This is a genomic window from Lysobacterales bacterium, assembly GCA_014946745.1.
Lineage (GTDB): Bacteria > Pseudomonadota > Gammaproteobacteria > Xanthomonadales > Xanthomonadaceae > Aquimonas.
Map to the genome: position 1 here is coordinate 800,848 of JADCRD010000001.1, position 57,186 is coordinate 858,033.

At 68.3% G+C, this 57,186-nt stretch carries 46 protein-coding genes, 1 pseudogene and 1 riboswitch (2 of these 48 cut by a window edge); of the genes and pseudogenes, 14 read left to right on the forward strand and 33 right to left on the reverse strand.

Going from position 1 to position 57,186, the window contains the following annotated elements:
* From H4O13_03375 to H4O13_03450, 16 genes are all read right to left on the reverse strand, one after another.
* Window positions 1-374 carry the 5' portion of a hypothetical protein gene (locus H4O13_03375; GenBank protein MBE5314422.1) on the reverse strand. It extends 208 nt beyond the left edge of the window, so only the first 374 of its 582 coding nucleotides appear in the window; the start codon lies at window positions 372-374; the stop codon falls past the left edge of the window.
* Entirely contained in the window at window positions 371-2,440 is a 2,070-nt protein-coding gene (locus tag H4O13_03380; GenBank protein ID MBE5314423.1) for a nitroreductase family protein, read from the reverse strand. The genes H4O13_03375 and H4O13_03380 overlap by 4 nt, the downstream gene beginning before the upstream one ends.
* Window positions 2,425-3,015 carry a hypothetical protein gene (locus H4O13_03385; protein ID MBE5314424.1) on the reverse strand — a complete coding sequence of 197 codons (591 nt, stop codon included), beginning with the start codon at window positions 3,013-3,015 and terminating at the stop codon, window positions 2,425-2,427. Before H4O13_03385 ends, H4O13_03380 begins: the two co-directional genes overlap by 16 nt.
* A 7-nt stretch (window positions 3,016-3,022) precedes the next feature.
* The gene (locus tag H4O13_03390; protein MBE5314425.1) at window positions 3,023-4,330 is read right to left on the reverse strand and encodes a YcaO-like family protein; all 1,308 of its coding nucleotides are present in this window, start codon (window positions 4,328-4,330) and stop codon (window positions 3,023-3,025) included.
* Window positions 4,327-5,100 (reverse strand): hypothetical protein, encoded by a 774-nt coding sequence (locus tag H4O13_03395; protein ID MBE5314426.1) that lies wholly within the window; start codon window positions 5,098-5,100, stop codon window positions 4,327-4,329. The genes H4O13_03390 and H4O13_03395 overlap by 4 nt, the downstream gene beginning before the upstream one ends.
* A gap of 4 nt (window positions 5,101-5,104) precedes the next feature.
* Entirely contained in the window at window positions 5,105-6,139 is a 1,035-nt protein-coding gene (locus H4O13_03400) for an ABC transporter permease (GenBank protein ID MBE5314427.1), read from the reverse strand.
* Between the two features lies 1 nt (window position 6,140).
* A complete protein-coding gene (locus H4O13_03405) occupies window positions 6,141-7,061 on the reverse strand; it encodes an ABC transporter ATP-binding protein (protein ID MBE5314428.1) in 921 nt (306 codons plus the stop codon).
* A gap of 70 nt (window positions 7,062-7,131) precedes the next feature.
* Window positions 7,132-7,350 carry a hypothetical protein gene (locus H4O13_03410; protein MBE5314429.1) on the reverse strand — a complete coding sequence of 73 codons (219 nt, stop codon included), beginning with the start codon at window positions 7,348-7,350 and terminating at the stop codon, window positions 7,132-7,134.
* Window positions 7,351-7,820: 470 nt separating this feature from the next.
* Window positions 7,821-8,702, reverse strand: coding sequence for a methylglyoxal synthase (locus H4O13_03415; GenBank protein ID MBE5314430.1), 882 nt, complete (start codon window positions 8,700-8,702; stop codon window positions 7,821-7,823).
* 92 nt (window positions 8,703-8,794) lie between these two features.
* Entirely contained in the window at window positions 8,795-9,949 is a 1,155-nt protein-coding gene (locus H4O13_03420) for a hypothetical protein (GenBank protein MBE5314431.1), read from the reverse strand.
* 108 nt (window positions 9,950-10,057) lie between these two features.
* Window positions 10,058-11,182: a hypothetical protein gene (locus H4O13_03425; GenBank protein ID MBE5314432.1), complete on the reverse strand. Its 1,125-nt coding sequence runs from the start codon at window positions 11,180-11,182 to the stop codon at window positions 10,058-10,060.
* A 320-nt stretch (window positions 11,183-11,502) separates the two neighbouring features.
* Window positions 11,503-12,039, reverse strand: a complete 537-nt coding sequence (gene rsxB, locus H4O13_03430; protein MBE5314433.1) for an electron transport complex subunit RsxB — start codon at window positions 12,037-12,039, stop codon at window positions 11,503-11,505.
* Between the two features lie 7 nt (window positions 12,040-12,046).
* A complete protein-coding gene (locus tag H4O13_03435) occupies window positions 12,047-13,444 on the reverse strand; it encodes a peptidase C13 (protein MBE5314434.1) in 1,398 nt (465 codons plus the stop codon).
* Complete coding sequence (gene mtnC, locus H4O13_03440; protein ID MBE5314435.1) at window positions 13,441-14,142, reverse strand: acireductone synthase; 702 nt, start codon at window positions 14,140-14,142, stop codon at window positions 13,441-13,443. The genes H4O13_03435 and mtnC overlap by 4 nt, the downstream gene beginning before the upstream one ends.
* A gap of 4 nt (window positions 14,143-14,146) precedes the next feature.
* A complete protein-coding gene (locus H4O13_03445) occupies window positions 14,147-14,701 on the reverse strand; it encodes a cupin (protein MBE5314436.1) in 555 nt (184 codons plus the stop codon).
* Window positions 14,698-15,336 (reverse strand): methylthioribulose 1-phosphate dehydratase, encoded by a 639-nt coding sequence (locus H4O13_03450; protein ID MBE5314437.1) that lies wholly within the window; start codon window positions 15,334-15,336, stop codon window positions 14,698-14,700. The genes H4O13_03445 and H4O13_03450 overlap by 4 nt, the downstream gene beginning before the upstream one ends.
* Before the next feature lie 400 nt (window positions 15,337-15,736).
* Here H4O13_03450 and H4O13_03455 point away from each other — a divergent pair, with 400 nt between their 5' ends.
* Window positions 15,737-15,979 (forward strand): high-potential iron-sulfur protein, encoded by a 243-nt coding sequence (locus tag H4O13_03455; protein MBE5314438.1) that lies wholly within the window; start codon window positions 15,737-15,739, stop codon window positions 15,977-15,979.
* Window positions 15,980-16,066: 87 nt separating this feature from the next.
* On the opposite strand, the gene H4O13_03460 is transcribed toward H4O13_03455, so the two are convergent.
* Window positions 16,067-17,479: a M28 family peptidase gene (locus H4O13_03460; protein ID MBE5314439.1), complete on the reverse strand. Its 1,413-nt coding sequence runs from the start codon at window positions 17,477-17,479 to the stop codon at window positions 16,067-16,069.
* A gap of 281 nt (window positions 17,480-17,760) precedes the next feature.
* Here H4O13_03460 and H4O13_03465 point away from each other — a divergent pair, with 281 nt between their 5' ends.
* Window positions 17,761-19,038: a tyrosine--tRNA ligase gene (locus tag H4O13_03465; protein MBE5314440.1), complete on the forward strand. Its 1,278-nt coding sequence runs from the start codon at window positions 17,761-17,763 to the stop codon at window positions 19,036-19,038.
* 148 nt (window positions 19,039-19,186) lie between these two features.
* On the opposite strand, the gene H4O13_03470 is transcribed toward H4O13_03465, so the two are convergent.
* From H4O13_03470 to H4O13_03485, 4 genes are all read right to left on the reverse strand, one after another.
* Window positions 19,187-20,944 (reverse strand): ABC transporter ATP-binding protein, encoded by a 1,758-nt coding sequence (locus tag H4O13_03470; GenBank protein MBE5314441.1) that lies wholly within the window; start codon window positions 20,942-20,944, stop codon window positions 19,187-19,189.
* A 136-nt stretch (window positions 20,945-21,080) separates the two neighbouring features.
* On the reverse strand, window positions 21,081-21,584 hold the full coding sequence (locus H4O13_03475; GenBank protein ID MBE5314442.1) for a macro domain-containing protein: 504 nt from the start codon (window positions 21,582-21,584) through the stop codon (window positions 21,081-21,083).
* Between the two features lie 575 nt (window positions 21,585-22,159).
* Window positions 22,160-22,654: a Slp family lipoprotein gene (locus H4O13_03480; GenBank protein ID MBE5314443.1), complete on the reverse strand. Its 495-nt coding sequence runs from the start codon at window positions 22,652-22,654 to the stop codon at window positions 22,160-22,162.
* Complete coding sequence (locus tag H4O13_03485) at window positions 22,651-23,556, reverse strand: 23S rRNA (adenine(2030)-N(6))-methyltransferase RlmJ (protein MBE5314444.1); 906 nt, start codon at window positions 23,554-23,556, stop codon at window positions 22,651-22,653. Before H4O13_03485 ends, H4O13_03480 begins: the two co-directional genes overlap by 4 nt.
* Window positions 23,557-23,672: 116 nt before the next feature.
* Here H4O13_03485 and H4O13_03490 point away from each other — a divergent pair, with 116 nt between their 5' ends.
* Window positions 23,673-25,487, forward strand: a complete 1,815-nt coding sequence (locus tag H4O13_03490) for a DUF885 domain-containing protein (protein ID MBE5314445.1) — start codon at window positions 23,673-23,675, stop codon at window positions 25,485-25,487.
* 422 nt (window positions 25,488-25,909) lie between these two features.
* Here the strand turns inward: H4O13_03490 and H4O13_03495 are convergent, their stop codons facing one another.
* Together H4O13_03495 and H4O13_03500 are read right to left on the reverse strand one after the other, a co-directional pair.
* Window positions 25,910-27,862, reverse strand: coding sequence for a S9 family peptidase (locus tag H4O13_03495; protein MBE5314446.1), 1,953 nt, complete (start codon window positions 27,860-27,862; stop codon window positions 25,910-25,912).
* Window positions 27,863-27,971: 109 nt separating this feature from the next.
* On the reverse strand, window positions 27,972-28,316 hold the full coding sequence (locus H4O13_03500; GenBank protein ID MBE5314447.1) for a hypothetical protein: 345 nt from the start codon (window positions 28,314-28,316) through the stop codon (window positions 27,972-27,974).
* Between the two features lie 422 nt (window positions 28,317-28,738).
* Here H4O13_03500 and H4O13_03505 point away from each other — a divergent pair, with 422 nt between their 5' ends.
* Window positions 28,739-29,443 (forward strand): fumarylacetoacetate hydrolase family protein, encoded by a 705-nt coding sequence (locus H4O13_03505; GenBank protein MBE5314448.1) that lies wholly within the window; start codon window positions 28,739-28,741, stop codon window positions 29,441-29,443.
* Window position 29,444: 1 nt separating this feature from the next.
* The gene (locus tag H4O13_03510; protein MBE5314449.1) at window positions 29,445-31,049 is read left to right on the forward strand and encodes an NAD(P)/FAD-dependent oxidoreductase; all 1,605 of its coding nucleotides are present in this window, start codon (window positions 29,445-29,447) and stop codon (window positions 31,047-31,049) included.
* Window positions 31,050-31,243: 194 nt separating this feature from the next.
* Here the strand turns inward: H4O13_03510 and H4O13_03515 are convergent, their stop codons facing one another.
* Complete coding sequence (locus H4O13_03515) at window positions 31,244-32,092, reverse strand: NAD(P)H-binding protein (protein MBE5314450.1); 849 nt, start codon at window positions 32,090-32,092, stop codon at window positions 31,244-31,246.
* 118 nt (window positions 32,093-32,210) lie between these two features.
* Between H4O13_03515 and H4O13_03520 the strand changes: the two genes are divergently transcribed.
* From H4O13_03520 to H4O13_03530, 3 genes are all read left to right on the forward strand, one after another.
* Entirely contained in the window at window positions 32,211-33,116 is a 906-nt protein-coding gene (locus tag H4O13_03520; GenBank protein ID MBE5314451.1) for an AraC family transcriptional regulator, read from the forward strand.
* A 97-nt stretch (window positions 33,117-33,213) separates the two neighbouring features.
* The gene (locus tag H4O13_03525) at window positions 33,214-34,890 is read left to right on the forward strand and encodes a diguanylate cyclase (protein MBE5314452.1); all 1,677 of its coding nucleotides are present in this window, start codon (window positions 33,214-33,216) and stop codon (window positions 34,888-34,890) included.
* A 136-nt stretch (window positions 34,891-35,026) separates the two neighbouring features.
* Window positions 35,027-35,857, forward strand: coding sequence for a hypothetical protein (locus H4O13_03530; GenBank protein ID MBE5314453.1), 831 nt, complete (start codon window positions 35,027-35,029; stop codon window positions 35,855-35,857).
* 98 nt (window positions 35,858-35,955) lie between these two features.
* On the opposite strand, the gene H4O13_03535 is transcribed toward H4O13_03530, so the two are convergent.
* Entirely contained in the window at window positions 35,956-37,383 is a 1,428-nt protein-coding gene (locus H4O13_03535) for a hypothetical protein (GenBank protein MBE5314454.1), read from the reverse strand.
* 85 nt (window positions 37,384-37,468) lie between these two features.
* Window positions 37,469-38,746 (reverse strand): hypothetical protein, encoded by a 1,278-nt coding sequence (locus H4O13_03540; protein MBE5314455.1) that lies wholly within the window; start codon window positions 38,744-38,746, stop codon window positions 37,469-37,471.
* Between the two features lie 305 nt (window positions 38,747-39,051).
* On the opposite strand from H4O13_03540, the gene H4O13_03545 reads away from it, so the two are divergent.
* Complete coding sequence (locus tag H4O13_03545) at window positions 39,052-40,791, forward strand: family 43 glycosylhydrolase (GenBank protein MBE5314456.1); 1,740 nt, start codon at window positions 39,052-39,054, stop codon at window positions 40,789-40,791.
* Between the two features lie 245 nt (window positions 40,792-41,036).
* Window positions 41,037-41,744 (forward strand): class I SAM-dependent methyltransferase, encoded by a 708-nt coding sequence (locus tag H4O13_03550; GenBank protein ID MBE5314457.1) that lies wholly within the window; start codon window positions 41,037-41,039, stop codon window positions 41,742-41,744.
* A 132-nt stretch (window positions 41,745-41,876) separates the two neighbouring features.
* Here H4O13_03550 and H4O13_03555 read toward each other — a convergent pair whose 3' ends face one another.
* The gene (locus H4O13_03555; protein ID MBE5314458.1) at window positions 41,877-44,006 is read right to left on the reverse strand and encodes a hypothetical protein; all 2,130 of its coding nucleotides are present in this window, start codon (window positions 44,004-44,006) and stop codon (window positions 41,877-41,879) included.
* 464 nt (window positions 44,007-44,470) lie between these two features.
* Here H4O13_03555 and H4O13_03560 point away from each other — a divergent pair, with 464 nt between their 5' ends.
* Window positions 44,471-45,004, forward strand: a complete 534-nt coding sequence (locus H4O13_03560) for a hypothetical protein (protein ID MBE5314459.1) — start codon at window positions 44,471-44,473, stop codon at window positions 45,002-45,004.
* Window positions 45,005-45,363: 359 nt separating this feature from the next.
* Window positions 45,364-47,109, forward strand: a complete 1,746-nt coding sequence (locus H4O13_03565) for a gamma-glutamyltransferase family protein (protein ID MBE5314460.1) — start codon at window positions 45,364-45,366, stop codon at window positions 47,107-47,109.
* Window positions 47,110-47,515: 406 nt separating this feature from the next.
* Here the strand turns inward: H4O13_03565 and H4O13_03570 are convergent, their stop codons facing one another.
* Window positions 47,516-48,373 (reverse strand): hypothetical protein, encoded by an 858-nt coding sequence (locus H4O13_03570; protein MBE5314461.1) that lies wholly within the window; start codon window positions 48,371-48,373, stop codon window positions 47,516-47,518.
* Window positions 48,374-49,058: 685 nt separating this feature from the next.
* On the opposite strand from H4O13_03570, the gene H4O13_03575 reads away from it, so the two are divergent.
* Window positions 49,059-49,340 (forward strand): type II toxin-antitoxin system Phd/YefM family antitoxin, encoded by a 282-nt coding sequence (locus H4O13_03575; protein ID MBE5314462.1) that lies wholly within the window; start codon window positions 49,059-49,061, stop codon window positions 49,338-49,340.
* Window positions 49,340-49,680, forward strand: a pseudogene (locus tag H4O13_03580) (type II toxin-antitoxin system RelE/ParE family toxin). Before H4O13_03575 ends, H4O13_03580 begins: the two are co-directional and overlap by 1 nt.
* 92 nt (window positions 49,681-49,772) lie before the next feature.
* On the opposite strand, the gene H4O13_03585 reads toward H4O13_03580, so the two are convergent.
* The 5 genes from H4O13_03585 to H4O13_03605 all read right to left on the reverse strand — a co-directional run.
* A complete protein-coding gene (locus H4O13_03585) occupies window positions 49,773-50,432 on the reverse strand; it encodes an RloB domain-containing protein (GenBank protein ID MBE5314463.1) in 660 nt (219 codons plus the stop codon).
* A 3-nt stretch (window positions 50,433-50,435) separates the two neighbouring features.
* Window positions 50,436-51,710: an ATP-binding protein gene (locus H4O13_03590; protein MBE5314464.1), complete on the reverse strand. Its 1,275-nt coding sequence runs from the start codon at window positions 51,708-51,710 to the stop codon at window positions 50,436-50,438.
* Between the two features lie 179 nt (window positions 51,711-51,889).
* Entirely contained in the window at window positions 51,890-53,332 is a 1,443-nt protein-coding gene (locus H4O13_03595) for an adenosylhomocysteinase (protein MBE5314465.1), read from the reverse strand.
* Window positions 53,333-53,387: 55 nt separating this feature from the next.
* Window positions 53,388-53,470: riboswitch (S-adenosyl-L-homocysteine riboswitch) on the reverse strand.
* A gap of 387 nt (window positions 53,471-53,857) precedes the next feature.
* Window positions 53,858-55,351, reverse strand: coding sequence for a hypothetical protein (locus tag H4O13_03600; protein ID MBE5314466.1), 1,494 nt, complete (start codon window positions 55,349-55,351; stop codon window positions 53,858-53,860).
* 294 nt (window positions 55,352-55,645) lie between these two features.
* Window positions 55,646-57,186, reverse strand: partial view of a hypothetical protein gene (locus tag H4O13_03605; protein ID MBE5314467.1) — the 3' portion only. Its footprint extends 445 nt past the window's final position; the window shows 1,541 of its 1,986 coding nt (coding positions 446-1,986); the start codon falls outside the window, past its right edge — the gene reads right to left on this strand; its stop codon occupies window positions 55,646-55,648.

Here is a 57,186-nt window from a genome sequence, read left to right on the forward strand (position 1 = left end):
CTGAGGGTGAATCCCAGCGCTACATCGCCCCAGGGCCCGGGCGCTAGCAGCAGCACCGCCAGCGCCGCCAACAGCAGCCCCGTCGCGTCGGCGGCCGGCCCCGCCATCAGCACACGACGTTGCACGCCTGGGCTCAGGCCTGGCTGTGCGGGCGCCCGATAGCGGGGCTTCAGGCGTCCGCCGGCGGTCCACTCCAGGCGCCCTTGAAGGCCATGCCAGCGCCCCACCGCCCAGTGCGCGATCTCGTGCATCAGCACCAGGGGCGGCAGAGCCGCCGCCGCCGCCAACAGCAGCCAAGGTGACGCCTGCGCGCTACCGGCGACTGCGGCGAGCGCCGTGCAGCCGAGCAAGGCAAGCGTCAGCAGCGGCTTCATGACGGCGTCGCCTCGAGCGCGCGGATCTCGGCGCCGTAAGTGCTCGGCTGGGCCAGGCCGAACGCGAAGCCGAACAGCACGTGCTTCGACAGCGACTCGTGCGGCAGGCTTGCAGCCAACTCGCGCTCGCTGATCGCGCCGCAGGGGCAGCCGCTCAAGCCGTGGGCGGAGAGCGACAGCCACAGTGCGCCCATCCACTCGCCCGCAGCCCGGACCCGACGGTGATAGTCGGCTAGCGGCTCTGCGGAATGTTCGCCCGGGCCGGGGCCGAGGACGAAGATCCGCTGTCCGGCCTGGTCAAGGGTGTGCTGCGAGTAGTAGAGGCCCTGGTCGGGCAGGCTGTCTTCGCGCGGTGCGTCGAGGAGCTGCCAGTCCGCAGCCTGCGCGCTGCGCAGCCAGCGCCGCAGATGACCGCCTTCGCGCTGGACCAGCAGAAGCTGCAGCGAGGGATCGACATCGTGCGGCCGCGTGGCGTCGATCAGCTGCTGGGCGCGTGCCGCCGGCAGAGCGTCGGGCAGGTAGTGACGCACCGCCCAGCGCGCGCGAACTCGCGCCTGCAGGGTCTCGATGGCCTGCGGATCCGGCGCGTCTGCCGGCTCGATGCGCTGGCACCAGCTCAGCTCGTAGTAGTGGCGCCGCCGCTCCAGCAAAGGCATCAGCAGCGGAGGTGCGTCAGCAGGCTGGCCGACGAGGCCGTGCGCACTCTGCGCTTGCCGCCAGTAGGCCAAGGCCACGCCGCCGTCGAGCCAGACCAGCTTGCGACCGAAGAAGCCGTATTTGCGGCTGGTGCGCTCGTGGTTGCCCAGGCACACGAGATGTACCTCGGTCGGCGCATCCGCCAAGCCCGGGCCTGCCGCCACGACTTCGAAGTCGCCGCGCTCGGGAATGAAGCGCAGCAGCAGGCTGCGCGTGGCGTCGCGGATCGAGATCAACTGTTCCGGTGAGCCCAGGTTGCCGCCGCTCGGGCAGTTGCGCACCACCCGATCCTGCTCGTGGCGCACTCCGAACACCTGCTGCATCGCTGCCTGCAGGCGCTCAGCGAACGCCTCTGGCAACAGCTCCGACAGCCGCTGCGGAGGCAGCGCAGGCTGCACGGTTTCAAGGCTGGCCGCGAGATTGGAGGCCTGGTAGTGGACCTCGTGAGGCTTGCTGCCTACCAGTGCCTTTGACGGTACGGCGACGAGTGCGGCCTGCTCGGCCCAGTCGCGCAGGGCGTCCTCTGCCAATCGCTGGGACGTGCTGATCGCCGCCACGCGCTCCACCTGCAGGCGACCTGCACGCAGCGCGAAACGCAGCAGGCTCTGGGTGAAGGCCGGAGCCGCAGCACGCGCAGCCAGCAGCTGCATCTGATGAACCACTGCGGACAACAGCAGCGGCTCAGGTGTGCCCGCGCTGCTGCCGAAGCTGGCGATCACGTCCTGCAGCGCCAAGCCTCTTCGCATCAGGAAGGGGCCGATCGACACCGCGTCGCCGCCCAGCAGCACCGGAATCAGCTTGCCGCCTCTCGCAAGCAGCGCTTCTATATCCGGCAGCGGATCGCTGACCGTGAGCGGCAGAAAAGCGAAGTCATCGCCCGAGAGATCGGCATCGCTGACTTCGACGCGGCCGCCACCGTCGCGGATCGCGCCCTCCAGCAGCGGATGGCTGCGCAGCAACCGGAGCGGCTGACGGTAGGCGCGAATCGCGGTGTCGCGGTCGCCGTGCAGCCGGGTCTGGTCCAGGCTGCGTGCCAGGAAGCTCTCGACCGCTGCCGGTTCGCTTCCAATGGCCGGCGTCTCGGCACGCGCAGCGTTCTCCAGCAGTCCCGCGCGGAACAGATTGCGGAGGTAGTAGATGCTGCCGGGACAGTGGCCGAACGCTTCGATCGGCGTGCGGCCGTTGATCTCGTTGAGCAGGCTGCGCAGCGGTTTGCCAGCGTACTGTGCCGGGAAGATCGATCCGTAGAGACCGCCGAAAGCGGCCATTTTGTCGGCGTCGAGCTGATGCCAGCGGATCTCGGGCAGGACGCGGGGATAGGCGGGGACGGCGGCGTCGATCTCGGGGTCGCCGGTCAATGCGAAGGCCATGGCAGGTCTCCCAGCAGGTGGCGGGTGAAACGTTCGGGGCCGGCGTGGCTGCGTCCGCTCACGCGTCGGCAGCGGCAGCCGTGCACGGCCATCAGCGGGGCGCCCTGGTGCTGAGCCCCGAACTGGTCGATCACGGTGGCGCCGGCCTGCGGCGACTCCAGCGACTTCAGCACCAGCTCGGCGACCAGTCGCGCCGTGCTTGGCAGAAAGCCCTCGTACTCGAACTGTGGATCGCGCTCACTGTTGGCGATCACCGACTCGCAGAACTCGACGCTGTAGGGCGGCGGCGGTGCGCTGACGAAGCGGCGCCGAAAGCAGCTGGCGCAGGCGCTGGCGTCCTCCAGCAAGGGCGTGATCACCGCGTAGCGCTCGAACAGAAAAGCGCCGATGACTCGGCTGTGGCGCGCCTGCAGCTGCTCCAGCAGATGCAGGTCGGGGGCGGCGCTCAAGTGCAGCGCGAGCTCCGGGCCATGGCCTTCGATGCGTCCCTGCAGCAGGGCCGCAACGGCTTCGCCGAAGCGTCCACGCGCGCTGATCGCAGGGCCGTGCAAGACGGGAGAAAGGACGGCGGACATGTCGACCTCAGGCGAAGGGTTGGGGGGCGGGGTTCAACCAGGAAGACTGCGGGCCGCGAAGCCCAAGCCAGCGGGAGAACTCCGCCAGCCGTCGCGCCCCGAGGAAGCGCGAGACATGCATGAAACTCATCGGCATCAGGCCCGGAATGAAGGCGCGTACCGACACCAGCTCGCAGTCGCGCAGTTCATCGGGTGTGAGTTCGGCGAGGTAGGCGTCCTTGCCGTGCGCGCCCAGCAGGGCGTGCAGGTGCGCGAAGCCAGCTTCCGGGGTGTCGGGGGCAGTGCCATCGAGCTCGAACAGGGCGTGGGCGTCGATGTCGCCGCCGCGATCGAGAAAGCCGAACGCAGGCGCGCGGGCGGGGTGCATCATGTGCACGGCGCCGTCCAGCAGGCTCTGGAACTCGTTCAACTCTTCAGGCGGGCGATGGCTGGTCATCTCCAGCGCTGCGCCGATCATCACCATCTCGCTGACCGCCTTGTCGACGGCCCGGGCGTAGCGGAAGTCCGCTGCGCAGCCGACGACGTTGACCACGCGCGGATGCCGCGGGCGATGGCGGCGGGCGTAGACCACCGGCACGCCGAGGTCAGTCGTGCCGCGGTACAGCACGATGTCGCCGGCTGAGAGCACCTCAGCCACGGCGGGTGAGAGTGCGTCGAGCGCAAGGGTATCCAGATGGATCCGCGGCAGCGGTCGGCAGGTCAGCCAATTCAGGGCCAGCGCATCTCGCTCGATCACCTCCAGCAGGCCAGACACGGCGGCTCGCGTGCGGTCAACGTGTACCGCCACCCCTGTAGAGATCGGATTCCAGAAGCGCTCGCTGCTCCAGGCCCGCGGATAGAGATGGGTGACGACGGTGGGTATCAGGCGGATCGCCTGGTCCGACAGACGCACCGATTGCACCCAGCGAATCGCCTCGGCGGGTTCGAAGTTGTGCAGCATCTGGCCGGGTGCCGCCAGTTCTTCCGCCGACAGCCTGGGCAGGGCCCGCCAGTCGAAAGCGCTCTCGCCCAGATCGTCGGCGCTGGCGATCAGATACTCGCCTTCGTCGAGCACGGCGCTGCTGTAGCGCTCGGCGGCTTCTGCGATCGCCTTGAGGTCGGCGAGAGCAGGCTCGGGTTCTGAAGCCGCGCCGTACAGCCCGAAGTTCCAACTCTCGCGTCCCGACCAGTCGCGAACGTAAGGAAACAGGCGGCCCAAGTTGGAGGTCCGGCACTGGACCACATGAAAGGCGCGGTCCAGAAAGCTGTTCAGATGCACGGGCTCGGTTCGGCCGATGGTGCCGAGGAAGCCCTGCGAAAGCGCGTGCACGCTCATGCGGCGATCTCCTTGTGCGAAGCGCGGGCGAGGTGATCTGCCAGCAGCAGCAGATAAGCCGACTCGCGTTCGGTGAAGCCAAGCCGGTTGAGCGCCTTGGCGAGGAAGTCGAGAGGCTGCGCTTCGCCCCAAACGGCAAGCATCGCGCTGGACTCCGGCTGGTCTTGCGGGGCGCCAAGGCCTGCGGCCCGTCGGCGCAGTAGTTCGAGTTCACGGCTGCTGAAGCGGCTTTGCAGAAGCGCATCGAGCGCCGCGTCTGCAGGTGCTGCAGCCAGAACCCGCGTGCATAGGGCAAGCGCCAGCTGCTTGGTATCGACTGCACGCTCCAGGGCATCCAGCGCCAGTCCACTGAGCGCGCAGGGCTCAGGTTTCAGTAGGCATTCCATGTGCACGACCAGCCCGTTGCCCGTGCGGATGCCGCTGGATGTACCTTCCGAGATCAACGGAACCGTGTCCCAGGGTAGGTTGAACATGGCTTCGTCCAGCAGCTGTTCGGTGCAGCCATAGAGCCGGTTGCGCGTGGCCAGGAGTGTGTCTGGCGCCTGCAGGTCCACCACCAGAACCGGACCGCCGTTGCGCCACACGAAGTGATGGTCGATGACTTCGCAGGCTTCGCGGCGTGCAGCTGCCCGCAGACGGTGAGCCAAGCGCAGAAGCGGGGTGTGCCGAATGCCGGCGGTCACGCTGAGACGGTAGGCGATGACCGTCGATTCGGGGCTTGCTGCAGCCGCGTGGTCAACGAAATCGACATCGGGGAGTTCGATGCGCATGGGCTTACTCCTTGGCGGTGTACTTGAAGGAGGTGATCGCGATGAGGAACATCACCGCGGAGAAGATCAGCAGGAAGCCCACCGACACCCAGGGGTCGATCCGGAACTCGGTGTTCAGGATCAGTCCCTTGAACAGGTCGACGCTGTAGCTGGTCGGCATGACACGAGCGATCGCTTCGGTCAGCGGGAACTTGCTGGCCGGGAAGAACAGGTCGCCGAAGAACACGATCACCAGATTGACGACGGTGAACACATGGACGCCCGAGGAGTAGCTGGGCAGGACGCAGGCGATCGCCAAACCGAAGGAAACGAAGGCCGCTGCCACAGGGATCGAAACCGCCAAGGTCAGCAGCCAGCGTTCGAGGCTGAGGCCGGTGTCCAGAAGCGCAACAGCGCAAAGCAGGAACACCAGGGTGATGCCAATCGCCAGCAGCAGTTTGGTCAGGAACTCGGCCGCGAAATACGTCCAGAACGGCAAGGGCAGCATGCGGTACAGCCGAAGCGTGCTGGCGGAGCGTTCCTGCAGAACCTTGGCTCCGGTGGTGAACAAACCGAGATTGAGCAGGCTCATGATGATGATGGCCGGCAGGAAGAACAGCGGACTGGTCTCGCCGTCCACCCAGACCGTCTGCACCTTGAGCTGTGGCTGCAGCGCCATGATCTGTTGGGTGAGCACGGCGACCAGCGGTCGATCCATGCGGTAGGCCGAGATCTGCAGCGTCTCGCCATCGGTTCGGCTGATCCCGATGCGCGCCTTCTCCTGCTTCACCTCCAATGCGGCGTCCTCGACGCCGTGGCGCAGCGAAAACGCTTCTTCATCGAGCTTGAGCTCGCTGGCGAGCAGCGGCACCGTGGTGTCGAAGACGATGCCGACCCGGGTGGCAGGTGCGCTCAGGTAGTAGGCGTACGAGTAGAGCAGCAGGAACACCACCGGAATCGCCAGCGTCATCACCAGCGAAATCACGTTGCGGCGGAAGTAGGTCACCGACATGCCGCTGAACTGCTTGACCGCCCGCAAATCAGAGGGAGGGCTGGACATGTCAATTGACCGAGGCGATGTTGTCGACATAAAGGGCCTCCAGTGAGCGTGCGCCGAGCATCACTTCGGCGTTGAATCCCACGGCGCGCTCGGCTTCGAAAATCTCTTCGAGAATCCGCGGCAGCAGGGTCTTGTGGACGCGGAATTCCCGGCGTCCGGCATCGGGTTCGCCGAGCGGCGTGATCTCGGCCACGCTGGTCCAGCTCGCGTAGAAGCTCGCGGGAGCGCGCAGCGAGAGGAAGGTCAGATCGCTGCCTCGACCCAGCAGTTCGTCGCGCTCGGCACTGCCGCGGATCTGGCCGCGATCGATGAAGTAGACGCGGTCGCAGAGCTCCATCGCTTCGGTCATGTCGTGCGTGGCGATCAGGCCGCCCGTGCCTTCGCGCTCTTTCTTGCGCTTCACGCAGTCCCAGATCGCGCGCTTGGAGCGGATGTCGAGCGCCGCGGTGGGCTCGTCCATCACCAGGGTCGAGCGGCGACCGTAGAGCGCAACGAAGGCGGACAGACGCTGCTGCTGCCCCACCGAGAGGTCGCCGATGGTCTGGTGTGTGAGTGCATCAAGGCCCAGTGCCTCCAGCAGAGCGGCTGCGTCATCCGCCGCCTCGAGGCTGCTGCGCACCAGGCTCACCAGCTGACCGACCCGAACGTGGCTGGGCAGGGCGGAGCGCTGGAAGATGAAGCCGACTTCGCGCTTGTGGCTGGCACTGAAGCGGCGCGGATCGCTGCCGCAGACGGCGACGCGTCCCGACTGCGGAATGTTCACGCCCTCCAGCATTTCGAGCAGCGTGGTCTTGCCGGCGCCGTTGGGGCCGAGCAGGCCGACCATCTCCCCCGGCCTGCAGATGAGGCTGACCTTGTCGAGGGCGAGCTTCTCGCCATACGCAAGGCTGACTTCCTGTACGTGGATCAATGGAACTTGCATGGCGAGTCTCCAGGCCGGTCGGCAGGGAGGACCTGCGCGTGGCCAGCGCGCAGGTCCGGCCCGGTCAGGTTTACTTCTGCTGCTGGGCGGTGGCCGAGCCGTAGGTGCCGAGCGAACCGAGCGTGCCGGCGGTGCCGCTGGCCGAGCCGAAGGTGCCGGCGCAGCCGGCGGTGCCCAGACAGCCCGACGCGTTGGCGGTCACGCCTTCGGCGGTGATCTGGTTCTCAACGCTGCTGTCGCCCAGCACGACGTCCAGGGAAGCGTTCGGAGCGTTTTCGATGTTCTGCATGACGGTGTCCTCGTGAGTTCTCGTGGTTTGGATTGCGCCAGTCACTGGATGCAGTGCCCTGACGAAATCGAGAACGGAGGCTCCGCGAAAACCGTATCAGCGCGATTTCGAGACGCCGGCCGCGGGCGCGTCTTCGGCGAGTCCGCGCGACGGCGTGTTGGGGGCGTACGGGCGCACGCACCGGGTTCTGTCGCCGATGCGGGCGTGGCGTTTGCGCCGCGCGGACAAGGCAGGGCGCGCGCCTAGAGCGGGGGCGCGATGCACGAGCGCTAGTCGCGAGAGCTCGCAGGCTGTAGAAAAACAGCTTGCGAGCGCGGCCAGGGATGGCCGGGACGACGAAGCAAGCGCGTCAGCGATGGATGTGTCGTGAGTCGGTACGGACCTGCGCCGGACCGCCGACTTGAAAAGCTCCCCGGAAGGGAGCTTTTCGACAAGCTGCTCGCCTCGCGTGTGTCGGAGGTGCGCTGGGTCTATCGCCGCTGCGCGCGCAGCGCCGCCGCTGCGCACCAGCGCTCGGCGACGGCTGGCGAGGTGACACAGACCGCGCGCTCGGAGGCCACGCGCACGGCGCGCTCCAGCAGCTGGATGTCGGCTTCATGCTGGCGGGCGACGTGCGGGTCTTCGAAGAACACCACGCGCTGGCAGCGGTCGGCCAGCACCAGCTCGGCGATCTGCGCGTCCCCGCCCAGCGGGCCGCTCTGGTAACGGTCGACGAAGTCACGTTCGCGCGGCCAACCTTTCGACCAGGCGAGTTCGTTCAAGCGATTCCCGGTGGTGCCGGTGGCGATGCGGCGAGCGAAGCGCGCCAGCAGGTCGAAGTGGCGATCGGCGAACTCCACCATGGTCTGCTTGCGCGAGTCATGGGCGATCAGGGCAACGGTCTGCTGCTCGAACGCGAACAGCGGATCGGCGTCTTCAGTGCTGCCGAGGCCCGCCAGCACGCGCTCGACTTCGATCCACTCGACCGCGCCCGCGAGCGTCGAGACGAAGGGCTTGTCGTGAGTCACGCACTGGCGCTTCAGCGCCTGCGCCTCGGGATAGATCGACGACGGGTCGACCGGGTCCATCAGGTAGATGGCGCCGTCCAGCGCGGGCGCGATCTCGGTGCCGCCGGCGATGCCCGAGACCAGCTTCATCAGGCCGCCCTCGCGCCCCATCGGGTAGCGCACCAGCCCCGGGTGATCGGCCAGCGCGCGCCGCGACTCGATCACGTCGAAGGTGCGGCCGACCGCATGCAGGCCGAGTTCAAGCGCGCGCAGGCTGGGGCCCGAGCGCCGCAGCCAGCGGAACAGCAGGGCATCCGGGCCTTCGTGGTGGCGGCGGTTGGCGGCGAGGCCGAAGCGGAGAGGCATGGTGATCTCGAAGCGGCAGTGGCAGACCGCCCCACGTTAGCGGATGCAGGCCGCACGGGCGCGGGCCTGCATCCGTATTCAGCACCACGCTTCTAGCGTCGACCGACCAGGCCGAAGCCAATGGGGCCGTTGTCGCCGACCAGGATCAGGCGCTCAATGCCGTCACCGCGCTGCACCCAGGCGCGGCCGGTGAAGGGCGCTTGCGAGGGGTGTTCGCTGTCGCGCAGTTCGAAGCCGAGGAAGTAGTGCGACTCCGCAAGGGGAACCAGATCGCCGGTGAGACGGCAGGGGCCAGGCTCGGCTCCGCGAAGAATGCGCAGGCAAAGACGGCCTTCATCAGTGAGTTGCAGCCTGGCGTGATGGTCGATGAACTGCCCACCCATCCGCACTTCCCAGACGCCGCCAACGCGCTGCGTGGACACAGGGGATACAAACTCCTGCGGGCTCGGCGTCAGCGAAAGCTGGAAGCTGCGCCCGTTTTGCGTGCGCAGCCGGAAGGCGCCGCCGCCGGTGCTGAACGTGCCCTCCAGCTCGGTAGGGACCAGCCCGTTCGGATGGCCGCCCGTCCAGTTGCTCCCGTGTCGCGATAACTGAAGCGCCGAGTCGTCGGAGTATGTCGCGCGGGTCACCCAACCGACGTGCCCGACGAAACTGGGGCCCGGCACCGAGTCCTCGGTGCCGCCGAGCGCTGTCAGCACCCGCAGCTCACCGTGCTCGTCCACGCTGGCGAAGGCAGCTGCAGGACTGCTGCCGGGGAACTGGAGCTCAACGCCCGACAGGAGAGTAGGCGTGGACGCTGGGTCGGGCAGATCGCAGCCGAGCCCGCTGACTCGCGTGAGCCTGCGGATTGGGGTGCTGCCGCTGCCCATGCCCGCCCAGGTGCTCCGCCATCGCAGAAGCGCGTGCTCGCAGCTGATCAGCTCGATGCTCACCGTGCCCCAGGTGCCTCGCCTGAGGTCGCGCGGCTGGAAGCTGCCGAAGCGCATGCCGCGATTCACGTAGGCCGTGGCCTCGATGCGGCGCCCTTCGATGCGGCCGTCAAGATACAAATGCAGTGGCTCGCCCTGCAGGTCATAGACGAACCAGAAGGCCAGCGCGCGCTGCTCATCGAGGATCTGGATCGACAGGCCGTGGCCGCTCTGCTCAGGGTTGTACCAGGCTCCGCTGATGCCGGGTGGCAGCTGGGCAAATGCCGGCGTGAACAACAGCAGGGCGAGCAGCGGAAGCCGGGAGAAAAATGTCTTCATGGGACTCGTTCCTTTGCAGAGAGGTCGCGAGCTTGGCGTCCGGGCAAACGCGGACGAGCGCGCGCGACAGCAAGACGCCTGGACGTACAGGGTCAGTGCGCTGCTGTCTCAGCGATGGCCGACCAGGCCGAAGCCGGTCGGACCGTTGTCGCCGACGAGGACGATACGCAGCGAGTCGCCTTCGCCCTGCAGCCAGCCACGGCCGACAAAGGGCATGTCAGAGCGCGTGGTGTCGCTCAGGCTGAACTCGAAGAAGCCGGCGCTGCCCGCGTGCAGCGAGACCGTGCCGCGGTAGCGGCAGTCCGAGCCGAGGTCGAAGCAAAGGCTGCCGTCGGCACCGATGCGCAGCCCCACCGGCAGGTTGAAGAACTGCGTGCGCGTGACCACCCGCCAGTTCTGGGCCAGGGACGCGAGAGTCAGCGGCTGCGACAGCGGCGACGCAGACGGCGCGAGCTGCCAGCGCTCACTGGAGCCGTTGTCGAGCTGCAGGGCCAGCACGCCGCCGTCGGCTCCGATCTGCCAGTCGGCCGATGAGACCGCGGACGGCGCATTGAGCCAGGGCGCCATCGAGTAGCGACTCAGCTCGACGGTTGAGTCCTCGCGTGGCCGGGCCTTGATCAGCGCCCCCGGGAATCCGACGTAACCGGTCACGGGAATGGCGTCCGGGTGAAAGGCGCTGACGGTCTCCAGCGCCCACAGCCGACCCTGCTCGTCGCGTGCGGCATAGCCCCGGCCGTCGGGATAGACGTCGCGATCGATGGTCAGGGCATAGGCAGTCGGAGGATTCGCGTTGAGGTCGCAGTCCAGCCCCGCGATGCGCGTTAGCCGGCGGATCTCGCTGCTGCCGCTGCCGTAGCCGGGCAGGTCGCTGTCCCACTGCAGCAGGCCGCGATCGCAGCTGCTGAAATCCAGCGCGACCTCACCCCAGACGGGCATGTTCAAGTCCTCCCGGCGGAAACTGCCGAAGCGCATGCCGCGCGGCGCGTAGGCGGTGGCCTCGATGCGGCGCCCTTCGATGCGGCCGTCCAAGTACAGGTGCACCGGATTGCCCTGCGGGTCGTAGACGTACCAGAAGACAAGCGCGCGCTCGTTGTTGAGGATTTCTACCGACATGCCGTGTCCGCTCTGTTCGGGGTTGTACCAGGCGCCGCTGATGCCGGGCGGCAGCTGGGCGGCGGCGAGTGCGGGAAGGAGCAGGGCAAGGCAGGCGAGGCTGCGAGGTATGGACGTCATGAAGGTCACTCCGGCAGTGCGAGAAATGGATCCAGCAGGAAAGACGGCAGCGGTACGCGTCATCCCGTCTACGCAGGTTCGACGACGTGCCGCGAAAGGGCGCAGCACAGGCTGCCCGTGCAGGATGCCAAAGCGTCGGCCGCTGCACTGTTGCGTGACTGTAAGCCTGTTGTAGCCGCCCTTCGGGCCTGTGGGCTCGGGCGGTCGGTGGATACACGGAGGGCGTGAAGAGAGCGCGGCCCTCGTCGTGACGGCATCCGGCGGCGTTCGCTGAACGCCGACGTTCCTCTCGCGGCTGATTCGTGCGCGTGTGACCGGGCTCAGCTGCTGAGCGTGACCGGGATGCTGCGCCACTCAGGCTTCGGCGGCTCCAACGGCCGCATCTCGATGCAGTCGACCGGGCAGGGCGGCAGGCAGAGGTCGCAGCCGGTGCAGAGTTCGGCGATCACCGTGTGCATGCGCTTGGGCGCGCCGACGATGGCGTCGACCGGGCAGGCCTGGATGCATTTGACGCAGCCGATGCACAGCTCTTCGTGGATAAAGGCCACCCGCGGCGGCTGCTCCACGCCGTGCTCGGCCGACAGCGGCTTGGGCTCGCGGCCCAGCAGCTCAGCGAGCGCGCGCACGCCGGCTTCACCGCCCGGCGGACACTGGTTGATGTCAGCCTCGCCGCGGGCGATGGCCTCGGCATAGGGTCGGCAGCCGGGGTAGTGGCACTGGCCGCACTGGGTCTGCGGCAGCAGCGCGTTGATGCGCTCGACCACAGGATCCGCATCGACGCGGAAGCGTCGCGCCGCCCAGCCGAGCAGGGCGCCGAGCGCGAGCGAGAGCAGGACGAAGGCGATCAGTCCGCTCATCGCTTCGCTACTGCGCCGACGCCGCGCCGAGATGCGCGCGCAGGGCCTCGCCCATGGCGATCTGCGGCTCGGAGGCCTCCAGATCTTCTGCGGACTCGCGTGCGGCGACCTTGGCCTGGGCCAGGGCGAACGCCTGCTCCCAGTCCAGGGTTTCGTTGAGCGCTTCGATCAGCAGGGCCCGCCCGAAGTAGGTGAAGTCGGAATCGACGCCGCAGCCGAACGAGGTGCGGTCCGCGCGTGCGGCGGTGATCACCAGCGTGTGCTCATCGGCCAGCGCCGGCAGAAAGCCACCCGAGTAGCAGGCCGAGACGATCAGGATGCGCCAGCGGATGCCGGCGTCATCGAGCATCTCGCGCAGGTCTTCGGGCGCGATCGGGTTGAGCGGCAGCGGGTCGAGGGCGACGTGCAGCCGGTGGTCCTCGTAGCCGTGGGTGGTCATGAACAGCAGCAGCACGTCCTCTTCGAGGTTCATGCGCCGGCCGAAAGCCTTCAGCGCCCGCGCGAGATTGGTGCGGCTGGCCAGCGGCGTCGCCTCGACGGTCTGCGGATTGTTCAGCAGGCTCAGCACCCGCGGGCCGGCGCCGAGGCGCTCGGCGAACAGCTGGGCCGCGTACTCGACCTCGTTGCGGAACACGTTTTCGGCGCCGTCGGCGCCAAAGGCCAGGGCGAACAGCTCGCGCTCACCCGGCTCGCCCTTCGGGATGGTCGACAGCGCCTCGCGCAGTCGACGCGGCTGCTCGAACATCAGGGCTTCCGGGTCGAAGTCGAACTGCGGCTGCTCGGCCTCCCACTCGGCTGCAAGCGCGTCCACGTCGGGATACCAGAAGCCGGTGTAGCGGGCGCCCTGCAGGGGCAGCAGGCCGCCGATCGCCATCAGCGCGCACGCCGCCAGGTGCCGCAGGGGTTGGCGCTCGGGCACCAGCCAGCGCAGCAGGCGCCAGATCAGGGCGAAGGCGAACAGCCAGGCCACCAGCAGAAGCAGCGCCGTCTCGCGCTGGCCCGCGGCCGCCGACTCCGCGCCCAGCAGCCCGCCCAGCCAAGCCTCGATGTCCTCGGGGGGATAGAAGGGCAGGGCGGCGAGCAGGATGCGCAGCGGCAGCAGCCCGATCAGCAGATAGCCGGCCAGCGCCCGCCATCCGCCCGGACGCCGCAGCAGTTTGGCGGCAGCACTTGCGAGCAGGCCGAGCAGGGCGACGCTGCCGCAGACCGCCACCAGATGCGCCCAGAACAGTGCCCGTGGATCGGGCACTGCGTACCAGCCGGCAACCAGTTCGACCGCAAGATGCAGTACCAGCCCCCACGCGATCAGCCGGCCCGAAGGCGGCAGCGGACGCGAGCGCGGACGCAGCAGCAGGCCCAGCTTCAGCCCCTGGCCCAGCCCGGCCAGACGTGCGCGCAAGCTCATGCGAAGGCGGCGGGCTCGATGCCGCGGAAGTCGACATGACGGGCGTGGCCGTTCGCGGCCTCGCCCTCACGCGGCTGCGGGTAGTCCTCGGCGCGATCGATCAGCACGGTGCGCAGGCCGGCCGCGCGGGCGGCGTCGAGCTCTTCGACCACATCCGACAGGAACAGAACTTCAGCCGGCGCGAGCTGCAGCGCTTCGGCGATGCGCGTGTAGCTGGCGGCCTCGCGCTTGCCGCCGATCTCGGTGTCGAAGTGGCCGGAGAACAGCGGCAGCAGGTCGCCGGCTTCGCTATGGCCGAAGAACAGCTTCTGCGCGCCGACCGAGCCCGAGGAATAGACGTACAGCGGCAGGCCGGCGGCGTGCCAGGCGCGCAGCTGCTCGGCGGCATCGGCATAGACGTGGGCGGCGAAGTCGCGGTTCTCGTAGCCGGCCTTCCAGAGCATGCCCTGCAGGGCCTTGAGCGCCGTGTGCTTACGGTCCTCGTCGATCCAGCCCTGCAGCACGGTGACGATAGCGCCGCCGGAAGCGCCGGTCTCCATCGCCACCGCATCGACCCAGCGCGCGACCTCGGGGTCCGTGCCGCGGGCCTTGAGAAAGGCCGGCAGGGCGCGGCGCGCGTAGGGGAAGAGCACGTCCTTGACGAAGGAGATCGAGCTGGTCGTGCCTTCGATGTCGGTGAGCAGGGCGCGGATCGTCATGGCCTCAGGCGGCCTCGCGCTCGTAGCGCGGGAAGCGCTGGGCGATGTCGGTGCCGGTGAAGTTCGCCACCCAGCCGGCCGGGTTGTTGAACAGGCGGATGGCGATGAAGTAGGGCTGCTCGCTCATGTCGAACCAGTGGCGCGTGTTGGCCGGCACGCTGATCAGGTCGCCGGCCTCGCACAGCACCTCGTACACCTTGTCGCTCGGGTGCAGGGTGAACAGGCCCGAGCCGCCGACGAAAAAGCGCACCTCGTCTTCGCTGTGGGTGTGCTCGTTGAGGAACTTCTGGCGCAGGGCGGCGCGGTCGGGGTGGTCCGGGTTCAGGCTCACCACGTCCACAGTTTGATAGCCGCCTTCGGCCATCAGCCGGTCGATGTCGGCGCGGTAGGCGTTGATCACTTCGTCCTGCGAGGCGCCCGGCTTGACCGGTGCGGCGGCTTCCCAGCGCTCGAAGCGCACGCCGATGGCGCGCAGCTGCTCGGCGATGGCGGCGTGCTCGCTGCTCTCGAACAGCGGCCATTCGGGCTGTGCTTCGTTGAAGATGCGGATGCGGCTCATGCGTTCAGTCTCCTCAAGTCCAGTTCGCAGGCGAGCAGAAATTCCAGTGCGTCCAGATGGCGGCGGGCTTCCGCCAGGTCGCGGCCCCAGGCGTACACGCCGTGGCCGTCGATCAGGTAGCCGTACAGATTGGGCTGGCCCAGCAGCGGTTCAATCTGCGCGGCAAGCGCGTCCATGTCCTGGCTGTTCGGCAGCACGGGAATGTCGACATCCAGCTCGTGCGTCGCATTGCCGCGAAAGGCCTTCAGCAGCTCATAGCCGGACAGGCGGATGTGGCCGTCCTTGGCGAACAGCCGCGAGGCCACGGTCTGGGTGTGCGAATGCGTGTGCAGCACGCAGCCGATCTCGGGAAAGCGCCGGTAGATCTGCGTGTGCAGACCGGTCTCGGCGGACGGGCGCAGTTCGGTCTGCACACCGCGGCCGTCGAGGTCGACGACCATGATGTCGGCGGGCGTGAGCCGGCCTTTGTCGCGGCCGGAGACGGTGACTGCGATCAGCTCGCCGTCAAGGCGCATGGAGAAATTGCTGCTGGTCGCTGGCGTCCAGCCCAGCCGCGCCAGATCGGCGGCAGCGGTGATGATGTCGTTGGCGCGCTGCGGCAGGGCCGCGCGGGCGGCGTCGGTCAGGGTTTTCATGGGCGCGAAGTGTAGCCGGCTGCGGCGGAGCGGGCGCATGAAGACGCGCACTGAGCCGTTCCGCCGGGGCGATAGCGAGGCCTCGCGGCCCGCGTGCGAGGCAACTGCGAATCGTTCGCGCGGAGCTTCATGCGGCCTGCATCTGCCGATCGGCATGGTGCGCCCACGCCGCCTGGACACGCCCCGCGGCAAGGCATGGCGCTCGCGACTTGACCCCGGTCAACGCGGCACCTTGCCGAGCCGCGTAGGCTGCCGCCCAGCTGCGCTGATCCCCAGCCAACGCCAGGAGTCACCGATGTCCAACACCCCGAGCCTTCCCAGCCGCCGCCAGTTCTTCCGCACCGCCGCCGTGGCCGCGGTGGGCGCGCCCATCGCCTTCAAGCTGATCACCCAGCCGGCAATGGCGGCGTCCACCAAGCCGCCGCTGCCCCTCGACAACCCGCAGGCTGTCGCGCTGGGCTACATCGAGGACGCCGCCAAGGTCGACAAGACCAAGTACGCCCAGTTCAAGGAAGGCAGCAACTGCAACAACTGCCAGTTCCACCAGGGTGCCGCTGGCGACTGGGTCGACTGCATGCTGTTCCCGAACAACAGCGTGGCCGGCCCGGGCTGGTGCGTGTCGTGGGCGCCGAAGGCGGGCTGATCGCTGCAAAGATGCGTCATGCAGAAGGGCCGGCGTTTGCCGGCCCTTCTTTTTGCCTTAGCGGAAGCCGCGGGCCCTCGCTGCGCCTCAGTCGGCGCCCTCGAAGCCGTCAGCGAACATCGGCGCGTCCGTGAGCACCGCGAGGCCCGCAAGCACGGCCGCATCCATCTTGAGAATGCCCCCGGCCAGCTGGCGCGGGCGCAGCAGGTTCTGCGGCAGGTCCGTGGCCTGGTGGTAGTGCGGATAGATGCCCGCGCCGTTCTCCCAGGTGAACATCGCCGGGATGCCGCGGGCGATGAAGGGCCAGTGGTCGGAGTAGGCCTGGGTGCCGGCTTCGATCAGCCGCAGCTCCGGCGCATAGGTCGCCGCCGCCGCGCGATAGCGCGCGAACTCGGCCTGGAAGGCTGACGTGGTTTCGATGCGCGTATCCAGCAGGTCGCTGGTGGCGTGCGCGATCATGTCGAGGTTGATCATGTGCTCGACGTTGGCGAGCTGGCCCGAGTCGGCCAGGCTCTGCACCCAGGCGTAGGCGCCGACCAGGCCTTGCTCCTCACCGGCGAAGCAGGCGAACACGATGCTCTTCTCGGTGGCCACCTGCTCGAAAGCGCGCGCCAGCTCGATGACGCCCGCGCACCCCGACGCATTGTCGTTGGCGCCCGGCTGCGGGCTGGCGCTGCCGTCGCAGCGCGCGCTGTTGCGCGAGTCGTAGTGCGCGCCGACCACGATCCAGCGCTCCGGTCGCACGCGGCCGAGCTTGATGCCGATCGGGTTCTGAAGCTGCACCGGCGGCGGTGCGGGCGAGCAGCTGGTGTTGCTCAGGGTGAAGTCATGGCTGGAGGACACCAGCCCGGCCTCGCCGAACCGCGCCAGGATGTAGTCGCGCGCCTGCGCCAGGCCCGGGCTGAAGCTGTTGCGATTGAAGGCCGACAGCGCAGAGACGGTGGTGAACCAGCGCTCGGTGTCGATCCGTGCGACCAGCGCATCCACGGCGGGGTCGGTGGCACCGCGCGCCTTGGCCATGGCCTCGGCAGAGACTGCCCGGGCGACGACGCCGTCCTTGGGCACCGGCATGCCGCCCAAGCCGCCCAAGCCCGCGACTCGCGCCAACGCCGCCGGGCGGCGCACCAGGCTGTAGCCGCCGACCACCGCCACCACCGGCTCCGGGTAGTGCTGGGTGCAGACCAGATCGCGGACCACGATCTCATCGCGGGCGAGCTGCGCCGGGCCCGCGCGGCTGCCTTCCAGGGCAAGCCAGGCTTCCAGCGCCTTCGGCTCGACGCCCACCAGGCGCTCGCTGCCGAAGTCCACTGTCCACAGAAAGCCGGCGCGCTGCGGCAGTGCGTCTGCTGTCGCGCCGGGCCCCGTGTGGGTCGCCAGCACCACGGTGGGCACCGGGCGCGACGTGGGCTCAGGCTTGGGCTCGGCAGCGCCTGTCGTCGCGGTGAGCGCCGGCAGCCAGAGCAGCCCGAGCAGCCCGAGCAGCAGTTGATGAAGTCGCATGGGCTGCCTCCCCGCAGCCTGCCGCGTGATTCGCGGCAGGCGCAGGATAACTCCGCGACCGCGCCGGCGATGGGACCCGGGCGGACAGAACGCCGAGGACCGACCGCCTTGCGAGCAAGGCTTGGCAGTCGCCTGCCGCCGCGCGCGGCAGTGACGGTCGATTCCGCATGCGACTTCCGCCGCGGAGCCTGTCGGCCGGGTTGAGAACTGCGCCGCGCTCGCGCACCCTGTGCGGCCGCCGGAATCGGCGGGCCTCCCCGTACTCACAGCCAAACGCTCCCATGGACCTGATCGACGACCTCACCTGGCGCGGCCTGCTGGCCGACTGCACCGACACCGACGCGCTGCGCAAGCGCCTGGCCGAGGGACCGATCACGCTGTACTGCGGCTTCGATCCGACCGGCGATTCGCTGCACGTCGGTCATCTGATGGGCCAGCTGACCCTGCGCCGTTTCCAGCGCGCAGGGCATACGCCCATCGCGCTCGCCGGTGGCGCCACCGGCATGATCGGTGACCCCTCCGGCAAGTCGGCCGAGCGCAATCTGCTGACCCGCGAGCAGCTCTCCCACAACATCGCCTGCATCAAGGACCAGCTGGCCCGCCTGCTCGACTTCGGCAGCGGCGCCAACCCCGCCGTGCTGGTCGACAACGCCGACTGGACCGCGCCGCTGTCCTTCCTCGACTTTCTGCGCGACGTCGGCAAGCACTTCCCGCTGAGCGCGATGCTGGCCAAGGACTCGGTGAAGTCACGCATGGCCGGCGAGAGCGGCATCAGCTACACCGAATTCAGCTACCAGCTGCTGCAGGCCTACGACTTCTACCACCTGCGCAAAGCCTTCAACTGCGAGCTGCAGATCGGCGGCTCCGACCAGTGGGGCAACATCACTGCCGGCACCGAGTTCGTGCGCCGCAAGCTCGGCGTGCCGGTCTACGGCTGGACCTTCCCGCTGATCACCAAAGCCGACGGTTCGAAGTTCGGCAAGACCGAATCCGGCGCGGTCTGGCTGGACCCGGCGCGCACCAGTCCCTACCGCTTCTACCAGTTCTTCGTGAACACCGAAGACGCCAAGGTCAGCGAGTACCTGCGCAAGTTCACCTTCCTCGACCGCGCCGACATCGAAGCCTTGGAGGCCGCCCACGCGGCCAACCCCGGCGCCCGCGAAGCGCACCGGGCCCTGGCCCGCGAAGTGAGCACCGTGGTGCACGGCGCCGAGGCTACCGGGGCCGCGATTGCGGCCAGCCAGATCCTGTTCGGCGCCGAAATCGGCGACACACCGGAAGCGGTGTTCGAGGACGTGATTGCCGAGATCCCGAACGCTGAGCTTGAGCGCGCCCAGCTCGAAGGCGAGGGCGCCGCACTCGTCGATCTGCTGGTGCTGAGCGGCCTGTGCCCTTCGAAAGGCCAGGCCAAGCGCGATCTCGAAGGCGGCGGCATCTACGTCAACAATCGCCGCAGCACGGGCAGCGACCAGCGTCTGCACGCCAGCGACCTGCTGTTCCACCGCTACTTGCTGCTGCGCCGCGGCAAGAAGAGCTACGCCGCACTGCGGGTGAACTGAGGCACGCAAGGCCGCCGCCGCCGGCCGTCATTGAGCCTGCGCGGTCGCGGCAGGCCATCACAGCGCGGGAGCATTGGCGCCGACGATCGCCGTCAGTCGCACCGCATGTGGCGGGCGCGCTTCCGCTGCTGCGCCCGCGCTTGTGCCTTCAGGCCGCCAGCTCCCCCGTCTGCAGCCGCCACAGCCCCGCGTACAGGCCGTCTCGCGCCAGCAGCGCTTCGTGGGTGCCGGACTCGACGATGCGGCCTGCGTCCAGCACATGGATGCAGTGCGCATGGCGCACGGTCGACAACCGATGCGCCACCACCAGCACGCTGCGGCCCTGTGCGGCCTTCGCCAGCGAGCGCTGGATTGCGGCCTCGGTCTCGTTGTCGACCGCAGAGGTCGCTTCGTCCAGCACCAGCAGGGGCGGGTCGCGATACAGCGCACGGGCGAGCGCGATGCGCTGGCGCTGGCCGCCCGAGAGCGTGTGGCCGCGTTCGCCGACTTCCGTGTCGAAGCCCTTCGGCAGCGCCGCGATGAAACCGTGCGCCTCGGCCGCGCGTGCGGCGGCTTCGATGCGCGCGAAGTCGGGCGTGGCGTCGCCGTAGGCGATGTTCTCGGCGACCGTGCCATCGGTGAGGAAGGGCTCCTGCGCGACATGGCCGATCTGCCTGCGCAGCAGGCTGCGCGGCAGCTCCTCGATGTCGATGCCGTCGAGCTCGACGCGGCCGGCGCTGGGCGTCTCGAAGCGCAGCAGCAGCTTGATCAGGGTGCTCTTGCCGCTGCCGGTGGCACCGACCAGGCCCACGGTGTGGCCGGCCGGCACGTCCAGATCGATGCCGTGCAGCACGTCCGTCTCGCCATAGGCAAAGCGCAGGCTGCGGAAGCGCAGGGCGCCGTGGACGCGCTCGCCCAGCTGCCGCTGACCGCGGTCGGCGGGCTGCGGCAGGGCCAGCAGGTCGAACACCCGACGCACCGAAGTCATGCTGCGCTGATACAGGTCGGTGAGTTCGGCCAGCCGCGTCAGCGGCCACAGCAGGCGCTGGGTGAGGTAGACGAGTGCCGAATAGCTGCCGACGCCGAGCTCGCCGCGCAGGGTCAGCACGCCGCCGTAGAGCAGAGTGGCGACGAAACCCGCGAGGATGGCGATGCGGATGACCGGCGTGATCGCCGCTGCCACGCGGATGGCCTCGGCATTGCGCTCGCGATAAGCGGCGCTGGCGTCGTCCAGATGCTTCAGCTCGGCGCTCTCGGCGGTGTAGGCCTGGATGGTCGCCATTCCCTGCAGGTTGTTCGACAGGCGCTGGGAAATGCCGGCGGCGGCTTCGCGCGCGGCGGCATAGCGCGGCTGCAGGCGTCGCATGAACCAGAAGGCGCCAAACAGGATCAGCGGCACCGGCAGCAGAGCGAGGATGGCCAGCGGGGCCGAGAGCACGAAGAACACCGCACCCACCAGCAGGGTCGAGCAGAACACCTGGATCAGATCGTGGGCGCCGTTGTTCATGAAGCGCTCGATCTGGTGCACGTCCTCGTTCAGCACCGACGACAGTCGACCGCTGCGCGCATCCGCCAGCGCGCCCGGCGTCAGCCCCTGCAGATGCGCGTAGGCCTCGATGCGCAGGTCGTGCTGCAGGCTCTGCGCCAGGTTGCGCCAGCGCACCATCGCGAGGTACTCGGTCAGCGACTCCAGGCCCCAGATCAGCACGGTCAGTGCGGTGAGCAGCAGCAGCTGATGGATCGGATCAGGCAGCCCCATGCGCGCGATGAAGGACTCGCGCTGGTTCACCACCACGTCGACAGCGATGCCGATCAGGATCTCCGGCAGCACGTCGAAGACCTTGTTGAGCACCGTGTAGACGGTGGCGATCGAAGCGGTGCGGCGATAGCTGCGGGCGTGGCCCAGCAGGCGGCGTAGCGGGTGCATGGCGCGGGCCCCGGCAAGATGGCGAAGCCGGGCAGTGTAGGCGTCCGCGCTGCGGCCGCGCGTGCCATTGGGGGCGCAGAAGAACGCGGCCGGACCTCATGGCACCCGGCCGCGTTCGGTCAGACGAGGTCTGAGATCAGGCCGCGCGCGCGGGCAGGCCCTCGTGGGCGCGCTCGTTGGGGCGATAGGTCTCGTACACCACGACCGTGATTTCCAGCTCACCCAGATGCTGTTCGATCAGCGGTTTGACCTCGGCCCAGTCGAGACCACCGACGCCGGTGGCCAGTCGCGGCAGGGCGAGGCTGGCCCAGCCTTCCTTTTTCACTTCCTTGGCCAGCGCGCGCAGCGCGTGGTTCACATGCTGCACCGTGGCCTTGCCGGCTTTCGCGCCGTGGTCGTACGCCGCCTCCTGGGTGAACAGCGCGACGATGCGGCTGGGGTAGACGCCGCCCCAGCTCCAGATCTCGCCGGCCTTCGGGTGCTGGGTGTGGCAGTAGTGGCGGAAGTCCTTGTACATGGCCGGCACCGCCTCGTGCAGGGCGAAGGCCAGGCCCTGGTCGAAGGCATCGTTCGGGGCGACGCCGTGGGCAATGGCCTCGGCCTGGCTGTGGCGGATGTCACCGGATACGTAGCGGATCATGGGGCCTCCTTCGAAGGCGTGCGGGATACGGCCCCATGCTGCGCTTCGACGAATCGCCGGGTTTTGACAAGTCTCAAGCCACCGGGGGCATAGGGTGGGTCTTGACCCACCAAAGCCGAACGCTCGCGTCGATTTCGGTACTTGCCGTGCCGATGAAGCCACCGGCGGAGCGAAGGCAGCGCCTCGAAGCGGTGGGGCGAGACCCACCCTATTGGAAGCGGACGCATAGGGTGGGTCTTGACCCACCGGAGCCAAACGCTCGCGCCGGTTTCGGGAATACGCTCGCACGGGTTTCGGCAATTGCCGCGCCGACGCGGGAACCGGCGGAGCGAAGGCAGGGCTTCGACGCGGTGGGTCAAGACCCACCCTATGGGCAGCGGATGCGTTGGGTGGTCTTGACCCACCGGAGCCAAACGCTCGCGCCGGTTTCGGAAATACGCTCGCACGGGTTTCGGCAGTTGCCGCGCCGACGCAGGAACCGGCGCAGCGAAGGCCGCGCTTCGACGCGGTGGGTCAGGACCCACCCTATGGGACGCAGTGCACGGTCCCGACGGGCGCCGGATGGAATGCGCTGTCTAGAACCCGCCGCGCACGCCAATGCCGATGCTGATTCGCGGCCGCTCACGGGTGTTCCAGTCGCGCGGCCACAGATGGATCTCGCGTGCGTCGACTTCCGGCAGCGTCAAGCGTTGCTCGCCAAGCTGCACCTCGCGTTCGCCCGTGATGCGCCCGGTCAGCGTGAGGAAGCGTCCGGGCACGACTTCGTTGGGGTCCACGCTGCCGGCACGGATCGCGATGAAGCGCCCGCCGTCCCGGCCCTGCGGGATGGGTCTGGCCTGCGCGTCAGTGGGGAAACCCAGCACCTCGATCTCGACGTAGCCCTCGTACTCGTTGAGGGCGATGACCATGCCGCCCCACAGCACGCTGCGATCCATCTGCGCCTCGATCTGCGCGGCGACGGCGCTGGGCGAGGGGCTGGGCTCGGTCGGCGCGTCGCGGAACAGCGGCGTCGGCACACAGGCGGTGAGCGCCAGCGCGATCAGGGGAGACAGCAAGCTGCGCATCTTCATGTGCCTTCCTCACGTTTCAGCCAGTCCAGACGGGTGCTGGGATGGGTTTCGCCCAGGGCTTCGCGCAGGTAGGGCAGGGCCTGCGACAGCGCCTGGTCGAAGCGATAGGGCGGGTTCACGATCAGCATGCCGCAGCCGTTCATGCGCAGCGGCGAGTCGTCGGGCCGCACCAGCAGTTCGGCCAGCAGCACCGACTTTGCCGGCAGCTCGGCGGCGCGCCGCAGGAAGCGCGCCACGCCGGCGCGCCGCTTAATCGGGAACCACACTGCGAACACCGCCTGCGGCAGGCGCTCCAGTCCCTGGCGCACGGCGCCGAGGATGGCGTCGTACTCGGCTTCCTGGGCTTCGAAGGGCGGGTCGATCAGCACCAGGGCGCGGCGCTCGATGGGCGGCAGCAGGGCGCGCACGGCAGCGTAGCCATCGCGGGCCTCGGCTTTGGTGCGCGCGAAGGGCTCCAGCGCCGCAGCCAGCGCCGACTGCTCGCCCGGCTGCAGCTCGCAGGCGACCAATCGATCCTGCGGACGCAGCGCGCGTGCGGTCAGCAGCGGTGAACCGGGATAGGCGCGCAGCGGGGCGATGCCGTGGCCGCTGTGGGCGAAGGTCTCGGCATCGAAACGGTCGACCGCGTCGACATAGGCGGCGACCAGCGGCGGCGGGCTGGCGCGGCGCTTGGGCTGCTGCTCGATCGGGCGGCGGTCGATCAGCTTGAGGATGCCGCCCTCGGCCTCGCCGGTCTTCTGGGCGTCTCCCGAATCGAGCAGGTAGCCGCCGCGACCGCCGTGGGTGTCGAGCAGCAGAAAGCCGGTGTCCTTGCGCTGGAAGGCCTCGATCAGGCCCAGCAGGGTGGCGTGTTTGAGAACGTCGGCGAAGTTGCCGGCGTGAAAGCTGTGCTTGTAGTTCATCGCCTCATTATGCGGGCGCGCTCGGCTCACGGTGACTTCCGGCGCAGAGGCATTCAGCCCGCGGCGGCCGTACAGTGCGCCCCGGAGCGGGCATGGAGCCCGCTGGGGGAGAGACCATGAAGAAGCTGCTGAAGTGGGGGCTGCGCGGGTTCCTCGTGCTGCTGCTGGCGGGCGGTGGGCTGCTGGCGCACACGATCTGGTTCAAGCCGCTGAAGATCGAGTGGTTCTACGAGCGGGTGTTTGTCGAGTTCGCTTTCAATAGCCCGGAGCTGCTGTCCTCGCTGCGGATGCTGCCGGGCTGGCTGGACTGGTACAGCGATGAGTTGGACGATGCCTCGCTGGCCAGTGAGGAGGCCCTTCGCGCCAAGGTGCGCGACGACCTCGCCACCTTGCGCAGCTACGACCGCCGCGCGCTGGACGCCGAGGGTCAGCATTCCTACGACCTGCTGGAGACATTTCTGGCCGTGCAGGTCGAGGGCGAGCGTTTCGCCTATCACGACTATCCCTTGAACCAGCTGTTCGGCGTGCAGAACGGCCTGCCGACCTTTCTCGCCACCCAGCATTCGATCGCCTCCACGAGCGATGCCGAGAGCTACCTCGCGCGTCTCGCCGCGGTGCCTCGCAAGCTTGATCAGGTGCTGGAAGGCGTCCGCCATCGCGAGTCGCTGGGCATCCTGCCGCCGCGCTTCGTGGTGGAAAAGGTGCTGACCGAGATGCGCGGTTTCCGCGACGCCGCGCCGGAGCAGAACATCCTGTATACGAGCTTCGACGAAAAGCTGGGCAAGCTCGAAGGGCTGTCGGGCGAAGATCGCGCGGCCCTCCTGGCGCGCGCCAGCGCCGCCATCGTCGAGCATGTGCAGCCGGTGTACGGCCGCCTGATCGACTACTACGACGCGCTGCTGCCGAAGGTGCAGAACAACCACGGCGTGTGGGCGCTGCCGGACGGTGAGGCCTACTACGCCTGGGCTGTGCGCTCGCAGACCACCACCGACATGACGCCGGACGAGGTGCATGCGCTGGGCCTGCGCGAGGTCGAGCGGATCGGTGCGGAGATGGACGCCATCCTGCAGGCGGAAGGGCTGATCGAGGGCAGCATCGGCGCGCGCGTGCAGCAGATCGCGCAGCGACCGGACCAGCTGTATCCGAACACCGACGAAGGCCGCCAGCAGATCATCGACGACTTCCAGGCCATCATCGACGAGATCGATCAGGGCATCGGCAGCGCCTTCAACCTGCGGCCGGCGGCAGGCGTGAAGGTCGAGCGCGTGCCGGAGTTCCGCGAGAAGACCGCGCCCGGCGCCTACTACAACGCGCCGGCCTTCGATGGCTCGCGCCCGGGCATCTTCTACATCAACCTGCGCAATACGGCAGAGGTGGCGCGCTTCGGCATGCGCACGCTGGCCTACCACGAGGCGATTCCGGGCCATCACTTCCAGATTGCGATCCAGCAGGAGCTGAAGGATGTGCCGACCTTCCGCAAGCTGCTGCCCTTCACCGCCTATGCGGAAGGCTGGGCGCTGTACACCGAGCGACTGGCCTGGGAGATGGGCTTCCAGAAGAACCCGCTGGACAACCTCGGCCGCCTGCAGGCCGAAATGTTCCGCGCCGTGCGCCTGGTGGTGGACACCGGCCTGCACCACAAGCGCTGGACCCGCGAGCAGGCCATCGACTACATGCTGCAGATGACCGGCATGCCCGAGACCGATGTGGTTGCCGAGATCGAGCGCTACCTGGTGATGCCGGGCCAGGCGCTGAGCTACAAGGTCGGCATGAATGCGATGCTGGACGCCCGCGAGCGGGCCCGCAGCGCGCTCGGCGAGCGCTTCGATCTCAAGGGCTTCCACGACGTCGTACTGCAGTCGGGCTCGATGCCGATCACGCTGTTGAACCGCCGCGTCGATGCGTGGATTGCGGCGCAGAAGTCGGGTTGATCGGAGGATGAGGGGCGTGTCGCCCTGAAGGGGCCGCGCCCATCGGGGCGCGGGAGCCGACCCTGCGGCTTCCGCGCCCTGTGCCCCAGTATCGCCGCGCGCAAGCGCTCAGGGTAAGACACGCTCTTTCGGGCCAAGTCTCCACAGCCCGCTCTTCGTGCCCACCCTGCGGGTCGCGAGCAAGCTCGGGCCTGCAAACAGCTGGGCTTCGCGGGACGACCCGCGGAGAGCAAGGGTTCTGTTTTTGTTCGTCTGCTGCCGTGGCTTGCAGGAGACTGCTGGCAGGCGACCGCGGCCTTGGCATCGTCAGGCCGCGCGTGTGGCGAGCTCGAATGCCTGGCCAACACCCGGCGTTCGGGATCGGAACGTCGCGAAGGCTGAGCCTCGCCCGCCGGCGTACCCGGCGGGCGAGGCGAGCTGTGCTACTCGCCCAGCAGATGCTTCTGCCAGAACAGCATGCTGGCAGCGCTGAAGTAGTCGTTGTTGGTCTTCTTGGCGAAGCCGTGGCCCTCGTCCTGGAACACGAGATACCAGACGTCACCGCCATTGCCCTGCACGGCGTCGACGATCTGATCGGCCTCGGACAGGGGCACGCGCGGGTCGTTGGCGCCCTGGGCGACGAACAGCGGCGAGCGGATCTTGTCGGCGTTGTTCAGCGGCGCGATCTCCTCGAAGAACTTGGCGATCTCAGGCTCGCGCTCATCGCCGTACTCGGCGCGGCGCAGGTCGCGGCGGTAGCTCTCGGTGTTCTTCAGGAAGGTGCTGAAGTGCGAGATGCCGACCACGTTGATACCGGCAGCGAGGCGGTCGGCGTAGTCGACCAGGGTGGCCAGCACCATGTAGCCGCCGTAGCTGCCGCCTGAGACGCCGACTTTCTCTGCGTCGAGGCCCGGCTGCTGGGCGATCCAGTCGAGCAGGGCGCCGATGTCCTTGACCGAGTCCTTGCGCTTCAATCCGTTGTCGAGGTCGAGAAAGGTCTTGCCGTAGCCGGCCGAGCCGCGCACGTTCGGCACCAGCACCGCCACCTGCAGCTCGTCGAGCATGAACTGCACGGCCGGGCTGAACACCGGCAGGGCCTGGGCCTCCGGGCCGCCGTGGATGTTGATCACCACCGGCAGCTTGCGGTCGGCCGGCACGCCGGCCGGGCGGTAGTAGAAGGCCGGAATCGACAGGCCGTCGAAGCTCTCGTAGCGGATCAGCGTGGGCGCAACGAAGCGCGAGGCGTCGAGGCCGCCGACTTCACCCTCGGTCCAGCGGGTCAGGCTGCGGGCGGCCAGATCGACCACATAGACATCGCTGGGCGTGATCGCGCTGTTCAGCGTCAGCGCAATGCGGCCGCCGTCCGGCGAAAAGCCCATGCCGCCGATCACGCCGACCGGTAGTTCGGGCAGGGCCACCGGCTGATGGTCGGGCAGGGACAGCACGTGCAGTCGGAAGATGCCGTCTTCGTTGCTGGCGTAGGCCAGATGACGGCCGTCGGAGGCGATGTCGAAGGCCACCACATTCCAGTCGAGATCGGCTGTGAGCACCTGCACCGGCTGGCCGGGGCGGTGGTAGCGCAGGCGGCGGAACTCGCTGTTCTCGTCGGAGATGAAGTAGATGCCCTCACCATCGGGCGCGTAGCGCAGGCCGCCGAAGGCCGCTTTGCCGCCCTCGACCGGGAAGCGTTCGAGCGTGCCGGTCGCAAGATCGACCTCGCCCGGATAGGCCTCGTTGATCGACACGTACTGCTGCACCAGCAGGCGCTTGCCGTCGGCCGAGAAGTCGCTGGCGTACCAGGTGCCGCCCTCGGTGAGAACGGCGCGCGCTTCACCGTCCAGCGCGCGCACCCAGATGTCGCTGTCGCGGCCGTTGCGGGCGGTGCTCGACCAGGCGAGCAAGCGACCGTCGGGCGACCAGATCGGCTGTTCGTTGCGGCTGCGGCCGCCGTCGGTGAGCAGGCGCGTGCTGCGGCTCTCCAGGTCGTAGTGGTAGAGCTGCCAGAACTCGGAGCCGCCGACGTCCTTGCCGAACACGAAGCCGCGGCCGTTGCTGCCCGGCTGGGCGCGCACCGAGGACACCGGTTCCTTGTGGAAGGTCAGCTGCTCGCGCATACCCAGCGGCGCGCGCACGCGGTGCACCTGGTTGGTTTCGCCGAAGCGCGTGCCGATCAGCAGCTCGCTGTCGCTGGCCCAGCCGGCAAAACTCGCCGGTCGCGTGTTCTGGTAGCGGTCGAGGCGCTCGATGAGATCGGCCGGCAGCTCGGGCACGCCTTCGGTCACGCGGTTGCCGACTTCGATGCGTTCGGCGGCGGCGGCGGGCAGGGTGAAGGCGAGGCTGAGTGAGACCAGCGCGACGCAGCGCAGGCTTCGCTTGAGGGGTTGCGGCAGGGTCATGAGCGGCGGGCCCGAGGCTTGGACAGGCCGCTCAAAGTGCCGACTGCGCGGGCTGTGCGCGGGTGCCAGAAGGCAGGGCGTGCGCCTTCAGCCGCGCGAGTCGTGATCTTCAGCGCAGATCGACGTCGACGTAGGCCTGCTCGATGGCGCGCTCCAGCGCAGCGAACACGTCGCGCGCGGTTTCAAACTCGCGGCGCAGACCGGGCAGGATGCGGATCAGCTCCTGTTCCTCCGGCGTGCTGATCTTCGCGGACGACAGGCGCATGCCGGCGGTGAGGTAGCGGGCGCGATGCTCGGCCACCACGGTGGCGAGTTCCACCACGTGCTTGCGCTCGATCTTGGGAATGTCGCGATGGATCACTTCCCGGTTGATCTTGCGGATCTCGCGCTCGATCTCCTGCAGCGCGTAGCGGTGCCGCTTCATCAGTGCGTCTTCGTCGTCCTGGGGCAGCATGCGGACCTCCGCGCGGGGTGTGCTGGTCTGCGGCATGCAAGTTCCGCGCTTGGGCCGGCGTCAAGCCTGTGCTGCGCCTTTACGCAGGGGCGTGAGGCTGCCGCTCGCGGCTATGCTTTGCGGGCTGGTTGCCGGACGCGCGAGGGGGGGCGAGCGCTACTCAGTCTCTCGATCCCCGCTGTGGAGCCCCTCTCCCCTGGTGGGAGAGGGGTTGGGGAGAGGGGGCGCACCTTGCGCGAGACTCGCCTCCTCCCTTGGCCTGCCGTCGCTTCGCTCGGGCTCCGAAGAACGTCGGCTGCCACCGGCAGCCGACGTTCTTCTCCGCTTCCCACGAGGGGAGAGGGGTGTCGCTCTGCTCTTGCTCCTGCGAATCCCCAATCCCCAATCCCCGCCCCCGAACCCCAATCCCGAGCTCCGAAACCATGCCCCAGTCCAGCGTCTACGTCCTGCCGCCGCCCGCCCAGCCCTGCGTTGCCGTCGCCGGGAGTTCGCAGTTCTTTCCGGTGCGCCGCATCTACTGCGTGGGTCGCAACTACGCCGAGCACGCCCGCGAGATGGGCGCGGACTCCACCCGCGAGGCGCCGTTCTTCTTCATGAAGCCGGCCGATGCGGTGGTGTCCGGCGGCGCGCGGATTCCGTATCCCGGCCAGACCGCCGATTTCCACTACGAGGCCGAGCTGGTGGTGGCGATCGGTGGCAGCGGCGCGAGTCTCAGCGCCGAGCAGGCCGAGGCGCTGGTGTTCGGCTACGGCGTGGGCATCGACTTCACCCGCCGCGACCTGCAGGCGCAGTTCAAGAAAGGCGGCAAGCCTTGGGACATGGCCAAGGGCTTTGACCGCTCCGCGCCCTGCAGCGCGATCGTGCCGGCGGCGCGCATCGGCCATCCCAAGGCCGCGCGCATCGAGCTGATCCAGAACGGCGAGACGCGGCAGTCGGCCGACATCGCCGATCTGATCTGGTCGGTGCCCGAACTGCTGGCGAATCTCTCGACCTTCGTGCGGCTGGAGCCGGGCGATCTGGTGTTCACCGGCACACCCGCGGGCGTGGGCCCCTGCGTGGCCGGCGATCGTCTGAGCGCGCGCGTCGAGGGCATCGGCGAAGTCAGCGTCGAGATCACGGAGCGCTGAGATGGCGGACGCGCGCAGCGATGTGCTGGTGATTGGCGCCGGCCACAACGGCCTGGTCTGCGCCACCTATCTGGCCAAGGCGGGCCTGTCGGTGCGCGTGCTCGAACGCCGTGGCGTGGTGGGCGGCGCGGCGGTGACCGAGGAGTTCCACCCGGGTTTCCGCAACTCGACCGCCAGCTACACCGTCTCGCTGCTGCATCCCAAGGTGATCCGCGAGCTCGACCTGCACGGCCATGGCCTGCGCATCGTCGAGCGCGAGCTGGGCAACTTCCTGCCGCTGCCGGACGGCCGCTATCTCAAGGCGGGCGAAGGCCGTACCCAGGCCGAGGTGGCGAAGTTCAGCGCCCGCGACGCCGAGCGTCTGCCGGCCTATGGCGAGCACCTCGATCGCATCGCCGGCCTGCTGCGCGAACTGGCCGTGCAGACGCCGCCCAATGTGCCGCCCGCCGGCGGCTGGCTGGCCGCGCTGCCCGAGCTGATCCGTGCTGCAGGCTTGGGCCGTCGCGCGGCGTCGCTCGGCATCGAAGGCCAGCGCGATCTGCTCGATCTGTTCACCGACTCCGCCGGCGCCTATCTGGAACGCTGGTTCGAGTCCGAACCGATCCAGGCGCTGTTCGGCTTCGATGGCGTGGTCGGCAACTACGCCAGCCCCTACGCCGCCGGCAGCGCCTACGTGCTGCTGCACCACGTGTTCGGCGAGGTCAACGGCAAGGCCGGGGTGTGGGGCCATGCCATCGGCGGCATGGGCGCGATCACCCAGGCGATGGCGCGCTCAGCGGAAGCCGCCGGCGTGCAGATCGAAGTGAACGCCAGCGTGGCCGAGGTGCTGGTCGAGCAGGGCAGGGCAGTGGGTGTGCGCACCGAAGATGGCCGTGTGCATCGGGCGAAGCGCGTTGTCGCCAACGTCAACCCCAAGCTGCTGTTCACCCGGCTGGTGCCGGAGTCGGAGCTGCCCACAGACTTCGCCGAGCGCATGCGCGGCTACCGCTGCGGCTCGGGCACCTTCCGCATGAACGTGGCCCTGTCCGAGCTGCCCGACTTCAGCTGCCTGCCGGGCCGCGAACGCGCCGAGCACCACACCGCCGGCATCATCCTCGCGCCCAGCCTGCGCTACATGGAGCAGGCCTTCTTCGATGCGCGCCAACACGGTTGGTCCCGCAAGCCCATCGTCGAGATGCTGATTCCGTCGACGCTCGACGACAGCCTCGCGCCCAAGGGCGCGCACGTCGCCAGCCTGTTCTGCCAGCACGTCGCCCCCGAGCTGCCCGAGGGCAAGGCCTGGCCCGCGTATCGCGAGGAAGTGGCGAAGCTGATGATCGACACGGTCAACAGCTATGCGCCCAACTTCCGGGCCTCGGTGCTGGGCTACCGCGCGCTCTCGCCCTTTGATCTGGAGCAGGAGTTCGGCCTGATCGGCGGCGACATCTTCCACGGCGCGCTGAGCTTGAACCAATTGTTCTCGGCGCGCCCTGTGCTGGGCCACGGCAACTACCGGATGCCGCTCAAGGGGCTGTACCTGTGCGGCTCGGGCGCACATCCGGGCGGTGGCGTCAGCGGCCTGCCCGGGCACAACGCGGCGCGTGAGGTGTTGAAGAGCGGGGATTAGGGATTGGGGATTCGCTCGGGGCCGGGCTTGCGCCTTGGGCGGGGGCCGTAGCCGCGCTAGGCGGTCCAGTAGCGCCTGGCGGCTAGGGCCTGCGTGGGAACACTCCTCAGCTCCGCGAGTGCATCCGCGGATGCCCCGCGCGGCAGCGCGTCTGCAGAACGCGCTGCCGCGGGAGGGACTCCGTGCTCTCGTGCTCAGACCGCCCAGGCGGCGCGCTGTGCTTGGGCGTAGTCCTCGAAGCGGATCGGCGCGCGGCCGAGGATGTCCTGCACGCTCGGGCTGATCGCCGCCGAGTAGCCGAGCTTGAAGAAGCCCAGGATCTGCAGCAGGAAGTCGGCGTAGTCCGCCGGCAGGCCCGCATCGAGCAGCTGCGGCCGCAGCGCCTCGGGCGGCACATCCTGGAAGCGGATGGCGCGGCCGCTGACCCGGCTCAGAATCGTCGCCACCTCGGCGTGATCCAGCGCCTCTGAGCCGGTCAGCTCGTAGGCACGGCCGCAGTGCGTCGAATCGCCCAGCACGGCCGCGGCGACGGCGGCGATGTCGCGGACGTCGATGAAGCTGCCCTTGGCTTCACCGACCGGCAGCGCGATCAGACCGGCAGCGCGAATGCCGGCAAGCCAGAAGGTTTCGAAGTTCTGCATGAACCAGTTGGGGCGCAGCAGGGTGTAGTTGAGCCCGCTGCCCTCCAGCTGCAGTTCGGCTTGGCGCAGCGGCGCGCTGGGATCGGCGTTCGCGCCCATCGCGGTCATCAGCACCACGTGCTCCAGCCCGTGCCGCACCGCTGCTTCGATGGCGGGCGAGAGCAGCCGGTGCTGCTGCGCGTAGCCCGGCGGGCACAGCAGAAAGGCGCGGCGCGCGCAGGCGAAGGCGGCATCGACGCCGCTGCCGCTGGCGAGGTCGAGCGCCACATCGGCGGGATCGCCCGTCGGTGCGCGCGTTGCCCGCAGCACGGGGTGTCCCTGCGCACGAAGCCGCTCGGCGAGGGCGCTGCCGATCTGGCCGCGGCCGCCGAGGATGAGGGTGTGGGTCTGCGCTTCAGTCATGTCAGGTCTCCTGGGTGGGAGCGTGCAGCTTCGGCTGTCTTTGGCTGAATGCGAATGGCGATACGGACACTTTGCATGTTAGAAAGTCCAGACTCCCTTGAACTGAGGCGTGCAGCGCGTGGACCTTCTGAGCGACCTGTTGCGGCATTCGGGGCTGCGCAAGCGGGTGTTCACAGCGGGCGAGATCCGCGTCGCCGAGCCGCAGCACTTTCCCTGCGGGCGCAGCTTCGGCCTGCACGTGGTCAGCCGCGGTCGGCTGCGCATCCGTGCGCAGGACGACGGGTCCGAGCTGCGGCTGGGCCCGGGCGACATCGCGCTGATGGCGCGGGGCTGTCACCACACCCTGTATGCGGAAGCGCCGCAGCCGGGCGAGTCCCAGGCCGATGCGCGCGTGCTGAGCGCGGCCTATCAGCTCTGGAGTGTGCCCCTGCATCCGTTCTTCAGCGAACTGCCCGACTGGCTGGTGCTGCGCGCCGAGGAGCGCCTGCGTCTGGATTCGGTCGGTCTGCTGGTGGACCTGATCAGCGCCGAGCTGGCCGAGCCTTCGCCGGGTTCGGAGTCGGTGCTGAATGGTCTGCTGGATGCCGTGTTCTCCTACGTGCTGCGCGCGCTGCTGCTGCGCTGCGCGGACCGTGGGCCCGGATTCGGGCGCGCGCTGCGCAGCGAGGCGATCGCGCGTGCGCTGCAGCTGCTGCACGCGGACGTGGAACGCGACTGGAATCTGGCCAGCCTGGCGCGCGAGGTCGGGCTGTCGCGCACTGCGCTCGCGAACCGCTTTCGCGAGCAGCTGGACGAAACGCCGATGGGCTACCTGCGACGCCTGCGCATGCTGCGCGCAAGCCAGCGCCTGCTGGAGACCGATCTGCCGCTGGAGCGCATCGCCAGCGAAGTCGGCTACAGCGATGCCTTCGGTTTCTCGAAGGTGTTCAAGAAGACCCTCGGCAAATCGCCGCGGGAGTTCCGCCGCTCCGAGTTGGCGCCCGAGCTGGCCGCGCTGCGTTTCGAGGCGCGCTTTGCCGGCTGAGGCGGCGCCCTGGGGGCGCGCGGCCGCGCGCCATGGCCGCCGCGGGTTTGGCGCAGCGACTACACTCGCGGGCTTCGAGAGCCGGGGGCGGGTCGCGATGCAAGGCTTGGAGGGTCAGGCGAAGGCGAGGACATCGCCGCTGTGGCTGCGCCTGTGGTTCGCGTGCCTGCTCGGCACCTGCATGGGCGAGGCTTGGGCAAACGTCGAGGTGGCGGCGCTCGATGCACAGTTCAACGCCCGATCGATCGATGCGCTGCGGGCTGGCGCCGGCGACTGGCAGGCCCAGCCCCCTGCGCTGCGCTGGCGCAGCGGCAGCCAATGGTGGCGCGTCGCGATCAGCGCCGAGGCCGCGAAGGGCGACGACGAGGCCTGGGTCCTGAGCCTGCGCGAAGCCTACGACGCGCGGCTGGTCGCCTACCTGCCGCCAGACTATGCGCCGCGCCCGCTGCATCTGTTCGACCCGGATCTGCAGCAGCCGGGCTCGCGCCACCGCATCGCCCTGGTGCTGAGCCCCGCGCAGCGCGCCCAGCCGGTGTACCTGCGGGTGGAGTGGGCGCGCCACCAGCCGATTGCGCTCGCAGCCCAGCCGCTGTCGAGTTATCTGCAGGACGACTTGGATCGCGTGCGCGTCAGTTCGGCGCTGCTGGCGACCAAGCTGCTGCTGGCGATCGTCTGCGCACTGTTTGCCTTGGCCCTGCGTCGTCACGTGCTTGCCTTGCTATGTGTGTGGATCCTTTCCGCGGCCGTGTACCAAACCGTCATGAGTGGCGAGGTGGTCAGGTTGCTCGGTGCCTGGACGCTGGCCCTGCCGCCGATGATGGTGTCGGGCGTTCTTGTCCACATCGGCCTCTTGGCGAGCTATGCCTTCGTGTACCGCTTTCTGTCCGTGCCTCGCCACTTTCCACGCCTTGCACGGCTGTTCAGGGCGCTGCTCTGGTGCGCTGGGCTATTGACGCTGCTGACCGTGATCAGTCTGGCGGGGCCGCTGGTGGCGCGGGTCATGAACGTGATTCTGCTGCTGCTCGCCACGCTGGCCCTGGGCATGGCCCTGCGCCTCGCCGTGCGTGGCATCGAGCAGGGCTGGTTCTATCTGGTCGGCTGGGGCGCCGTCGCGGTCGTTGCGATCATCCGCGCCGGCTACTTCCTGGCCGAGCAGGGCACCCCGCTGTGGCTGGAGTACGCGCATCCGGCGATGGATGCCTTCGGTGCCTTGGTGCTGGTGCTGGCGATTGCGCGGGCCGCCCGCTATGCCGAGCGGGAGATGCACGCCGCCCGCTTCAGCGCGCGCATCGATCCGCTGACCGGCCTGCCCAATCGCGGCGAACTCGACGCCCGCCTGCCGGAGCGTATCCAGGCCGCGCAGCAGGCGGGGCGTGCGCTCAGCCTGCTGTTCTTCGATCTCGACCACTTCAAGCGCATCAACGACCGCTGGGGTCATGACCTCGGTGACGTCTGTCTTGTCGCTGCCGCCGCCGAGATCCGCAAGCACATCCGGGCCAGTGATCTGGTCGCGCGCTATGGCGGCGAGGAGTTCGTGCTGATCCTCGACGGTGCGGACCTGGAGGTGGCGACCGCCATCGCCGGCGAGCTGCGCGCCGGCGTCGAGCGTCATGGCCACAGCGTGGCCGGCCAGCCGGTGGGCTTGACGGTGTCGATCGGTATCGCGCAGCTTCGCCCCGGTGATGCAGCGTCTGAACTGTTGCGTCGGGCGGACGAAGCCCTGTACCGGGCCAAGGCCGAGGGCCGCAATCGCGTGGTGCTCGCTGGCGCCTAGCAGCTTGCCGTGCCTGCCGCGCGGCGTGGCTCGCCTGGGGTAGCGCTGCGCGCCGCCCATGCGCGTCCGCGTGTACGCAGAGACCGCCCGACATCGAGCGAGCTGTCCGTTTCTCCAACGCCCATGAGGTGATGCGATGCCAAGGTTTATCGACCCCAAGGATGTCCGCCCCGGCGATGTGCTGCTGATGAAGGGCATCAGCGCGATCTCGGATCTGATCGCCTGGTTCGGCGATTCCACTTACAGCCATGCGGCGCTCATGGTCGACGGCGGCGATCTTGTCGAAGCCGCGCCGCCGGTTTCACGCCGGGTGGCGCTGTCCGCACGCCTGCAGCAGGGCGCGCACTACGAGTTCATCGACGTCTATCGGCCGACGCAGGCGAGCGGCCAGCCGCTGCAGCCCGCACAGCGCGATGCGCTGGCGAAGGCCGGCGGCGCACTGGTCGGCGTGGGCTATCCCCTCGACGACATGCTGCAGATGGGCGTGTTCGCGGGCCTGCGCAACCGGCTGCCCGCCGACGCATGGCTGCGCTGGCTGCTGCTGCAGGTCTTGAACGAGCTGGTTATGCAGAACCCGAAGCACATGATGTGCAGCGAGCTGGTCTACTACGGCATGCGCGAGGCCACGCTGGCGCCGGCCCTGATCGTCAGCGCGCAGATGGATCTGCCGATGCCCAGCATCGATGTCGCGCAGCTGATCAAGGAGTGGTTGGCCACGCGCGGCAAGTCGGCGGCGGCTGCCGTGACACAAGGCACCGTGCCCGAGGTCAGCGATGCGCAGCTGCAGACGCTCTTCCAGACGCTGCAATCGCAGCGAACCGAGGACGGGCCGAAACGCGCTCTGGCCGCACCTGCACTGGGCATGCCGCCGGTGCTGAACGCGAATCCGAAAAACGTGCTGCCGGTGGACCTTGAGACCAGCCCGCAGCTGCGGCGGGTGGGGCGCCTGCCGCTGAGCGGGGCCTAAGCTGCACGCCTGCCGTGCGAGCGCCCGCGGGGGCGGCGCGGTTGAGGCCCGCAGGCCCGAGGACGCGCCAGGCGCGTCCCGGGTCAGTGCGCCGCGGATCAGGGCGATTTCGGCACCAGCGGCGTGTTGTCTGTCGAGAACAGGTGGCTGGTGTCGGTGCTCTTGCCGCTGGACGCGCCGTGGCAGCCGAAGCAGCCCGGCGGGCTGTCCTGGTGGTAGGTCTCCATGGTGGTGTTGGCCAGCAGCACCGAGCCGGCCAGCGCAGGATCGCTGCCGCTCTTTGGAATCGAGCCGTCCTTCGACCACACCGCGCCCACCTGGAAGTAGTTCGCGCGCACGTCCTTGACCAGGCCCAGCATCAGCTGGATATCGAAGTTCAGCGAGATCAGCTGGCTGTTGTTGTCGGCCGAGGCCGGGGTCGGTGCGCTGCCCCAGGGATTGGCCCGATAGACATCGTTCGGGCGGATGCTGTTGCCTTGGGTGGCCTGCAGATCGCCGTTGCTCTGCACGGTCATCTGCGCCACCAGGGCACCGTCGCGGCTGCCGCCGTTCTGCATGAAGTTCCAATCGCCCTGCGAGTTGTAGGGCACTTCGATCTGCTGGCCGAACAGACTGTTGAAGTAGAAGTCGTTGTCCGGCGCGTTGTCCTTGTGCTCGAACGTGGCCCAGACCATTTCCGGGTGGCCCTTGACCGGCCCCACCACGTGCATGCCGACGAGCGCCAGCGTCTTGACCTCGGTCGGCTGTTTGGCGTCGATGGTCCAGGTGGTGCTGCTGGTTTTCAGATAGCGCGGTACGGCTGCGACCGTGGTGATGTACTGGCTGAGGTCGGCGACCGTGCTGGCGTCCACCCATGCCGTCTTCAGCTCCAGGGTCAGCGCATTGCCGTCCTTGAGGTTGCTGCCGTTCTGGCTGGCATAGGCCAGGATCGACGCCAGCTCGGCCTGGGTGGTCGGAAACGCGGCGTCCTGCGAGATCGCGCCGTTTGTCACCGCGGTGTTGAACCAGGCGTAGACGTCGTTGGCGTGGGTGGCGAAGTAGACCAGCGAGCCCTTGAGGCTGAGCAGGGTGTCGTTGCCGCCGGCCTGGCCGCCGGGCTGGAACTGCTGCGGTTTGCTGCCGCGCAGGCTGAAGCGGTTGCCCGTCGCGCCGGCGCCATTGCGCACGTAGGTGCCGTTGCCGGCCGCGTCGAAGATCAGATCGAAGAACACCGGCGAGTCCAGCACCGTGCCGCCGGCCTCGGGCGAGTTGATCCACAGGAACATCTGGTGCGCCCACTTGTAGAAGTCGCAGGCGCTGGGCGACTCGGGGAAGGCCAGGCTGTCCGCAAACTTCACGTCGCCGCCGGCGGCAATGCGTCCGTCCTCGAACCAGGTGCCGAACTCGCGCGCCGAGATCGAACAGCTCGACTGCACGTACTGCAGGCCATCCGGGGCGACGCTCGGCCCGGCAGTGGCCGCCGCGCTGGCGCTGAGGCTGCAGGCGGCAAGAAGGGCGGCAAGCAGAGGAGTCTGCGGCTTCGACATGGCGGTTCTCCCGGAATAGGTGGGTGCGGGCCGAATGTGATCGGCGTCACCAAACTAAGCCGTCGAGCGCTGGCTCTGCCAGCTGTCAGATCTGACACTCGCAGCGACGAGGCTCCCAACCTGTTCGTCCGTGATCGTTCACCGTCCGCCGCATGTGCGTGCGCGCGGGCTGGCCTCTAGCAGGCTGTTGAAAAACAGCCTGCTGGCCCGGCCAGGGATGGCCGGGACGAGGAAGCAAGCGCGTAAGCGATTGCTTTGTCGTGAGGCGGTACGGACCTGCGCCGGACCGCCGACTTGAGAAACCCCCCGGAAGGGAGTTTCTCAACAAGCTGCTAGAACTGCCCGCGCTCCACGCCCTCGCGCCAGCGCGAGGAGTCGGGCGCCCACTCGCCCTCGCCGAGCATGGCCGTGGCCAGATCGGCGATGCGAAAGCCGAGCCGCGGCTCGGCGCCGACGCCAGCGTCGCGCTGGTGGGCGTGGCGCACGAAGGCGCGGAAGCGGCCCTCGGCGCGCGCCGCCCGCCCGGTGAGGTGGCGGGCGAGGTCGTAGGACAGCAGGTTGCCTTCGTCGGTGCGCAGGAAGGATTCCCCGACCAGAACTCCTGGATGGTGTCGGCGTTCCAGAAAGCCGCGTGTTTACGCACCATCTCGTTCGGGTGGTAGAGCTGGGCCGAGGGCGCGAACAGCTGCGGAAACAGCGCGGCCTCGGTGTTGGTGGCCAGGCCCTCGTTGAGCCAGGCCGGTATCGGCAGGTGGCTCACAAGGCAGTGCGTCAGCTCGTGGGCGACGGTGGGCTGCATCTGCGCCATGCCGCCCTCGAACATCGCGAAGTGCCCGTAGCCGGCGTTGACGAACATCCCTGAGGACAGCGCGAACTCGCCTTCCTCGGGGTAGTAGTGGCTGATGTAGCGGTAATAGTCGTCCTCGCTCGCGAACACCATCACCGCGTGCTTGCCGTGGCCGGCGTCGCTGGCGATGTCGCCGAGGTTGCGCCGAATCCAGCGGTGCACGTCCTGACAGAACTGCAGGAACACCTGCGCCGGCCGATCCGCCAGGCTCGACAGCAGCAGGAAATCGGGGCTCGAACGCAGGCGATAGTCGCCCGCGAGTTCGCGACCTGTCGCCAGCAGCCAGTGCGCGGCGGCGGCCGTCCACCAGTCGTGGCGCGCTGCATCGGTGAGGTCGGCGGGCTCCTGCAGCGCGAGCCGATCCCAGTCGGGCAGCGGCAGCGTGGTGCCGCTGCGCCACGGCATGGGCACGGCCGCGAAGTGCTCGGGCGTGGCGATGGCGCCGGTCGCGTCCAGTGCGGCCGCTGCGGCGGTGGAAGATCGGGGCAGCAGGGAAGAAAGCAGACGCTTCAACATGGAGAGCTCGGTCAGAGTGAAAGCACGCAGGGCCGCGCGTCGCGATCGGCAGCGCGCTTGGCCGGCATTGCTGCGGCGCCAGTGTAGGGGTAGGAGCGGGTCTCTCCACGGCTGGGGCGCTGTGGCTGCGGCAGCGCCGTCGACACCGGCCTGCCGCGCCAGTCCACAAGCGCGACCGGCAGGGCGCAACTGCGCCCGAAGGCTGCAGATATTCCGAGCGGTATGGCCGGAATCCGCGCATGACACGGGTGGCAGGTTCCGGCATCTTCCTCCGATTGAACTCAGGCGATGCCAGGGACGAGCCCATGCACACACGACGCGAACTGTTGAAGACGGCCGGCCTTGGCGCGCTGGGGCTCGGCGCTGGGGCGCTGGCCGCTGAGTCCTTCGCTGCGGACGCCGCGCCCGACGCGAACACGCCCGCGGCGGGCGTCGACAGCGCACAGGCCGCCAGCGATGGCGCGAGCCGGCGTGCGCTTGCCGGCGACCTCGACTGCGCGCCGCAGAACCCACCCCTGGCCTGGGCGCGCGGCATCGAGAACCAGCGGCGCGCTGATCTTGGCGACGGCCGCTACCTCAACCCCATCGTCTCCGGCGATCGGCCCGACCCGTCGATCGTCAAGGACGGCGACGACTACTACATGACCTTCTCCAGCTTCGAAGCCTATCCGGGCCTCTTGATCTGGCACTCGCGCGATCTGCTGAACTGGCAGCCGATCGGCCCGGCGCTGACCCGCAACATCGGCTCGGTGTGGGCGCCGGAACTGATCAAGCACCAAGGGCGCTTCTACATCTACCTGCCGACCAAGCAGACCGCGGCCCCGGGCTCGAAGACCAGCAGCTGGGTGATCTACGCCGACGACATCCGTGGGCCGTGGTCCGAGCCCATCGATCTGGACCTGCCGAACCACATCGATCCGGGGCATGCGGTCGACGAGGACGGCTCGCGCTGGCTGTTCCTGTCTGGCGGCGATCGCGTGCGGCTGGCCGATGACGGGCTGTCGCGCATCGGTGAGCCCGAGCACGTCTACGACCCCTGGCGCTATCCGCCGGACTGGGTGGTCGAAGCCTTCGCACCGGAGGGCCCGAAGATCACCCGTCGCGGCGAGTACTTCTATCTGATCACCGCGGTCGGCGGCACCGCCGGCCCACCGACCGGGCACATGGTGATCGCGGCGCGCTCGAAGTCGATCCACGGGCCGTGGGAGCACCACCCGCGCAACCCGCTGGTACGCACCCGGTCGGCGGCGGAACAGTGGTGGTCGCGCGGCCACGCCACCCTGGTGGAAGGGCCGAAGGGTGACTGGTGGGGCGTCTACCACGGCTACGAGAACGGCTTCTGGACGCTGGGACGGCAGTGCCTGTTGGCGCCGGTGCAGTGGAGCGAAGACGGCTGGTTCGACTTCGGCGGCGGCGATCTGTCGCAGCCTTTGCCGGCGCCCAGCCCTGCGCCCGGCCGCGATCCGCCGCCGCACGGCATGGCGCTGTCGGATGACTTCAGCGCACTGCGCTACGGCCTGCAGTGGAGCTTCTTCCGTCCAGCACCGGACGAGGCCGAGCGTCTGCGCGTCGACGATCGCACCCTGCATTTCGCGGCCCGCGGCAGCGCGCCGTCGAGCTCACCGCCGCTGCTCTGCGTGGTCGGTGAGCAGGCCTACGAGTTCGAGTGCGAGATCGAAATCGATGAAGGCGCCGTCGCCGGCCTGCTGCTGTGGTACGACGACCGGCTGTACTGCGGGCTCGGTTTCGACACTGAGCGTTTTGTCACCCACCAGTACGGCATCGAGCGCGCGCGCCCGGCCAACCCGCACGGGCGCCGCCTGCACATGCGCGTGCGCAACGACCGCCACATCGTCACCTTCGACACCTCCGACGACGGCCGCCACTGGACCCGCTACGACCGCGGCATGGAAGTCTCCGGCTACCACCACAACGTGCGCGGCGGCTTCCACATGCTGAAGCCCGGGCTGTATGCGGCCGGGCAGGGCGAGGCGCGGTTCCGCGGGTTCCGCTTTCGCGCGCTGGACGCGGCCTCGCGCGCCTGAGCGCGAGCGCAGCGGCGCGGCGTCGCGGTGATCGGACGCCCGCCGCGTCCGGGCTGGGCCAACGCTGAAGAACTCAGCCTTGTCGCGCGCCATCGAGGGCGCGCCCGCGGATCGAGCATGCACGCGCCGGATCCCGCGCAGGCGAGCCCGGGAAGTGCCCGACTCGCCATCGCTGAGCAAGGCCAGAAGGGGCTGGATCCGTGTTGCGGTAGAGTGCGGCGCTCCGCCAGATCAGGGGAAGGCGCATGACACAGGGCTGGGACGCATCCGCGCAGGCCTGGATCGAGGTGATCGGCAGCGAGGGCGACTGGGGGCGTCGCTATGTGCTCGACGCGCCGATGCTGCAGCGGGTGCGCGGGCGCGGCTTTCAGCGCGCGGTCGATATCGGCTGCGGCGAAGGGCGCTTCTGCCGGATGCTGAAGGCCGAGGGCATCGACTGCATCGGCGTCGACCCCACCCTTGCCTTGATCGAGCACGCGCGTCGACGCGACCCGCAGGGCGACTACCGCATCGCCGGCGCGGAGGCGCTGCCGCTGCCGGAGGCGAGCTGCGATCTCGCTGTGTTTTACCTGTCGCTGATCGATATTGCCGAACTCGATGCCGCGCTGGCCGAGGCGCATCGCGTGCTGAAGCCCGGCGGCAGCCTGCTGATCGCCAACCTGCAGGGCTTCAACACCGCCGCGGTGGGGCAGGGTTGGAGCCGCGAGCCCGACGGCAGCCGTCGCTTCAGCATCGACCACTACCTGCAGGAGAGCGTCACCTGGATTGCCTGGCAGGGCATCCGCATCGCCAACCACCATCGACCGCTTCAGCGCTACATGCAGGCGCTGCTTTCGCTGGGGTTCGAGTTGCGCCACTTCGCCGAACCCGCGCCGGTGGGCGTAGCCGGAGACAAGGCCGATCGCTACCGGCGCGCGCCGAACTTTCTGGTGATGGAGTGGGAGCGCCGCTGAGCGCGGCAGGTCGGGGCGGGTCGAAAGTCTGCGCAGCCCGCCATGCGCTTCAGCGCAGGCACTGAGGCGGCAGCGCACGCGCGCGCCCTCCATGGCGCGCCGCGCGCTGCGATCGATCAGGGCCGTGCGCGCCTACTCGAAGCCATTGCCGAAGATGCCCGGGCTGCGCTCGTAGAACACATTGCCCACCAGCCGTCGCGACGCGAAGAAACTGCCGCCGGTGGTGAAAGGCGCACCCCTTGCTTCGCCGGTGGTGAGCTGCAGGCCGCCCGCGCTGTAGGTGCTGGCTGCACTGCTGCCGCTGCCGATGTAGCTGGGCGTCACATCGACAAAGACCAGAGCCAGCCCAACGGTCTGGCCCGCGAGCATGGGCAGATCAGGAATCGCGATCGGCAGCGACAGCCGCCCGCTGGCAGCCTGCCGGCCGGTGACCGTGGCGTGCAGCGTCCAGCCCGCGCTGCTGCTGCTTGGCCCGGTCGTGACGCTGCCGCCCAGGGTGCTGCCGTTGCGACGGTAGACCTGCAGCTGGAAGTTGGCGTTGGGAGAGGCTTGGGTGGCGGTGTTGAGGCCGGATACCACGAGGTCGCTCTGCGCATGCAGATCCATGAACAGACCGAAGCCCGGACTGCCGCCGTTGTCAGCGGGACCGGGAGATGCGCTCAGACGCTCACCGCGCGGACGCCAGCGCAGCGATCCGATCAGGGCGCGCGAGCCGAACACGGCGCTCGTGGCGGTGAAGGGCGTGGTCATCGCCTGGCCGGTGACCAGGGTGAGGCCGGGGCTCGCATAGGTCTCTTGCGGGGGCGAGCCGCTGCCGAAGTAGCGAGGGCCCGCACCGAGGAAGCGCAGACCCACGCCGAGGGTCTGGCCGGGGCTCACCTGCAGATCGGGCAGGGTGATCGGCAGCGAGACTTCGCCCGGCCCCTGACGTGCGTTGACCGTGCCGCGCAGCGTCCATCCGCTGCTGGAGGTCGCGGGCCCACTGCCGAGGCTGTTGCCCAGCGCCGTCCCGCTGCGGGTATACACCTCGATCTGAAAGCTTCCGATGCCCGGCGTATCGCTGGCGATGGTCAAGCCGTTCACCACGGCGCCCGTGCTCGATGACAGGTCGAAGAACAGGCCTGAAGTGGGCGCGCCGCTGTTGTTGCTAGGCCCCGGGTGGGCCGGCAGCACGGCGTCATCGAGGCGGTACTGCAGGCTGCCAATCAGGGCGCGCGAACTGAAGTAGTTGCCCACGGCGGTGAACGGGGCGGTGCGCGCTTCGCCCGTGCGCAGGCTCAGGTCGAGGTTGCTGTAGGTTTCCAGCGGCGGCGTGGCGAGGCCGAAGTACCGTGGCCCTATGTCGATGAACTCGATGGCGACACCCAGCACCTGGCCGGCGGCCACGCGCACTTCGGGAATGGTGATCGGCAGCGAGACCTCGCCGCTGCTGCCCTGTGTGGCGGTGACGGTGCCGAGCACCGTCCACCCGGCCTGCGAGCTTCCCGGGCCGCTGCCGACGGGGCCGCCCAGCGCGGAGCCCGCACGCGTCCGGATCCGGAGGTTGAAGTTCGCGCCCGGCAGGGCTTCAGAGGCGGTGGTAAGGCCAGTCAGCACCACCCCCGTGCTGGCCTCGACATCAAAGAAAATCGCGGCGCCGGGCGCCGCAGCGTTGTTGGAGGGGCCGGGGTTGGTCGCCAACACCGCATCGCCGCTGCGGTAGAGGATGGAGCCCACCATTGCACGCGAAGAGAACAGACTGCCGCCGCTGGTGAAGGGGATCGAGCGCGCTTCGCCGGTGCGCAGGATCAGGTTGGCATTGCTGTAGGTCGAGATCGGGGGCGCGCCCGTGCCGACGTAGGCAGGGAATCTGTCGATGAACTCGACGGCGACGCCGACCACCTCGCCGGGTGAGATCGGAATATCGGGCAGCCCGATGGGCAGCGAGACGCTGGCTGTCCCCTGGGTCGACGAAAAGGTGCCAAGCAGACGCCAGCCTGCGCTCGAAGCGCCGGGCCCGGTGGCGAGCGTGCCGCCCAGCGCGGTGCCGGAGCGGATGCTGACCCGGACGGTGACGGTCTCGCCTGCGGCCGCATCGACCGCGGTGGTGAACCCGGTCACCACCACCGGCGTCTGCGCCTGGAGGTCGAAGAACATCGCGCTGCCAATGCCGCCGCCGTTGTCGGTGGGCCCGGGATGTGCAAGCAGAACGGCCTGCGCATGCAGGCTCTGCGAGACGCACAGGCACAGCAGCATGCCCAACAGGGTGTTCCAGAGTCGCATCGGTGTGTCCTTGTCGAAGGGGTGAGGGCGATGGCGCTGCGTCTGTGGTGTGGGGCCTTCCGCTCTTTCGGGCGTGGGCTAGCGTCCGCCTCGCCGTCGCGGCTGGCAAGCCCGCAGCGGCACAGGGTCCATCGCCTGCAGTGCTTGCAGCGACGATGGGCCGACCCGCCCGGAGCCCCAAGCCCCGCGTGAGCCGATCCTTGGCCCGCACAGCAGAGGCACGTAGCAACGCCTGCGGATCCGCCATCCGGCGCCATCGCCGCGCTTGCCCGAGCAGAGGCCGGGTGCTGTCATGCGTCGAACGCTCGCCCGCATCGCGTGCGTCGAGCGGGGGACGGGCGGTGTGCCGAACTTATCGAGGCTTGCGCTGTCGGGGTTCGCCCATCCGGCGCGTAACCCGAGCCGCTCCCCGCTGCGCGACCGACCTGCGCGCGCGGCGACCATCGAAACCACGAGGACAAGCCATGCTGAATCGAATCGCCCTGCTCGCCCTGTCAGCCCTTGCACTGTCCGCCTGCAGCGGCGACTCAGCAGACGCCCCGCAGGCCGCACAGTCCTCCGCACCGTCCGCGCTCGCCACCCCGGCGGCCGATGTCGACTGCGCCGTTCACTACAGCGAGGTGCGCGACGGCATCCTCGGTGCCCTGCGTGGCTCCGAAGTGCTGCCCCTCGTCAGCGTTGTGACCACCCACTCCGAGGGCGTGATGAGCGCGCCGACGCCTGGCACGGCGCTCGCGCAGCTCAACTGCAATTCGGAAAGCCGAAACTTCAGGGCGCAGCGGGCGCCGAGCGCTGGCGCGGGCTGGACCCTCGCCCCGCAGTGCGATGCCCTGATCCTGCGCCTCGACACCGCCTGCCTGAAGCCGCTTGCCCACGCCGGCACGCCATTCAGTGCGGCCTGCAACCTCGCGCTGATGGGCGTCGCCTCGGCCAGCGACGGCCAGCAGCAGAACATGTCGAACGCGAGCCTGTGCGAATCGGCGATGAGCGGGCTCTGAGGCTTGGGGCAAGGCTGAAGAATTCAGCGTTGCCGCGCGCCATGGAGGGCGCGCCCGCGGAGCGAGCACGCGATGCTTGATCCAGCGTGACCGAGCGAAGCGAAGGCGTCTCCCGGTAGCGGCCGAACGAGTCCGGACCTGTGCCGGACTCGCGACCACGGATCAAGGCCAGGAGGGACTTGATCCGTGTTGTCTTAGGGTGGCGCGCAGCCTTGAGCCAGCCGCTCCGGCGAAGGCCGCGCGCCGCATGCCTGAGCGGGTGGCGGGGCCTTCCGGCCTGCGGCGCAGGCATTGAGCTGCGTCTGTCTATGCGGTGCGCGAACTGACATGCTTCGCGCCTCCGTCTCGGGACTCTCGCGATGAATATGCAGGCAGGCCGCGGTGGGCTCTGGTTCTCCCTGATTGCGGCTGCGTTGCTCGCCGCTTGCGTATCGACGCCACCGCCCCGGCAAGCGCCACACGCCCAGGCCGCACCGCGCGAAGCCATGGTCGCTGCGGCCGATCCGCTGGCGGTGGACGCGGGGCTGGAGATGCTTCGCGAGGGCGGCAGCGCGGTCGATGCCGCGATCGCCGTGGCGCTGACGCTGGGCCTCGTCGAGCCCGAATCCTCGGGCGTCGGCGGTGGCGGCCTGCTCGTGCACTACCGCGCGAGTGATCGCGCGATCGAGGCCTACGACGGCCGCGAATGGGCGCCGATCGGCGCGCGGCCGGACATGTTCCTGCAGGCTGACGGCCAGCCCATGTCCTTCGAGATCGCCCAGGCCAGCGGGCTGTCGATCGGCACGCCCAGCCTGGTGGCCATGCTGGCGATGGCGCATGAGGCGCACGGCCGGCTGCCGTGGTCGCGGCTGATGCAGCCGGCGATCCGGCTGTCCGAAGAGGGTTTCGTGATCGGCCCGCGGCTGGCGCGCAGTCTTCAGACGTATCGCGCCGCGATCGCCGCCGACCCGCAGGCGCGGGCGATCTATCTCGATGAAACGGGTGAGCCCTGGCCGCAGGGCCATCGCCTGCGAAACCCCGAGTACGCGCGCAGCCTGCGCGCGATCGCCGAGCAGGGCCCGCGCGCACTCACCCAAGGGCGCATCGCCGACGAGATCATCGCCGCCGCCCAGCGCGAACCGCGCGCCGGCAGCTTGAGCCTGGACGATCTCGCGGCCCTCGCGCCGCGCCGTCTTGAACCTCTGTGCGCGCACTTCCGCGCGTACCGCGTCTGCTCGGTGCCCTCGCCGAGTTCGGCCAACGCCATGCTGTCGATCCTCGGCCTGTATGCGCGTGCGCGGCCCACGCCCGACGGCCCGCAGAACATCGACGACTGGGCGGCGTTCGTGTGGGCGAGCCGCTTGTCCTACGTCGACCGCGACCACTACATGGCCGACGACCGCTTCGTCGAAGCGCCTACCGCAGCCCTGGTAGCCCCCGACTATCTCGACGCGCGCGCCGCGCTGATCGATGTTCGCGGCAGCCGCGATGCGATCCCGATCGGCGCGCCGGCCGGCGAGGCCCTGCGGCAGCGCTGGGGCAGCAACGCGATGCAGGAGAACGGCACCACGCATCTCTCCATCGTCGATGCCGAAGGCAATGCGGTCGCGCTCACCGCCACCATCGAATCCGAGTACGGCGCGCAGCGCATGGCCGGCGGCTTCTGGCTCAACAACCAGCTCACCGACTTCTCCTTCGAGCCGGTCATCGACGGCAAGCCGGTCGCCAACGCCGTCGCCCCGCGCAAGGCGCCGCGCTCGTCGATGTCGCCGTCGATCGTCACCGATGCCGACGGCAGGCTGGTGCTGGTCACGGGCTCGATGGGCGGCAGCACCATCATCGCCTCGGTCGCCCGCAGCATCATCGGCGTGCTCGACTGGAAACTCAGCCCGCAGCAGGCCCTGGCCACGCCCGCCCTGTTCGCCCGCCACCGCGCGATCGAAGCCGAACGCGGGCGTCTGCCGACGGCCATCCTTGAGGGCCTGCGCCAGCTCGGCTGGAATGTGGTCGAGGCGGATCTCTACAGCGGCACGCACCTGATCCAGGTCACTGCTGATGGCTTGGTCGGTGGCGCGGATCCGCGGCTGGAGGGCAGGGCGGTGAAGCTGGAGCCCGCGCAGCGCTAGGCCGCGCTGCGCATCGCTTGGCTCCCCTCTCCCCCGGAGGGAGAGGGGGCGGGGGAGAGGGGGGAACCTTGCCGCACGTGATGCGCGCTTTACACCCAGCCCCCTCGAAGCAATCGGGGAGAAGCGTCGACTGCCGGTGACATCGAGGCTCTTCTAGGCCAGAGCGAAGCGACGGAAGGTTGGGGGAGAGAGGTGTAGGCCTCGCGACAAGCCCCCCTCTCCCCAACCCCTCTCCCACGAGGGGAGAGGGGCTTTGCTCAGAGCACTTGGCGAGGCAACCTGAGAACCTGCGCGCGCGAGCATCGCCTCAGCCGACAGTCTGCAACTCTTGGCGACGCATCGCTCGCTGGGTGTTGCTGCAGTGCTGTTATCGCCTCGACCTTGTTACAGCGCGGAGCGGCAGCGCCTACATCAGCTTCCTGAGCGGAATCGGCCGACCCGGCACCCAGATCAAGGCGGGGGCACCCGGCTTCGAGAAGGTGAGCTGAGCGCTGCCAGCGCTTTCGAAGCTGAGCGCGAAAATGCCGACAGGGGCGACATCGGCCCCTTCGGCAGGCGACAAGTCGCAGTCCGGGTTCGGCGACTGCGCCGTGCAGCCGAAGGGTTGGCCGCTGGCCCGATACACCCTGCCTACGAGCCTCGTTGGCGTGTCCCAGCGGTCCGCCACCAGCAGATGCCAGCGCGTCTCGCCGCTGGGCGTGAAGTGGAACCAGCCGCCGGTCACCGTGTCCTGCCTGCCCTCGCGTCGATGCTGCAGCAGCAGCCCCGAACCGGATCGGGCCGGGTCGTACCAGGAGCCGCCGACATCGAACGCGCCGAAGGTGGGTGTTTCCGGGGAGGGCGCAGCGCTCAGCACCACCAGCTCGTGCTCGCTGATCCAGCCGGCACCGTCGCGCACCACCACGACCTTGATCACGCCGACGTCGTCCTCGTCGAAGCGCGGCGCTTCCAGCCGAAGCGAGAAGGGCCTCATCGCCGTGGTGCAAACGTGGTCCGGCGGGAGCCGCGACAACCGCAGCACCCACCGTCGGTTCGCTCCCTCCAGCGCCACAACCTCGGGTACGCAACCGTCGTGCCAAACGCCGCTGTACTCCAGCCCCACGGTTTCGCCCGCACGCAGCACCTGCGGAGTACCCGGCGCGGCGGAGAGGGAGCGCAACTGGAAACCGCCTGGCTGCTCGGCATGAGACGGGACGGCAGCGAACAGCATCAGCAGCAGCGCGGGCATGAGAAGCCGCAAGGACGAAAAAGATCGAATGGACATGGCGAGATACTCGTATGGAGGACGAACGCGGCGCCCCTGCGGGCGCCGACCTCGCCATCGTCACCGCAGCGCCACCCGGTCGTCCAGCTCCAGTGGGTAACGAATGGGTAACGCAGCGTCGCAGGATTCCCGTGGCCTGGCCTGGCCTGGCCGGCCCCGTGGGCGTGCCTCACGAAAGCAGGGCTTGCCAACGCCAGCGCCAAGGTCCCCAACTGCGAACGGCTCATGGAAGCCTCAGTCCCATAGGGTGGGTCTTGACCCACCGACGCCGCACGCTCGCCCCTGCCCGCGGCCTCGCCTCACGAAAGCAAGGCTTGCCAACGCCAACCGCCCCAACTGCGAACGGCTCATGGAAGCCTCAGTCCCATAGGGTGGGTCTTGACCCACCGACGCCGCACGCTCGCCCCTACCCGCGGCCGCGCCTCACGAGTGCAGGGCTCGCCAACGACAGCGCCAACCGCCCCAACTGCGAACCGCTCATGGAAGCCTCCGTGCAATCGAACGCCGACCGCGCCGCCTCGCGAAGTGTGTTGCGGCGAGCCGGTCCCTCGGACCTGCACCTCCCGCGGGCTGTGCCGGGCGCTGAGGCGTGTGCCATCCGCCCGTTCCCGCGGATGCAATGCGGAACCGAGTTCGAACCAAATTCGGTCCAAGTTCAGACGCACCCCATGCGGAGCCCCTCGCCATGCGCTTCTCAAGCCAAGTGAAGCCGATCAGCTACCTCAAGGCCAACGCGGCGGAGGTGCTCAGCAAGATCGGCGAAGACCGCGAGCCGCTGGTGATCACCCGGAACGGCGAAGCCAAGGCCGTGCTGCAGGATGTCGCCAGCTACGAGCAGACCCAGGAAACCCTGGCCCTGCTCAAGTTGCTGGCCTTGGGCCAGCAGGACATCGAAGCCGGCCGCGCGCGCCCCGCCGCCGAGGTCATCGCCAGGCTGCGCCGCACGGGCGGCGGCAGCGACGACTGATGCCGCGGTCACCCAAGCGCCACGCGGTGCTGCTGACCCGCGGCGCCGAGAATGATCTGGAAACACTGCATCGCAATCTGGCTGAGTTCGACAGCCCGGTGAGCGCGGACCGCCTGCTCGATCGACTGATGTCCCTGGTGCAAAGCCTTGAGCAATCGCCCGAACGCGGCAGTCCCCAAAGGAGCTGCTGACGCTGGGCATCAAGGCCTACCGACAGGTGCTGTTTAAACCCTGGCGGATGATCTATCGCGTCCAAGGCGGAGCGGCGTATGCGGTGCTGGTCGTGGACTGGCGACGAGATCTGCAGTCTGTGCTAGCGCAGAAGTTGTTGAGGGCGTAATCGTCAGGCTCCGGCGCTGCGGCGTAGCGCGGGGCGTTAGGTGGCGATGTGGCGAGACAAGACCTGGTGTCGCTTTCGGGGACGGATGGGGGTCATCGGGTCTTCTTGTCCGCGAGATCAACCAGATAGCGGATGAGCACCGGCATCTGGGTGGTCGGGTTGTCCGTGCTGGCCGCTGCTGCGGCAGCGTTGGCACGATCAGCATTGGCCATCGCGGTGCTGAGACGTGCGCTGGTTGCGTTGAACAAGCCCCTGTTCCCCTTCGCGTAGCTGGCGTGTGCGGCGATGGCCCTGAGGCGCGGCTCGACATCCGCAAAGCGTGGCAGAGGTGCAGTGGTGTACTCGTAGTGCAGCAACAGCCAGTATTCGAAGCAGGGAATCGACGTGATGGCCTCGAAGCGCGCGCTCCCTACTCCGATCTTCCCGGAGCGACGGATCAGTGACTTGCCACGAGTGCGATGGATAGCTTGATCGAAGCTGGGATGGCCGTCACGATCAAATACGCAGAACACCGCGTTGTAATCCGGATCCTTGTCGAACAACTCGATGGCATATTCAACGACGGAAGTGGGCGCAGATCCGCTGTCTCCCGTGATGGTGACGTTCGCCGTGCTCAGTCGGTGATGCTCGATCAGTTCGCGCAAGTAGTTTGGTTCGGTCTTCTCGCCTTCGCAGACAATGAGTACTCGATCATACGGTTCGCGCTTGGGGCCGCTTCGGCGCAACTGGCGGTGGCTCTTTGGTTTCGCCACGGACTAGACCTTGAGTCCGCCAAAAAACGGCAACGCTCCGTAACGTCCCTGCAAGTAGCCCTTTTCCAAGTTCTCACCCTTGCGGGGGCTGAAGTCTGTGAGCGGGTAGAGATGGCTTGCGAGTTCAGTGTCCTTTTCCATGAACCAAACTTGATCGCGACGAAAAAGATCTGCGTCAAGCAGCGAGGTGTCGTGTGTGGAGAAGATCAGCTGCGCGCCCTTCTGGTTGATCTTCGGATTGTTGATCAGTCGAACAAGGTGGCGTAGCAGCTCGGGATGCAGGCTGGTGTCCAGTTCATCGATGATCAGGATGTAGCCGTTGGTCAGTACATCGATCCACGGGCCCGCCAACGCGAAGATCTTGTTGGTTCCGCCAGATTCTTCTGCCAGCGGCAAGGTGAGTTTTTGGCCATTTCTGGCGCTATGCGTCAAGCTTACTTCAGCGATTTCTCTGTCCTTCATCTGCTCGGCGAAATAGGCTCGAATGGGTTCGGGCATCGACTCGTCGAATGAAGCTGGATCAAACTTCTGACGATCCATGCGGATCTCCGAAATTCCAAGGTCGGCTGCCACCAGAAACTCCAGGACCCGAGATTTCCAAGTTTCATCGCGATCGCACTGGCGGGTCGTGAAGTCTTCGCGGACACGAGCGAACGGGCCGATGTTTCGCAAGGCTACAGAGAACCAGTCGTACACGGGCTTGAGCTGTTCAGCGTTTAGTTGCACGGCTGTGGAAAGGTAGAGTGCGTTAGGTCGAGTTGCCTCCTGCCACAGCTTCTTTTGCCCACGAAGGCTTGGGCCGAACTCCCAGCTCGCTTCCCCAGATTGCGGAGCGGCCTCGCGGCGAAACCACATCTGTTGTCGTCCTTCGGGGAACGCGTATAGCCACTCGCCTACAACGGTAAGCGCGCTAACAACAATGCCGTACTGATAGCGGACGCCGGCCTGCACGAATATGACCTCGAATTGGCTCGGTGTGTTCATTCCCGCCGTAGCCCCAACGGCGAAAGGCTGGTATGGAATCGGCTCGTCAGGCTTACTTCGTCTTGCCGAGTCCCGCACCAGGTCGCGAACAAATAGAAGCGCGAGGAGCAGGTTGCTCTTGCCGGAAGCATTTGCGCCATAGACGACAAGCGAACGCAGCAGATCCGGGGTGCTGGGCGCCTCGGTCGACATGACGTGGCTGTCACGCAGCTCCTTCCCTGCGCTTGCCACCAGACTGAGGGTCTGCCGGTCGCGGATGGAGCGGTAGTTGCTGACGCTGAACTCAACCAGCACGATGTCTCTCCATTGTTTGCGATCGAAATTTACACAGATCGTGCGAAATCCGCTAGTAAAATTGAAGTTCGCCGATTTTTCGGTGGGTGCTGTTCAAAGCAAACGGGCGCCCAAGGGCGCCCGTTTGCTTGAACCTCAAGAACCCGCACCAGCGCCCGAAAGCGCCAGCGCAAGCCCGATCAGTAGCGGTAGTGATCCGGCTTGTACGGCCCTTCCACCGGCACACCGATGTACGCAGCCTGCGCTTCCGTCAGCGTGGTCAGGTGCACGCCGATCTGCTCCAGGTGCAGGCGGGCGACTTCTTCGTCCAGCTTCTTGGGCAGGCGGTAGACGGTGTTCTCGTAGGTGTCCTTGTTCGCCCACAGGTCGATCTGCGCGAGCGTCTGGTTCGAGAACGAGTTCGACATCACGAAAGCCGGGTGGCCGTGGGCGCAGCCGAGGTTGACCAGACGGCCTTCGGCCAGCAGGTACAGGCTGCGGCCGGTGGCCTTGAAGGTGTAGCGGTCGACCTGCGGCTTGATGGTGTCGCGCTCGACGCGGCCGGCGGCGACTTCGGCGTTCAGTCGGTCGACCTGGATCTCGTTGTCGAAGTGGCCGATGTTGCAGACCAGCGCGTTCGACTTCATGCCCTGCAGGTTCTCCAGGGTGATGATGTCGCGGTTGCCGGTGGTGGTGACGAAGATGTCGGCCTCACCCAGCACCTGGTCCAGACGCTTGACCTCGAAGCCTTCCATTGCCGCCTGCAGGGCGTTGATGGGGTCGATCTCGGTGACGATGACGCGGGCGCCCAGGCCACGCAGGCTGTGGGCCGAGCCCTTGCCGACATCGCCGTAGCCGCAGACCACGGCGACCTTGCCGGCGATCATCAGGTCGGTGGCGCGCTTGATGGCATCGGCCAGGGATTCGCGGCAGCCGTACAGGTTGTCGAACTTCGACTTGGTCACCGAGTCGTTGACGTTGATGGCGGGCACCAGCAGCTTGCCGGCTTCCATCATCTGGTACAGGCGATGCACGCCGGTGGTGGTCTCTTCCGACACGCCCTTCCACTCGGCGGCCACGACTTTCCAGAAGCCGGGGCGCTCAGTGCGGGTGCGCTTGAGCAGATCCTTGATGACCTGCTCCTCATGGTTGGCGCCGGGGCTGTCGACCCACGTGTCGCCGTTTTCCATGTCCAGGCCCTTGTGGATCAGCAGGGTCGCATCACCGCCGTCGTCGACGATCAGCTCCGGGCCCTTGCCGCCCGGGAAGGTCAACATGTCGAGGGTGCAGTCCCAGTACTCTTCCAGGGTCTCGCCCTTCCACGCGAACACCGGGATGCCGGCAGCGGCGATCGCGGCGGCGGCGTCGTCCTGGGTCGAGAAGATGTTGCAGCTGGCCCAGCGCACGTTGGCGCCGAGGGCCTTCAGGGTCTCGATCAGGACCGCGGTTTCCTTGGTCATGTGCAGCGAGCCAGACAGGCGCACGCCCTTCAGCGGCTGCAGCGGGGCGTACTTGGCGCGGATCGACATCAGGCCGGGCATTTCCTCTTCGGCCATGCGGATGCGCTTGCGGCCGAGTTCGGCCAAGCCCATGTCACGGACCTTGAAGTCGGTGAAGGGCAGTTCTTTCACTTGTGCGTTCATGCGTGTAGCTCCGGGTTGCGCTGGCCTGCAGGCCAGTCGTGCGACTTCGCGTCGCGATCACCGGGCGCCGTTGGTACGGAAATCCACAGACCGAGCCTGGCCGGCATGGATTGCCCGGTCGCAGCGCCCCTCGGCGGGATGGCCGCAAAGTATACCGGGGCAGGGTGGTGACGGGATCAAGGCGGCGGTCACAGGCTTGGCACGTGGTGGGCGGGGGCGGTCCGGTTGGGCGCGGTGCGCCGCAGGCGCAAGGCAGCCGATGCGTGCGGGTGCGCCGCAGGCGCACGCTAGCCATCGAGTGCGGGTGCGCTGCAGGCGCACCTTGTGCGATAGAAGTCGCGGCTTCGATTTTGGGGGCGGCGTCGCTCGGAGGTGTAGGTGCGCGTGTCGCGCACCGCTGGCGGCCGAGCGGAGTCGCGCATCCCCGGGAACGCCGGGCCAAGCCTTGCCCGGCGTGATTTGTTTGCGAGAAAGACGCAAGGCGCGCCGTCCCTGGCGCGCATGCAGCGATGGATCGGAGCCTCCCTAACCGCGCGGTGTCACCACCAGAGGCATGTTGCCGAGGGCCAGCAGGCCAAGCAGTGGATTGGCGACACCCGCGAGGATGACCGGCAGCGAGGGGTGGGTGATGCAGATCCCCTGCTCGATCAGTCCAAAGCTTTCGTACATCACGATCTGGCCGGCGACGATCATCAAGTGCACCAGCAGGACGATCAGCACGGCAAGCATGGCCAGTACGACCTGGACAACGACGGCCGCCGCGGCTCCGGTGATGCCGGCTGCGGCGACAGCACCCGCCACGCCGCCGCCGCTGGCCAGTGCGATCAGCGAGGAGAGGATGCTGAAGGCTTCCGCCCCCAGGCCGGCCCCGATCAGTTTCATGGCGCATTCGTGGTCCATGCACACGGTGATGCCCAGCGGTATCTGTCCGATACCTGCGACGTCCACGCCGACAGTCTGCAGCTCGGTGATCGACCATTGGCCCGTGGCAACGCATTGGATGGCCGCGGGCAGGCTCTTGACCATCTTCACCAGCACATCGGTCGCCTTGGCCAGCACATCGGTGGGAATGGCAGCTTGAACGCCCGTTGCTCCTGCGAGCAGCCCCGCATGCGGGCGCGCGTCGAAGCGTCCGCGGAACGGGTCGATCAGATGATCCTTGATCGGCCGCTGCACACAGATGAGCACCTGCCGGGTGACGGTCTCCACCACGGTCTCCACCACTTCGACGGTGCCTACGACCAGGTCGACGAAACCCGAGGCCACGCAGTCGGCTTCGCAAAGTCCGAAGCCGACCAGATCCTCGCGACCGCTGGCAAGAAAGCGGCGGTTGCAGCGATCGCTGCAGGCGGCGTAGCGCTCGGCAGCGCTCAGGACCACGTCCACCGTCCTGCGCACCGTCCGCGTGGTTTCCTCGACGACGTTCTCCAGCTTGCAGTTGTCCTCCTTGCGCTTTCTTCCGAATGCCGCGATCTGCGAGCCGCTGCGCACCTGGCTTTGCGCCAGGGCCTTGCTGCTGGTCTTGCTGGTGCGCGCCAGATACTCCGGATACAGCGCGAACGCAGCCGTTCTCAGTGCGAACAGGTCGCCGAGATGCGTCGGGCTGGACGCCAGCTCGTCGAGCAGGGCGGCAACCGATGTTTCGCTCCAGCGGCGTGGGCTGCGGTCCGCCTTCAGTCGCACGCCCTTCGGTTCAAGGAACACCGCCGAACTGCCGATGCCGATGCGGATTTGCGGAGTGTTTCCACTCAGGTCTATCGAGGCGCGAGCAGCGGGCGCGCTGATCATCACCGGTACTGCGGTCTGGCGTGCGTCGTCGCCGATCAGTGCAAGGCGCAAGGCGCCGAACTCGCCGTGGAAGGCGTCACTGCTCTTGTCGCTGGCGCATCGAGGGGGCGCCGCCTGCGCTGCGGGTGCGAGGGCGCCGCCCAGACACGCAGCCGCGCCGGCCGCGATGCCACTGCCTGAGACAAGAAATCTGCGGCGCGTCGAGTCGATCTGCGGGCGTGTGCTGTTCATGCGTGTCACCTCATCAATTGGGCGGAGATGGATGGGCGAAATCGAGGCTGCACTTCCCGCATGACGACGGACGGGGCGGGCGCGAAATCGCTGGGGTCGGACGGACACGCTTCTGGAGGCACGGCATCGAACGCTGGCGAGTTCGGCATTTGCAGTGCTTCGGCGGCAGGTCATCCGATGCAGTTCACGGCAGCAGGGGCGTCTCTCTGCCACGTGCCTCGCATCTGCCGTTCTTTTGGGTGAGTCCGTCTGCAGCCCGAGGGCGGCGCTTCGCTGCTCAGCTGAGCGGCAGGTTCAGGGGAGTTCGAAACCGTCGCGAAACAGGCCTGTCGTCAGCCCCAGCACGACACCGCCCTCCAGCTGCTGTACCAGCGGCGGCGGCGAGAAGCCGGGGTCGAGTTCGACCGCGCTGAAGGCGCCGGTGCGCGCGTTGGCGATCAGGATCGGCACCGAGTCGCTCGGCGCGAACTGATAGCTGCCGAGTCGCTGCACGGCCAGCGTGCCTGCAAGCGCCGCGGTGCCGAATGGGCCGGAAAGCAGAAGCTCGTCGTACTCGCCTGTCGCCACACCGCCGACGCGGAAGGCAAGCCGCGCGCCGGCGGCTTCGGTGTAGCGGCCGGCGATTTCCAGCGTGCCGGGGGCGCTGCTGGAACCCGGGGCGAGCACGGCGGCGGTGTTGAGCACATCGCCTGCAATCCGGCCGGTGCCGGTCAGACGGCCGCCGTCGAGCGTCAGCGGGCGCAGCGCGGTCCCGGGTACGGTGAGCTGCGCGCCCTGCAGCTCGAACACGCCGGCGGTCTGGCGCCAGCGACGCTGCACGGTGACCGCGCCGGCCAGTCGCGTGGTGCCGCGATTGATCAGCGAGTCGCCGGTGCCGAGGGTGAACGTGAGTGCGCCGGCGCCCGCGTTGGCGGTCGCCGTGAAGGTGCCGGCGTTCTCGAACAGCGGATCGCCGTTGCCGAAGTTGATCGTGGCGGGTCGGAACTGCACCTGGAAGTCGGCGCCCGGTGCGATGAACAAGCGGGTCAGCGGCAGCGTTGGGGGCGCCGACAGCACCAGGTTGCCGCCTTGCCAGAGGGTGCTGCCTTCCAGAATCAGCTGTGCACCGCTGCCCAGCACCTTCTGCTGCGTGCCGCCAATGGTCAGCGTTTGCGTGCTGGGCACGCGATAGCTCCCAGGGCCTGCGAGGATGCCCTGCTGCCAATCGAGCCCCGCCAGGAAGCCGAGCTCGACGCCGGTGGCCGCAACGATCTCGGTGGTGCTGGACGCGCCGACGATGCGCAACGGTCCAGTGAAGTCCACGCTGGCATTGAAGGTGCGCGGGCCACCGCCGCCGGTGAAGTCCACCGTGCCGGCCCCTTCGAAGCGGGTGCCTGCATTGAAGTTCGCGGTGCTTGTCGGCGGCACCAGAGTCGCCCCCGCGCTGGTGCGGAAGATGCCGCTGTGGTTCGTCGGGCCACCGGAGCCCTCGAAGCTGAAGGTGCCGGAGAGCACTTCGATCAGGCCGTGGTTGTCCAGCCTGATGCGCGAGTCGTTGATGCGAAACGTCGTGCCGGCACCGGTCTTGCGGATCGTGCCGTTGTTGCGGATCAGGCAGCCGACAGCCTGGTTGCCAATGCGGCCTTCGTGGCTGATCGCGAGCGTTGCGCCCGAGGCGATGTCCCAGCTCACCGTGTCGGAGCAGTCCAGGATGCCGGCACTGAAGTTCGCCGCGCCCTGTTGCACGATGGCGCGCCGCCGCAGCGGCATCGAGTTGCCCGAGAGGTTCCAGACCGAGCCAGGCGCGAAGGTCAGCGGCGGCGCGATGCCGCCCTGCAGCACCCCGGCCAGCGCGC

What these genes read in the sequence shown, in the direction of transcription:
- H4O13_03380 (MBE5314423.1), bottom strand. Translation starts at nt 2,440, where the DNA reads ATGGCCTTCGCATTGACCGGCGACCCCGAGATCGACGCCGCCGTCCCC.
- H4O13_03385 (MBE5314424.1), bottom strand. Translation starts at nt 3,015, where the DNA reads ATGTCCGCCGTCCTTTCTCCCGTCTTGCACGGCCCTGCGATCAGCGCG.
- H4O13_03390 (MBE5314425.1), bottom strand. Translation starts at nt 4,330, where the DNA reads ATGAGCGTGCACGCGCTTTCGCAGGGCTTCCTCGGCACCATCGGCCGA.
- H4O13_03395 (MBE5314426.1), bottom strand. Translation starts at nt 5,100, where the DNA reads ATGCGCATCGAACTCCCCGATGTCGATTTCGTTGACCACGCGGCTGCA.
- H4O13_03400 (MBE5314427.1), bottom strand. Translation starts at nt 6,139, where the DNA reads ATGTCCAGCCCTCCCTCTGATTTGCGGGCGGTCAAGCAGTTCAGCGGC.
- H4O13_03405 (MBE5314428.1), bottom strand. Translation starts at nt 7,061, where the DNA reads ATGCAAGTTCCATTGATCCACGTACAGGAAGTCAGCCTTGCGTATGGC.
- H4O13_03410 (MBE5314429.1), bottom strand. Translation starts at nt 7,350, where the DNA reads ATGCAGAACATCGAAAACGCTCCGAACGCTTCCCTGGACGTCGTGCTG.
- H4O13_03415 (MBE5314430.1), bottom strand. Translation starts at nt 8,702, where the DNA reads ATGCCTCTCCGCTTCGGCCTCGCCGCCAACCGCCGCCACCACGAAGGC.
- H4O13_03420 (MBE5314431.1), bottom strand. Translation starts at nt 9,949, where the DNA reads ATGAAGACATTTTTCTCCCGGCTTCCGCTGCTCGCCCTGCTGTTGTTC.
- H4O13_03425 (MBE5314432.1), bottom strand. Translation starts at nt 11,182, where the DNA reads ATGACGTCCATACCTCGCAGCCTCGCCTGCCTTGCCCTGCTCCTTCCC.
- rsxB (MBE5314433.1), bottom strand. Translation starts at nt 12,039, where the DNA reads ATGAGCGGACTGATCGCCTTCGTCCTGCTCTCGCTCGCGCTCGGCGCC.
- H4O13_03435 (MBE5314434.1), bottom strand. Translation starts at nt 13,444, where the DNA reads ATGAGCTTGCGCGCACGTCTGGCCGGGCTGGGCCAGGGGCTGAAGCTG.
- mtnC (MBE5314435.1), bottom strand. Translation starts at nt 14,142, where the DNA reads ATGACGATCCGCGCCCTGCTCACCGACATCGAAGGCACGACCAGCTCG.
- H4O13_03445 (MBE5314436.1), bottom strand. Translation starts at nt 14,701, where the DNA reads ATGAGCCGCATCCGCATCTTCAACGAAGCACAGCCCGAATGGCCGCTG.
- H4O13_03450 (MBE5314437.1), bottom strand. Translation starts at nt 15,336, where the DNA reads ATGAAAACCCTGACCGACGCCGCCCGCGCGGCCCTGCCGCAGCGCGCC.
- H4O13_03455 (MBE5314438.1), top strand. Translation starts at nt 15,737, where the DNA reads ATGGCGGCGTCCACCAAGCCGCCGCTGCCCCTCGACAACCCGCAGGCT.
- H4O13_03460 (MBE5314439.1), bottom strand. Translation starts at nt 17,479, where the DNA reads ATGCGACTTCATCAACTGCTGCTCGGGCTGCTCGGGCTGCTCTGGCTG.
- H4O13_03465 (MBE5314440.1), top strand. Translation starts at nt 17,761, where the DNA reads ATGGACCTGATCGACGACCTCACCTGGCGCGGCCTGCTGGCCGACTGC.
- H4O13_03470 (MBE5314441.1), bottom strand. Translation starts at nt 20,944, where the DNA reads ATGCACCCGCTACGCCGCCTGCTGGGCCACGCCCGCAGCTATCGCCGC.
- H4O13_03475 (MBE5314442.1), bottom strand. Translation starts at nt 21,584, where the DNA reads ATGATCCGCTACGTATCCGGTGACATCCGCCACAGCCAGGCCGAGGCC.
- H4O13_03480 (MBE5314443.1), bottom strand. Translation starts at nt 22,654, where the DNA reads ATGAAGATGCGCAGCTTGCTGTCTCCCCTGATCGCGCTGGCGCTCACC.
- H4O13_03485 (MBE5314444.1), bottom strand. Translation starts at nt 23,556, where the DNA reads ATGAACTACAAGCACAGCTTTCACGCCGGCAACTTCGCCGACGTTCTC.
- H4O13_03490 (MBE5314445.1), top strand. Translation starts at nt 23,673, where the DNA reads ATGAAGAAGCTGCTGAAGTGGGGGCTGCGCGGGTTCCTCGTGCTGCTG.
- H4O13_03495 (MBE5314446.1), bottom strand. Translation starts at nt 27,862, where the DNA reads ATGACCCTGCCGCAACCCCTCAAGCGAAGCCTGCGCTGCGTCGCGCTG.
- H4O13_03500 (MBE5314447.1), bottom strand. Translation starts at nt 28,316, where the DNA reads ATGCTGCCCCAGGACGACGAAGACGCACTGATGAAGCGGCACCGCTAC.
- H4O13_03505 (MBE5314448.1), top strand. Translation starts at nt 28,739, where the DNA reads ATGCCCCAGTCCAGCGTCTACGTCCTGCCGCCGCCCGCCCAGCCCTGC.
- H4O13_03510 (MBE5314449.1), top strand. Translation starts at nt 29,445, where the DNA reads ATGGCGGACGCGCGCAGCGATGTGCTGGTGATTGGCGCCGGCCACAAC.
- H4O13_03515 (MBE5314450.1), bottom strand. Translation starts at nt 32,092, where the DNA reads ATGACTGAAGCGCAGACCCACACCCTCATCCTCGGCGGCCGCGGCCAG.
- H4O13_03525 (MBE5314452.1), top strand. Translation starts at nt 33,214, where the DNA reads ATGCAAGGCTTGGAGGGTCAGGCGAAGGCGAGGACATCGCCGCTGTGG.
- H4O13_03530 (MBE5314453.1), top strand. Translation starts at nt 35,027, where the DNA reads ATGCCAAGGTTTATCGACCCCAAGGATGTCCGCCCCGGCGATGTGCTG.
- H4O13_03535 (MBE5314454.1), bottom strand. Translation starts at nt 37,383, where the DNA reads ATGTCGAAGCCGCAGACTCCTCTGCTTGCCGCCCTTCTTGCCGCCTGC.
- H4O13_03540 (MBE5314455.1), bottom strand. Translation starts at nt 38,746, where the DNA reads ATGTTGAAGCGTCTGCTTTCTTCCCTGCTGCCCCGATCTTCCACCGCC.
- H4O13_03545 (MBE5314456.1), top strand. Translation starts at nt 39,052, where the DNA reads ATGCACACACGACGCGAACTGTTGAAGACGGCCGGCCTTGGCGCGCTG.
- H4O13_03550 (MBE5314457.1), top strand. Translation starts at nt 41,037, where the DNA reads ATGACACAGGGCTGGGACGCATCCGCGCAGGCCTGGATCGAGGTGATC.
- H4O13_03555 (MBE5314458.1), bottom strand. Translation starts at nt 44,006, where the DNA reads ATGCGACTCTGGAACACCCTGTTGGGCATGCTGCTGTGCCTGTGCGTC.
- H4O13_03560 (MBE5314459.1), top strand. Translation starts at nt 44,471, where the DNA reads ATGCTGAATCGAATCGCCCTGCTCGCCCTGTCAGCCCTTGCACTGTCC.
- H4O13_03565 (MBE5314460.1), top strand. Translation starts at nt 45,364, where the DNA reads ATGAATATGCAGGCAGGCCGCGGTGGGCTCTGGTTCTCCCTGATTGCG.
- H4O13_03570 (MBE5314461.1), bottom strand. Translation starts at nt 48,373, where the DNA reads ATGTCCATTCGATCTTTTTCGTCCTTGCGGCTTCTCATGCCCGCGCTG.
- H4O13_03575 (MBE5314462.1), top strand. Translation starts at nt 49,059, where the DNA reads ATGCGCTTCTCAAGCCAAGTGAAGCCGATCAGCTACCTCAAGGCCAAC.
- H4O13_03595 (MBE5314465.1), bottom strand. Translation starts at nt 53,332, where the DNA reads ATGAACGCACAAGTGAAAGAACTGCCCTTCACCGACTTCAAGGTCCGT.
- H4O13_03600 (MBE5314466.1), bottom strand. Translation starts at nt 55,351, where the DNA reads ATGAACAGCACACGCCCGCAGATCGACTCGACGCGCCGCAGATTTCTT.